The organism is Roseovarius tolerans (genome assembly GCF_028885395.1).
Taxonomy (GTDB): Bacteria; Pseudomonadota; Alphaproteobacteria; order Rhodobacterales; family Rhodobacteraceae; genus Roseovarius; species Roseovarius tolerans.
This window is the reverse complement of record NZ_CP118494.1, coordinates 1,969,281-2,024,950: the sequence shown is the minus strand read 5'-3', so window position 1 is coordinate 2,024,950 and position 55,670 is coordinate 1,969,281. Positions and strand designations below refer to the sequence as shown.

At 64.6% G+C, this 55,670-nt stretch carries 57 protein-coding genes (2 of these 57 cut by a window edge); 27 read left to right on the top strand and 30 right to left on the bottom strand.

The window, feature by feature from the left end:
- The 9 genes from PVU19_RS09950 to PVU19_RS09910 form a co-directional block, all read left to right on the top strand.
- Nucleotides 1-1,002 carry the 3' portion of a Ppx/GppA phosphatase family protein gene (locus PVU19_RS09950; protein ID WP_050661898.1) on the top strand. The gene continues 108 nt to the left of window position 1, outside the view, so 1,002 of the gene's 1,110 nt are visible here — the last part of the coding sequence; its start codon lies beyond the left edge, outside the window; the stop codon is at nt 1,000-1,002.
- Nucleotides 1,002-1,718: an RlmE family RNA methyltransferase gene (locus PVU19_RS09945; RefSeq protein ID WP_050661899.1), complete on the top strand. Its 717-nt coding sequence runs from the start codon at nt 1,002-1,004 to the stop codon at nt 1,716-1,718. Before PVU19_RS09950 ends, PVU19_RS09945 begins: the two co-directional genes overlap by 1 nt.
- Nucleotides 1,719-1,722: 4 nt before the next feature.
- Nucleotides 1,723-2,202 (top strand): tRNA (N6-threonylcarbamoyladenosine(37)-N6)-methyltransferase TrmO, encoded by a 480-nt coding sequence (gene tsaA, locus PVU19_RS09940; protein WP_050661900.1) that lies wholly within the window; start codon nt 1,723-1,725, stop codon nt 2,200-2,202.
- A gap of 39 nt (nt 2,203-2,241) precedes the next feature.
- On the top strand, nt 2,242-3,243 hold the full coding sequence (locus tag PVU19_RS09935) for an iron ABC transporter substrate-binding protein (protein ID WP_235575701.1): 1,002 nt from the start codon (nt 2,242-2,244) through the stop codon (nt 3,241-3,243).
- Nucleotides 3,216-4,238, top strand: coding sequence for a FecCD family ABC transporter permease (locus tag PVU19_RS09930; protein WP_050661902.1), 1,023 nt, complete (start codon nt 3,216-3,218; stop codon nt 4,236-4,238). The genes PVU19_RS09935 and PVU19_RS09930 overlap by 28 nt, the downstream gene beginning before the upstream one ends.
- A complete protein-coding gene (locus tag PVU19_RS09925; protein ID WP_050661903.1) occupies nt 4,235-5,011 on the top strand; it encodes an ABC transporter ATP-binding protein in 777 nt (258 codons plus the stop codon). Before PVU19_RS09930 ends, PVU19_RS09925 begins: the two co-directional genes overlap by 4 nt.
- Before the next feature lie 75 nt (nt 5,012-5,086).
- Nucleotides 5,087-6,583: a cysteine--tRNA ligase gene (cysS, locus tag PVU19_RS09920; protein ID WP_050661904.1), complete on the top strand. Its 1,497-nt coding sequence runs from the start codon at nt 5,087-5,089 to the stop codon at nt 6,581-6,583.
- A gap of 318 nt (nt 6,584-6,901) precedes the next feature.
- Nucleotides 6,902-8,518 carry a citramalate synthase gene (cimA, locus tag PVU19_RS09915; RefSeq protein WP_050661905.1) on the top strand — a complete coding sequence of 539 codons (1,617 nt, stop codon included), beginning with the start codon at nt 6,902-6,904 and terminating at the stop codon, nt 8,516-8,518.
- Nucleotides 8,515-9,297 (top strand): squalene/phytoene synthase family protein, encoded by a 783-nt coding sequence (locus tag PVU19_RS09910; RefSeq protein WP_050661906.1) that lies wholly within the window; start codon nt 8,515-8,517, stop codon nt 9,295-9,297. Before cimA ends, PVU19_RS09910 begins: the two co-directional genes overlap by 4 nt.
- Before the next feature lie 5 nt (nt 9,298-9,302).
- Here the strand turns inward: PVU19_RS09910 and PVU19_RS09905 are convergent, their stop codons facing one another.
- The 4 genes from PVU19_RS09905 to PVU19_RS09890 all read right to left on the bottom strand — a co-directional run bounded on the left by PVU19_RS09905 (nt 9,303) and on the right by PVU19_RS09890 (nt 12,393).
- Nucleotides 9,303-9,863, bottom strand: a complete 561-nt coding sequence (locus PVU19_RS09905; protein ID WP_050661907.1) for a TetR/AcrR family transcriptional regulator — start codon at nt 9,861-9,863, stop codon at nt 9,303-9,305.
- Nucleotides 9,864-10,104: 241 nt separating this feature from the next.
- Complete coding sequence (locus tag PVU19_RS09900) at nt 10,105-11,055, bottom strand: sterol desaturase family protein (protein ID WP_050661908.1); 951 nt, start codon at nt 11,053-11,055, stop codon at nt 10,105-10,107.
- The gene (locus PVU19_RS09895) at nt 11,052-11,444 is read right to left on the bottom strand and encodes a hypothetical protein (protein WP_050661909.1); all 393 of its coding nucleotides are present in this window, start codon (nt 11,442-11,444) and stop codon (nt 11,052-11,054) included. The genes PVU19_RS09900 and PVU19_RS09895 overlap by 4 nt, the downstream gene beginning before the upstream one ends.
- 58 nt (nt 11,445-11,502) lie before the next feature.
- Nucleotides 11,503-12,393 carry a DMT family transporter gene (locus PVU19_RS09890; RefSeq protein WP_050661937.1) on the bottom strand — a complete coding sequence of 297 codons (891 nt, stop codon included), beginning with the start codon at nt 12,391-12,393 and terminating at the stop codon, nt 11,503-11,505.
- A gap of 167 nt (nt 12,394-12,560) precedes the next feature.
- Here PVU19_RS09890 and PVU19_RS09885 point away from each other — a divergent pair, with 167 nt between their 5' ends.
- From PVU19_RS09885 to gndA, 4 genes are all read left to right on the top strand, one after another.
- Nucleotides 12,561-13,820: an MFS transporter gene (locus PVU19_RS09885; protein WP_050661910.1), complete on the top strand. Its 1,260-nt coding sequence runs from the start codon at nt 12,561-12,563 to the stop codon at nt 13,818-13,820.
- A 174-nt stretch (nt 13,821-13,994) separates the two neighbouring features.
- Entirely contained in the window at nt 13,995-15,170 is a 1,176-nt protein-coding gene (locus PVU19_RS09880; RefSeq protein ID WP_050661911.1) for an aspartate aminotransferase family protein, read from the top strand.
- Nucleotides 15,171-15,249: 79 nt separating this feature from the next.
- Nucleotides 15,250-16,176: an ornithine carbamoyltransferase gene (gene argF / locus PVU19_RS09875; protein ID WP_050661938.1), complete on the top strand. Its 927-nt coding sequence runs from the start codon at nt 15,250-15,252 to the stop codon at nt 16,174-16,176.
- A gap of 147 nt (nt 16,177-16,323) precedes the next feature.
- Nucleotides 16,324-17,724, top strand: a complete 1,401-nt coding sequence (gene gndA / locus PVU19_RS09870) for an NADP-dependent phosphogluconate dehydrogenase (protein ID WP_050661912.1) — start codon at nt 16,324-16,326, stop codon at nt 17,722-17,724.
- Between the two features lie 46 nt (nt 17,725-17,770).
- On the opposite strand, the gene PVU19_RS09865 is transcribed toward gndA, so the two are convergent.
- The 3 genes from PVU19_RS09865 to PVU19_RS09855 are packed head-to-tail and all read right to left on the bottom strand — an operon-like array spanning nt 17,771 to nt 20,372.
- Nucleotides 17,771-18,286 (bottom strand): thioredoxin domain-containing protein, encoded by a 516-nt coding sequence (locus tag PVU19_RS09865; protein ID WP_162838253.1) that lies wholly within the window; start codon nt 18,284-18,286, stop codon nt 17,771-17,773.
- Between the two features lie 5 nt (nt 18,287-18,291).
- Nucleotides 18,292-19,038: a DsbA family protein gene (locus PVU19_RS09860; protein WP_235575707.1), complete on the bottom strand. Its 747-nt coding sequence runs from the start codon at nt 19,036-19,038 to the stop codon at nt 18,292-18,294.
- A 17-nt stretch (nt 19,039-19,055) separates the two neighbouring features.
- A complete protein-coding gene (locus tag PVU19_RS09855; RefSeq protein ID WP_050661914.1) occupies nt 19,056-20,372 on the bottom strand; it encodes a M48 family metalloprotease in 1,317 nt (438 codons plus the stop codon).
- Nucleotides 20,373-20,433: 61 nt separating this feature from the next.
- Between PVU19_RS09855 and PVU19_RS09850 the strand changes: the two genes are divergently transcribed.
- The 6 genes from PVU19_RS09850 to lpxI all read left to right on the top strand — a co-directional run bounded on the left by PVU19_RS09850 (nt 20,434) and on the right by lpxI (nt 26,354).
- The gene (locus PVU19_RS09850; RefSeq protein ID WP_050661915.1) at nt 20,434-21,576 is read left to right on the top strand and encodes a pyridoxal phosphate-dependent aminotransferase; all 1,143 of its coding nucleotides are present in this window, start codon (nt 20,434-20,436) and stop codon (nt 21,574-21,576) included.
- A gap of 115 nt (nt 21,577-21,691) precedes the next feature.
- Complete coding sequence (locus tag PVU19_RS09845) at nt 21,692-21,817, top strand: hypothetical protein (RefSeq protein WP_268784733.1); 126 nt, start codon at nt 21,692-21,694, stop codon at nt 21,815-21,817.
- A 111-nt stretch (nt 21,818-21,928) separates the two neighbouring features.
- Nucleotides 21,929-24,220, top strand: a complete 2,292-nt coding sequence (gene bamA, locus PVU19_RS09840; RefSeq protein ID WP_420833224.1) for an outer membrane protein assembly factor BamA — start codon at nt 21,929-21,931, stop codon at nt 24,218-24,220.
- A 2-nt stretch (nt 24,221-24,222) separates the two neighbouring features.
- Nucleotides 24,223-24,840 (top strand): OmpH/Skp family outer membrane protein, encoded by a 618-nt coding sequence (locus PVU19_RS09835; RefSeq protein ID WP_082237427.1) that lies wholly within the window; start codon nt 24,223-24,225, stop codon nt 24,838-24,840.
- 85 nt (nt 24,841-24,925) lie between these two features.
- On the top strand, nt 24,926-25,390 hold the full coding sequence (fabZ, locus tag PVU19_RS09830) for a 3-hydroxyacyl-ACP dehydratase FabZ (RefSeq protein WP_050661917.1): 465 nt from the start codon (nt 24,926-24,928) through the stop codon (nt 25,388-25,390).
- A gap of 61 nt (nt 25,391-25,451) precedes the next feature.
- On the top strand, nt 25,452-26,354 hold the full coding sequence (lpxI, locus tag PVU19_RS09825) for a UDP-2,3-diacylglucosamine diphosphatase LpxI domain-containing protein (protein WP_050661918.1): 903 nt from the start codon (nt 25,452-25,454) through the stop codon (nt 26,352-26,354).
- Between the two features lie 6 nt (nt 26,355-26,360).
- Here the strand turns inward: lpxI and PVU19_RS09820 are convergent, their stop codons facing one another.
- Nucleotides 26,361-26,840, bottom strand: a complete 480-nt coding sequence (locus PVU19_RS09820) for a DUF2059 domain-containing protein (protein WP_050661919.1) — start codon at nt 26,838-26,840, stop codon at nt 26,361-26,363.
- A 159-nt stretch (nt 26,841-26,999) separates the two neighbouring features.
- Here PVU19_RS09820 and PVU19_RS09815 point away from each other — a divergent pair, with 159 nt between their 5' ends.
- From PVU19_RS09815 to PVU19_RS09800, 4 genes are all read left to right on the top strand, one after another.
- Entirely contained in the window at nt 27,000-28,085 is a 1,086-nt protein-coding gene (locus PVU19_RS09815) for an ABC transporter ATP-binding protein (protein ID WP_050661920.1), read from the top strand.
- Nucleotides 28,086-28,202: 117 nt separating this feature from the next.
- Nucleotides 28,203-29,144: a sulfurtransferase gene (locus PVU19_RS09810; protein WP_050661921.1), complete on the top strand. Its 942-nt coding sequence runs from the start codon at nt 28,203-28,205 to the stop codon at nt 29,142-29,144.
- 10 nt (nt 29,145-29,154) lie between these two features.
- Entirely contained in the window at nt 29,155-30,285 is a 1,131-nt protein-coding gene (locus tag PVU19_RS09805; RefSeq protein ID WP_082237432.1) for a YeeE/YedE family protein, read from the top strand.
- Nucleotides 30,282-30,458 (top strand): hypothetical protein, encoded by a 177-nt coding sequence (locus PVU19_RS09800; RefSeq protein ID WP_162838254.1) that lies wholly within the window; start codon nt 30,282-30,284, stop codon nt 30,456-30,458. The genes PVU19_RS09805 and PVU19_RS09800 overlap by 4 nt, the downstream gene beginning before the upstream one ends.
- Before the next feature lie 166 nt (nt 30,459-30,624).
- Here the strand turns inward: PVU19_RS09800 and PVU19_RS09795 are convergent, their stop codons facing one another.
- The 5 genes from PVU19_RS09795 to PVU19_RS09775 all read right to left on the bottom strand — a co-directional run bounded on the left by PVU19_RS09795 (nt 30,625) and on the right by PVU19_RS09775 (nt 35,390).
- The gene (locus tag PVU19_RS09795; protein WP_050661922.1) at nt 30,625-31,302 is read right to left on the bottom strand and encodes a VPLPA-CTERM sorting domain-containing protein; all 678 of its coding nucleotides are present in this window, start codon (nt 31,300-31,302) and stop codon (nt 30,625-30,627) included.
- 713 nt (nt 31,303-32,015) lie between these two features.
- On the bottom strand, nt 32,016-33,197 hold the full coding sequence (locus tag PVU19_RS09790) for a peptidoglycan DD-metalloendopeptidase family protein (RefSeq protein WP_050661941.1): 1,182 nt from the start codon (nt 33,195-33,197) through the stop codon (nt 32,016-32,018).
- Nucleotides 33,198-33,228: 31 nt separating this feature from the next.
- Nucleotides 33,229-33,885, bottom strand: a complete 657-nt coding sequence (locus tag PVU19_RS09785; RefSeq protein ID WP_050661923.1) for a protein-L-isoaspartate(D-aspartate) O-methyltransferase — start codon at nt 33,883-33,885, stop codon at nt 33,229-33,231.
- Nucleotides 33,882-34,664 (bottom strand): 5'/3'-nucleotidase SurE, encoded by a 783-nt coding sequence (gene surE / locus PVU19_RS09780; RefSeq protein WP_050661924.1) that lies wholly within the window; start codon nt 34,662-34,664, stop codon nt 33,882-33,884. The genes PVU19_RS09785 and surE overlap by 4 nt, the downstream gene beginning before the upstream one ends.
- A 75-nt stretch (nt 34,665-34,739) precedes the next feature.
- Nucleotides 34,740-35,390, bottom strand: a complete 651-nt coding sequence (locus PVU19_RS09775) for an SDR family NAD(P)-dependent oxidoreductase (RefSeq protein WP_050661925.1) — start codon at nt 35,388-35,390, stop codon at nt 34,740-34,742.
- Nucleotides 35,391-35,482: 92 nt separating this feature from the next.
- On the opposite strand from PVU19_RS09775, the gene PVU19_RS09770 reads away from it, so the two are divergent.
- On the top strand, nt 35,483-36,070 hold the full coding sequence (locus PVU19_RS09770; RefSeq protein WP_235575705.1) for a biotin transporter BioY: 588 nt from the start codon (nt 35,483-35,485) through the stop codon (nt 36,068-36,070).
- A gap of 70 nt (nt 36,071-36,140) precedes the next feature.
- On the opposite strand, the gene PVU19_RS09765 is transcribed toward PVU19_RS09770, so the two are convergent.
- From PVU19_RS09765 to PVU19_RS09715, 11 genes are all read right to left on the bottom strand, one after another.
- Nucleotides 36,141-36,404, bottom strand: coding sequence for a type II secretion system protein N (locus tag PVU19_RS09765; protein ID WP_050661926.1), 264 nt, complete (start codon nt 36,402-36,404; stop codon nt 36,141-36,143).
- 148 nt (nt 36,405-36,552) lie between these two features.
- The gene (purF, locus tag PVU19_RS09760) at nt 36,553-38,007 is read right to left on the bottom strand and encodes an amidophosphoribosyltransferase (RefSeq protein WP_050661927.1); all 1,455 of its coding nucleotides are present in this window, start codon (nt 38,005-38,007) and stop codon (nt 36,553-36,555) included.
- Nucleotides 38,008-38,141: 134 nt separating this feature from the next.
- Nucleotides 38,142-38,705, bottom strand: coding sequence for a CvpA family protein (locus tag PVU19_RS09755; protein WP_050661928.1), 564 nt, complete (start codon nt 38,703-38,705; stop codon nt 38,142-38,144).
- Nucleotides 38,706-38,732: 27 nt separating this feature from the next.
- The gene (gene radA, locus PVU19_RS09750) at nt 38,733-40,097 is read right to left on the bottom strand and encodes a DNA repair protein RadA (RefSeq protein WP_050661943.1); all 1,365 of its coding nucleotides are present in this window, start codon (nt 40,095-40,097) and stop codon (nt 38,733-38,735) included.
- Nucleotides 40,098-40,152: 55 nt separating this feature from the next.
- On the bottom strand, nt 40,153-40,917 hold the full coding sequence (locus PVU19_RS09745) for a DNA repair protein (RefSeq protein ID WP_152911597.1): 765 nt from the start codon (nt 40,915-40,917) through the stop codon (nt 40,153-40,155).
- Nucleotides 40,918-41,061: 144 nt separating this feature from the next.
- Nucleotides 41,062-41,502 (bottom strand): paraquat-inducible protein A, encoded by a 441-nt coding sequence (locus PVU19_RS09740; protein ID WP_050661945.1) that lies wholly within the window; start codon nt 41,500-41,502, stop codon nt 41,062-41,064.
- 84 nt (nt 41,503-41,586) lie between these two features.
- On the bottom strand, nt 41,587-42,333 hold the full coding sequence (locus PVU19_RS09735) for an ABC transporter ATP-binding protein (RefSeq protein WP_050661929.1): 747 nt from the start codon (nt 42,331-42,333) through the stop codon (nt 41,587-41,589).
- Nucleotides 42,330-43,115: an MlaE family ABC transporter permease gene (locus tag PVU19_RS09730; protein WP_152911598.1), complete on the bottom strand. Its 786-nt coding sequence runs from the start codon at nt 43,113-43,115 to the stop codon at nt 42,330-42,332. Before PVU19_RS09730 ends, PVU19_RS09735 begins: the two co-directional genes overlap by 4 nt.
- Complete coding sequence (gene alr / locus PVU19_RS09725) at nt 43,112-44,149, bottom strand: alanine racemase (protein WP_050661930.1); 1,038 nt, start codon at nt 44,147-44,149, stop codon at nt 43,112-43,114. The genes PVU19_RS09730 and alr overlap by 4 nt, the downstream gene beginning before the upstream one ends.
- 142 nt (nt 44,150-44,291) lie before the next feature.
- Nucleotides 44,292-44,405, bottom strand: coding sequence for an entericidin EcnA/B family protein (locus PVU19_RS09720; RefSeq protein ID WP_050661931.1), 114 nt, complete (start codon nt 44,403-44,405; stop codon nt 44,292-44,294).
- Between the two features lie 27 nt (nt 44,406-44,432).
- Nucleotides 44,433-46,262 carry an extracellular solute-binding protein gene (locus PVU19_RS09715; protein ID WP_050661932.1) on the bottom strand — a complete coding sequence of 610 codons (1,830 nt, stop codon included), beginning with the start codon at nt 46,260-46,262 and terminating at the stop codon, nt 44,433-44,435.
- A 283-nt stretch (nt 46,263-46,545) separates the two neighbouring features.
- Between PVU19_RS09715 and PVU19_RS09710 the strand changes: the two genes are divergently transcribed.
- Nucleotides 46,546-47,319 (top strand): 3-hydroxybutyrate dehydrogenase, encoded by a 774-nt coding sequence (locus PVU19_RS09710; protein ID WP_050661933.1) that lies wholly within the window; start codon nt 46,546-46,548, stop codon nt 47,317-47,319.
- A 256-nt stretch (nt 47,320-47,575) separates the two neighbouring features.
- On the opposite strand, the gene PVU19_RS09705 is transcribed toward PVU19_RS09710, so the two are convergent.
- Nucleotides 47,576-48,268, bottom strand: coding sequence for a DUF502 domain-containing protein (locus PVU19_RS09705; RefSeq protein WP_050661536.1), 693 nt, complete (start codon nt 48,266-48,268; stop codon nt 47,576-47,578).
- Between the two features lie 249 nt (nt 48,269-48,517).
- On the opposite strand from PVU19_RS09705, the gene rpsB reads away from it, so the two are divergent.
- A complete protein-coding gene (gene rpsB, locus PVU19_RS09700; protein ID WP_050661537.1) occupies nt 48,518-49,291 on the top strand; it encodes a 30S ribosomal protein S2 in 774 nt (257 codons plus the stop codon).
- A gap of 73 nt (nt 49,292-49,364) precedes the next feature.
- Complete coding sequence (tsf, locus tag PVU19_RS09695) at nt 49,365-50,237, top strand: translation elongation factor Ts (protein ID WP_050661538.1); 873 nt, start codon at nt 49,365-49,367, stop codon at nt 50,235-50,237.
- A gap of 359 nt (nt 50,238-50,596) precedes the next feature.
- Here the strand turns inward: tsf and PVU19_RS09690 are convergent, their stop codons facing one another.
- From PVU19_RS09690 to PVU19_RS09670, 5 genes are all read right to left on the bottom strand, one after another.
- On the bottom strand, nt 50,597-51,352 hold the full coding sequence (locus PVU19_RS09690) for a LuxR family transcriptional regulator (protein WP_050661539.1): 756 nt from the start codon (nt 51,350-51,352) through the stop codon (nt 50,597-50,599).
- Complete coding sequence (gene aroQ, locus PVU19_RS09685; protein WP_050661540.1) at nt 51,349-51,792, bottom strand: type II 3-dehydroquinate dehydratase; 444 nt, start codon at nt 51,790-51,792, stop codon at nt 51,349-51,351. The genes PVU19_RS09690 and aroQ overlap by 4 nt, the downstream gene beginning before the upstream one ends.
- Before the next feature lie 266 nt (nt 51,793-52,058).
- On the bottom strand, nt 52,059-53,462 hold the full coding sequence (locus PVU19_RS09680; RefSeq protein ID WP_050661541.1) for an MATE family efflux transporter: 1,404 nt from the start codon (nt 53,460-53,462) through the stop codon (nt 52,059-52,061).
- Between the two features lie 93 nt (nt 53,463-53,555).
- Entirely contained in the window at nt 53,556-54,818 is a 1,263-nt protein-coding gene (locus tag PVU19_RS09675; protein ID WP_050661542.1) for an NAD(P)/FAD-dependent oxidoreductase, read from the bottom strand.
- A 61-nt stretch (nt 54,819-54,879) separates the two neighbouring features.
- Nucleotides 54,880-55,670 carry the 3' portion of an acyl-CoA dehydrogenase gene (locus PVU19_RS09670; RefSeq protein WP_050661543.1) on the bottom strand. It continues 433 nt past the right edge of the window, so only the last 791 of its 1,224 coding nucleotides appear in the window; the start codon falls outside the window, past its right edge — the gene reads right to left on this strand; it ends in the stop codon at nt 54,880-54,882.

Here is a 55,670-nt window from a genome sequence, read left to right as displayed (position 1 = left end):
ACAAACAGTTGTCGCATGCTGATTGCCCGTCCCGAGGGCACGCAGTTCAAAGTCGTGGACAGTTTCTCGAAATCGGTGCAACTGGGAGCCGGGCTGGAACGCTCGGGCAAGTTGTCGCGCGCGTCGATCTACCGGACCATTCAGGCGCTGCGGGTGTGTCGGCAAAAGCTCAAGCGGCACCGGGTGACGCAGATGCGGCTGGTGGCGACCGAGGCGTGCAGGCGCGCCAGCAACGGCGCGGATTTCATGGCCCGGGTCGAGCGTGAGACGGGTCTGCGACTCGATATCATCAAGCCCGAGGAAGAGGCGCGGCTGGCGGTTGTGTCCTGCGCGCCGCTGGTCAGCGCCGGGACCGAGCAGCTCTTGGTGGTGGATATCGGCGGCGGGTCAACAGAACTTGTGTGGATAGACCTGCGCGACGTGCCGCAGCCAGAGCGTCGCCGCGCGATCATGCGTATGCATCTGGGGTTTCAATGCCCGGACGGGCGGCCCGGCGCGCGGGTGGTCGACTGGATCAGCGTCCCGTTGGGTGTGGCGACGCTGCGCGATCAGTTCCGCGATGTCGAGGATGACAGCGCGCGCTTTGCGTTGATGAGCTGGTTCTTTGAAGAGAACCTTGCCGAGTTCGCCCCCTACAAGGACGAGCAGACGCGCGAGGGCTTTCAGATCGTCGGCACGAGCGGCACGGTCACCACCGTGGCGGCGAGCCACCTGGGGTTGAAGCGATATGACCGTAACAAGGTGGATGGGCTGACCATGACCAGCGACGAGATCGACAAGGTGATCCGTAATTACCTCGCGCTTGGTCCGGCGGGGCGGCGGCGTGACCCGCGGATCGGGCAGGATCGGCAGGCGCTGATCATGTCGGGGGCGGCGATCCTGCAGGCGCTGCTCCGGTGCTGGCCCACGGACCGGCTGAGCGTGGCGGATCGCGGGTTGCGCGAGGGGATGCTCTACGCGCAGATGGCGGCGGATGGTGTATTGATGGACGGGGACGATTGATGGCAAAGGGGCCGGACGGCAAGAACACTTCGGGGCGTGGACAGCGCGACCTGACGGTCAAGGTTAAGACGGCGCGGGGGCGGCGGGCGTCTTCGACCCGCTGGCTGCAACGGCAGCTCAATGACCCTTATGTCAAGCGCGCGCAGCTGGAAGGCTATCGTGGGCGCGCGGCGTTCAAGATCATGGAACTCGATGACAAGTTCCGCTTTCTCGTGCCGGGCGCGCGGGTGGTCGATCTGGGCTGTGCACCAGGCGGTTGGTGTCAGGTAGCGGTGCCGCGCGTCAATGCGCTTGGCGAGAAGGCGGGCAAGGCACAGGGGCGCATTCTGGGTGTCGATCTGCAAGAGGTGGAGCCGATTGCGGGCGTTGAGTTGCACCAGCTTGATTTCATGGACGACGGCGCGGACGACAAGGTCAAGGACTGGCTTGGCGGCAAGGCGGATGTGGTGATGTCGGACATGGCGGCGTCCTCATCCGGGCACAAGCAAACCGACCATCTGCGCATCATCGCGCTCTGTGAGGCGGCGGCCTATCTGGCCTTCGACGTGCTGGAAGAGGGCGGCACCTTCGTTTCCAAGGTGCTGGCCGGCGGCGCAGAGGGAGAGCTTCAGAAGCTGTTGAAGCAGCGCTTTGCCAAGGTGGCGAATGTCAAGCCGCCCGCCTCGCGCGCGGACAGTTCCGAGAAGTTCGTGGTGGCAACCGGGTTCAAGGGGTAGGACGATGGAGACGCGGCTGCGCGCGGGGGAGGTGGTGACGGAAACGCCCGAGGCGCACGATGCCGGACTGCTGTTCATCGGGCGCATCTGCACCCCCTGGACGCGGCGTGAGGACTGCCCGCGACAGGGGCGGCTCGATGGCCCTGATTGCCGCATCGAAGTTTTCGAGCCGTGGCAGGCGGCATTGGAAGGGATCGGGGCCTATGCGCATCTGGAACTCCTTTATTGGCTCGATCGCTCACGCCGCGATTTGGTGCGGCAGAACCCCAAGGGCGATGGCACGCGCTATTTCGGCACCTTCGCGCTGCGCTCGCCGCAGCGGCCCAACCCCATCGGCACCTCGCAGGTACGGCTGGTGGCTGTGGAGCCGGGGGCGCTGGTGGTGCGGGGGCTCGATTGTCTGGACGGCACACCGCTGATCGACATCAAGCCTGACCGTTGCGAATTTACGCCCAAGGCCCCGATGAAACCGGCGGATGGATGAGAAATGGCCCCCATGCGATTGTTATTATGCCTTTTGTTGATGATTGCGGCACCGGTCGCGGCGCGCGAGGTGACCGATAGCGCGGGCCGCGTGGTCGAGGTGCCGGAGCAGGTCGAGCGGGTCTTTGCCGCCGGCCCGCCCGCCGCGATCCTGCTTTACATCCTCAAGCCCGAGGCGATGACCGGTTGGCCGCGCGCACCGCATGAGTATGAGCGGCCCTATCTGGCAGAGCCCTGGCGTGATCTGCCCGAGACCGGGCGACTGACCGGCCGGGGCGGCGAGGCCAATCTTGAGCGGGTTTTGCAGATCGCGCCCGATCTGATCTTCGATTTTGGTTCGGTGCGCGACACTTATGTCGATCTGGCCGACCGAACGCAGGCGCAGACCGGCATTCCTTACGTGCTGATCGACGGACGGTTCGAGAATACGCCCGCCGCGCTGCGGCTCATGGGTGATATCCTCGGCGTGCCGGAGCGGGCGGAGCAGCTGGCAAGCCATGTCGAGCAGGTCTTTGCCCGGATCGACGCGATCCTTGACGATGTGCCCGAGGCGGAGCGCCCGCGCGTCTACCTCGCGCGGGGGCCCGAGGGACTCGAGACCGGCATGAAAGGCTCGATCAACACCGAGATCATCGAGCGCGCGGGCGGGCGCAACGTGGCCGATGACGGGGGCGCGACCCGCGGGCTTGTGCGCGCCTCGATGGAGCAGGTGATCGTCGCAAACCCCGAGATCATAGTGACATGGGATCGCAATTTCTTTGCCTCGGTCTTCGACGATCCGCTCTGGCAGGGGATCGAAGCGGTGCAGGAGGGGCGCGTGCATCTTGCGCCCACGGCACCCTTCGGCTGGATCGACCGGCCGCCTTCGCTCAATCGGATCATGGGGCTGATCTGGATGGCGGGACTGCTTTACCCGGATCGCTGGCAGGGCGATCTGCGCGCCGAGACGCGGGGTTTCTACGAGCTTTACTATCACGTGCGCCTCGACGATCCGGCGCTGGAGAGGCTGCTGGAATGGGCCGAGGGACGACCGCCCGAGTGAGCGCGCCGTCGCTGGCGTGGAGCCTGACCACGGGGTTGGTGGTCGGGCTTGTTGTCCTGTGCTTCGCAGCACTCATGATCGGCCCCTATGGCCTGACACCTGGAGAGGTTCTGGCGGCGCTGATCGGGCGAGGCGAGGCGCAGGCGCAAATCGTGGTGTGGAACATCCGCCTGCCGCGGATCGGTGCGGCGCTCTTGGTGGGGGCGGCTCTGGCGGCGGCGGGGGCGAGTTATCAGGCACTCTTTCGTAATCCCCTCGTGTCGCCGGATATCCTTGGGGTCTCCGCCGGGGCGGGGCTGGGCGCGGTGGCGGGCATCTTCCTGTCGCTGCCGGTGGCGGCCATTCAGGGCGCGGCCTTTGCGGGCGGCATGGCGGCGGTGGGGTTCGTCACGCTGGTCGCAGGGCTGGTGCGCAACACCGACCGCACGCTGACGCTGGTGCTGGTGGGGGTGGTGATCGGGGCACTGGCCGGGGCGGCGACCTCACTCTTGAAGGTGCTGGCCGATCCTTATGACCAATTGCCCGCGATCACCTTCTGGCTTCTGGGGTCGCTCGCCTCGGTCACCTCGGCCGATATCCTGCCTGCGCTGCCCGCCGTGGCCCTCGGCCTCGTGCCGCTGGTGCTGTTGCGGTGGCGGATCAACGTGCTGTCATTGGGCGATGAAGAGGCGCGCGCGCTTGGCGTCGAGGCGGGGCGCACGCGGTTTCTGGTGATTGCGGCGGCCACGCTGATCACCGCGAGTGTGACGGCGCTGGCAGGCGTCGTGGGCTGGGTCGGCCTCGTCATCCCGCATATCGCGCGGATGCTGGTGGGGCCGGGCTTTGGCCGGTTGTTGCCGACCTCGGTACTGATCGGGGCGGGCTATCTGCTGGTGGTGGATACGGCGGCGCGCAGCATTGCGGCGATCGAGGTGCCTTTGGGGATCCTTACGGCGGTGATCGGCGCGCCGTTCTTCGTCTGGCTTTTGGCGCGCGGACGGCGCGGCTGGTCATGAGGCTGGAGGCGCGCGATCTGAGCATCGGCTACGGGCGCGAGGTGGTGGGCAGCAGTCTGACCCTATCGGTCGCGCCGGGCCGGGTAGTGTGCCTGCTTGGGCCGAATGGCTGTGGCAAGACCACGCTTTTCCGCACGCTTCTGGGGCTGTTGCCGCCGCTTGGCGGAGAGGTGCTGCTGGGGGGCGACCCTATCGCGCGGCTCAAGCGAGCCGAGATCGCGCGGCGCATCGCCTATGTACCGCAGGCCCATGCGCCGCCCTTTCCATTCGAGACGCTGGAAGTGGTAATGATGGGGCGCACCGCGCGGCTTGGGGCCTTCGCGCAACCGGGGGCGGCGGACAGGACCGCGGCGCAGGCGGCACTCGACCGTCTGGGGATCGGCGATCTGGCGGCGCGCGATTACTCGCGCCTGTCGGGCGGGCAGCGGCAGTTGGTGCTGATCGCGCGGGCCTTGGCGCAGGCCGCCCCGCTGATCGTGATGGACGAGCCGACCGCGAGCCTCGATTTCGGCAATCAGGCGCAGGTGCTGGCGCAGATCGCGGGGCTGGCGCAAGGGGCCGGGCAGGGCGTGATCCTGTCGACCCATGACCCCGATCAGGCCTTCGCGCTCGGGGCCGACGTGGTGCTGATGAGCGATGGCAGGATCATCGGCAACGGCGCGGCCGAGACGGTGCTGAGCGGTGCGGCGCTGAGCCGGGTCTATGGCCTGCCGGTCGCGGTGGAGATGACGGAGAGCGGGCGGCGCGTCTGTCTGCCCGCGCGGCGCGGCTGACCGGCGCGGCTTTTGCGTGTTTTCAAGGGGCCGCGAAGTTGCTAAGCCCGCGCAGGACAGGCGCATGAGGCGAAAATGACCACGATCAAGCTGCACAACACCCGCACCCGCAAGAAGGAGGAGTTCGCGCCTCTCGATCCCGAGAATGTGCGGATGTATGTCTGTGGGCCGACGGTCTATGACCGGGCGCATCTGGGCAATGCGCGGCCGGTGGTGGTGTTCGACGTGCTCTACCGGCTGTTGCGGCATGTCTACGGTCCGGATCACGTGACCTACGTGCGCAACTTCACTGACGTGGATGACAAGATCAACGCGCGCGCGGCGGAGAGCGGGCGCGCGATTGGCGAGATCACGGCGGAGACGACGCAGTGGTTTCTCGACGACATGGCGGAACTGGGCGCGCTGGAGCCCGACCACATGCCGCGCGCCACGCAATATATCCCGCAGATGGTGGCGATGATCGAGGATTTGATCGCCAAGGGCCACGCCTATGAGGCAGAGGGTCATGTGCTCTTTGCCGTGGATAGTTGGCGTGAGGGCTATGGCAAGCTGTCGGGGCGCACGGTCGATGACATGATCGCGGGCAGCCGCGTCGAGGTCGCGCCCTACAAACGCAACCCGATGGATTTCGTGTTGTGGAAGCCGTCGGATGAGGGGCAGCCGGGGTGGGAGAGCCCGTGGGGGCGGGGCCGGCCCGGCTGGCATATCGAATGTTCGGCAATGGCCTATGAACTGTTGGGCGAGAGTTTCGACATTCACGGCGGCGGAAACGACCTGATGTTCCCCCACCACGAGAACGAGATCGCCCAAAGCTGCTGCGCCCATCCGGAGGGGCAGTTCGCGCGCTACTGGCTGCATAACGAGATGTTGCAGGTCGAGGGAAAGAAGATGTCCAAGAGCCTGGGCAATTTCTTTACCGTGCGGGATTTGCTGGAAACAGGCATGCCCGGCAACAAAGGCGTTCCAGGCCCTGTGATCAGATATGTTTTTCTTTTGACGAACTATCGCAAACCCATGGATTGGCGTCAGGCGTCTGCTGTTTTAGCAAAGAGACGATTGGATATCTGGGCGTCAGAAGTAGCGCATCAGGATCATCTTCGATCAGAGCTTAACAGCGATGTTGAAGCCTTCATTCGATCTTATGTTGATCAGAACATCGTCGATGCTTTGTGTGACGACCTCAATACGTCTTTGGCAATTACTCATTTGATTTCTTTGGCGAAGTCATTGGAGGGTTCTTCGCGAGCGAAATTGTCGAGTGATCAAGTCGAGCAGGCAAACAAAAGGCTCCTGGCTGGATGCGCTTTGCTTGGGATCAACCTGTTTTCGTATGGCGATTTCGAAGACGGTGTCATGCTTCATCCAACTCTTTCGGATGAGGTTATACGGGAACGAATTGTCTCTCTTGTCTGGGAGCGGCAGGATGCCAAGAAGTCAAAGGATTTTGGACGTGCAGATGAAATTCGTGACGCGTTGACAAAAGCTGGAGTGGTGGTGGTTGATACCCCGCAAGGCCCCGAGTGGGATGTTGGTCCCGATTTCGACCCCGCCAAACTGGAGGCGTTGAAGTGATGGGCCGTTCCGCACACCGCCTGTCTGCCGCGCAAGGCCCGACCGCGGGGGGGCGCTGCTCGGGTTGTGGCGCGCGCTTTATGGTGAAGTCTACTTCGACGAGTGTTCGGGTTGCGACGCTGCAGAAGCGCCCGCCCGGGGGGCGGTCGGGCGCTGCGCGGCGGCGCGCCGAGGCGCGCCTTGATTCCGCGCGGGGCCATGTGTTGGGCGTCGCGCTAAACATCCATGCAGCATCGCGCTTGTTGCGCGGCGGGGTGAGGGGCCGGCCCCTCACGCTCCCCGGGATATTTGGGGCCAGAAGAAATAAGGGCTTGGCTGATGGGTAAGGAACGCCTCTACCTTTACGACACCACCCTGCGGGATGGGCAGCAGACGCAGGGCGTCAGCTTTTCCACGCCCGAGAAAGTCCAGATCGCGGAGGCGCTGGACCGGCTGGGCGTCGATTATATCGAGGGTGGCTGGCCCGGCGCGAACCCCACGGACAGCGCCTTTTTCGACGCGGTGCCGCAGACGCGGGCGACGCTGACCGCATTCGGCATGACCAAGCGCGCCGGGCGGTCGGCGGAGAACGATGACGTTCTCGCGGCGGTGATGAATGCCGGGACCAAGGCGGTGTGCCTCGTCGGCAAGACCCATGATTTTCACGTCACCGAGGCACTTGGCATCACGCTGGAGGAAAACATCGAGAACATCGCCCGCTCCGTCGCGCATCTGGTAGGGCAGGGGCGCGAGGCGTTGTTCGATGCCGAGCATTTCTTTGACGGCTACTGTGCCAATCCCGAGTACGCGCTGGAATGTCTGCTCGCGGCCTACAAGGCCGGTGCGCGGTGGGTCGTGCTGTGCGACACCAATGGCGGCACCCTGCCCACCGAGATCGGGCGCATCGTGGGCGCGGTGATCGCCGCCGGTATTCCCGGCGACCGTCTGGGCATCCACACCCATGACGACACCGAGAATGCCGTGGCGGGCAGTCTGGCTGCCGTCGATGCGGGCGCGCGGCAGGTGCAAGGCACATTGAACGGGCTGGGCGAGCGCTGCGGCAATGCCAATCTGACCACGCTCATCCCGACGCTGATGCTGAAACCGCCCTATGCGGACGCCTACGAGATCGGGGTGAGCCGCGAGGGGCTAAAGAGCCTGACGGCGGTGAGCCGGCAATTGGACGAAATCCTCAACCGCGTGCCGCTGCGGCAGGCGGCCTATGTCGGGGCCTCGGCCTTTGCCCACAAGGCGGGGCTGCATGCGAGCGCGATCCTAAAAGATCCCTCGACCTACGAGCATATCGACCCCGAGACCGTGGGCAATGCGCGCATCATCCCGATGTCCAATCAGGCTGGACAGTCGAATCTGCGGCGTCGTCTGGCCGAGGCGGGGATCGAGGTGGCGCCGGGCGATCCGGCGCTGGCGCGGCTTCTGGAGGTGATCAAGGAGCGCGAGGATCAGGGCTATACCTATGACAGCGCGCAGGCGAGTTTCGAAATCCTCGCGCGCAAGGAACTGGGGCAGATGCCGCAGTTCTTCGAGGTGAAGCGCTACAAGGTCACGGTGGAGCGGCGTAAGAACAAGTATGACCGCATGGTGAGCCTGTCGGAGGCGGTGGTCGTCGTGAAGGTCGGTGGTGAGAAGAAGCTGTCGGTGTCGGAGTCGATGGATGCCGAGGGCTGTGACCGGGGGCCGGTCAACGCGTTGGCGCGGGCACTGGCCAAGGATCTCGGGCCCTATCAGGACCAGATCGCCGATATGCACCTGGTGGATTTCAAGGTGCGCATCACCCAAGGCGGCACCGAGGCGGTGACGCGGGTGATCATCGACAGTCAGGACAGCGCCGGGCGGCGTTGGTCGACGGTGGGCGTGAGCCCCAATATCGTCGATGCCAGCTTTGAGGCGCTGCTCGATGCTATCAACTGGAAGCTTGTGCATGAGGGGGCGGTTTGAGCGCTGCGTTTGACGCTGATGTGACCGCCTGTGCCGATCTGCTGCGCCGCGCCGATCCGGCGCGGTTTCAGGCGGCGATGGCGGCGCCGGTGGCGGCGCGTGGGGTGCTGTTTCCGGTCTATGCCTTCAATGTCGAGGTGGCGCGCGCGCCCTGGGTCACGTCCGAGCCGATGATCGCCGAAATGCGCCTGCAATGGTGGGTGGATGCGCTGGAGGAGATCCGCGCGGGCGGCGCGGTGCGGCGGCACGAGGTGGTGACGCCGTTGGCGCGGGTGCTGGATGCGACAGGTGCCGGGTTGCTGAGTGATCTGATCGAGGCGCGGCGGTGGGATCTCGAGCGCGCGCCGTTCGAGGATGAGGACGATTTCACGCGCTATATCGAGGCGACATCGGGCAACCTGATCCGCGCGGCGGCGCGGGCGCTTGGCCCCGCCGAGGAGGACGTGCTGCGCGATGCGGGCTTTGCCCTTGGCCTTGCCAACTGGTTTCGCGCGATCCCGGCACTGGAGGCGGCGGGACGCAAACCTTTGCCGGACGGTCGGCCCGAGGCGGTGCGCATGCTGGCGCGTGAGGGGCTGCGGCGGCTTGCAAAGGCGCGGACGGCGCGCGCGGACGTGTCATCCGCAGCGGCCCCGGCGCTTTTTCCATTGTGGGAGACGGGGCCGGTCCTGCGTGCGGCGATGCGTCGCCCGGCATCGGTCGCCGAAGGCGCGCTTGATCCAGCCCCGGCGCGCAGCAGGTTCGGCCTCATGCTGCGGGCGCTGTCGGGGCGCTGGTAGGGCGCTTAGCCGACGAGGCTGCGCACCTGCGCAAGAATGGCCGGAATCGACGGGCTGTCTTTATTGGCGCGACGCACGACCATCAGGCCGATCAGCAATCCCTGTAACACCTTGGCGGTTCCGATTGTGTCGGTTGGCGGGGTGTCGCTTTGCGCGAGGCATTCGGCGAAGAACGCCTCGACCTTGCCCATGCTGGCATCGACCATTGCCGCGACTTCGGGGTCATGTGGGGCGAGTTCCATGGCGGAATTGATCATCAGACAACCGCCCGGCATCTGCGAATTGCCTTCTGCTGCGACATCGAATGCCGCGAGGATCGCATCTGTTGGGTTGCGCTCATGGAGTAGCTGCTCAATAAAACCGGTGCGGTAGGTGTCATCGTAATGCCGCAGCGCGCGCAGGAAGAGGTCGCGCTTGTTGCCGAACCCGGCATAGAGACTGCGCCGGTTGAGGCCGGTGGCCGATACAAGATCGGCCATCGAAGTGCCCTGATAGCCATGCGCCCAGAAGGCGGTCATGGCAGCCTCCAGCACGGTGGCGTCGTCATAAGACTTTTCCCAGGGCATGATCACTCCGAAAGGGCGGGATACGGACGCGTGGTTAAGGCTTATGCCATCCCCGACACCCTGAACAAGGCTGAGTAATGGGCCTTGAACAAGATGCCGGGTACTTCTCGGGCGATCATCCGCTGGAGCAGTCCGACCGGCCCGGGCCTTGGCGTAAGTGATGGCGCGAAAGCTTGGAGCAATTTAGTCGGGTGTGGAATGATTGGTCAAATAACAAAATAGTGGACGTTGTGTGAAGCAACTAGGGCGTGTGGTCCGGCAAAGGCGGTAAACCGGGCGTGCTCGCGTGCTCGGGGTGATCGCGCACATGGCGGGCCTTGATCGCGCTGGAGGTCTCGCGGCTGCCGTCATGGCTCCAGCCCGGCGGCATGATGCAATAGTTGAGACGCTCGCGCCAAGTCAGCCCCGGCTGCGTGGCATCGCTGAAGATGCCGACCCATTCGTGAAGGGCAACGCGGATCGGATTGAACGTCCCGAGATTGCGGACGAGGCCGTAATCGGGTTTTTCCTCGTCGAGTTCCGGCACGAAGGTTCCAAACATCTTGTCCCAGATGATGAACACGCCCGCATAGTTGCAATCAAGATAGCGCGGGTTGCGCCCGTGATGGACGCGGTGGTGCGAGGGTGTGTTCATTACGGCCTCGAACCAGCGGGGCATGCGCCCGATCGCCTCGGTATGAATCCAGAACTGATAGATGAGGTTGAGCCCGCCGACGAACAGCACCATTGCCGGGTGAAACCCCAGCACGATGAGCGGCGCGCGAACCACCATCATGAAGGTGAAGGTGCCGGTCCATGTCTGTCGCAGCGCCGTGGTCAGGTTGTAATGCTGCGAGGAATGGTGATTCACATGCGACGCCCAGACCCAGCGGATGCGGTGCCCGAAACGGTGCACCCAGTAATAGCGCAGGTCGTCGAGCACGAAGCAGAGCGCGATCGTGGCGATTGAGGTGCCCAGATCAATTGGCGTGATCTCCCACAGCAGCATGAAGAAGCCGTAGGCGACAAAGCCCAGCAGGATGCCGGAGGCCACGTTGCCCGCCCCCATGATGAGCGAGGTGAGCGCGTCGCGCGTCTCGTAGCGCCCGCCGCGGCCCTTGATGACGATCCACAGGAGTTCGGCGAGAATGGCGGCGATGAAGAGCGGCACCGCCCAGTTCACCACGTCAGGAAAGGTGATCATGTCGGTCATGCGGTCTCCTTCAGCGTGTCTTGCCACGCGGCGGCCTCATCTGGATCAAGGGCAATGTGAATGCATGGCGCGGTATAGTCAGGCAGGTCTAGGCGAAGACCGCTGCTCGTTGCGGTAAGCCGCGCGCCGGTAAGGTAACGCGCGGTGGTGTCCGCGCCCATCGGCCAGACCACGCCGCGCCCGGTCTCGGTTGCGATCAGGGCGGCGAACCGGTTGTCGCAAAGCGTGACATGGATCGGCGCGTCGGTGGGAAACTCCCGCAGCCAAGCGGCCCGTGCCGCCGCCACATCCGGCAGTGTCGCCCGGCGCGAGAGGCCAAGCAGATGCAGCAGCACCGCGATGCCCGCGATGCCCAAGGTGACCATCGGCAACAGGATGCTCAGCGGCATGCTCTCTCCCTTCGTTGCGAACTTAGCCGAACCCAGGACGTATTTGTCAAAGGTGGCGTTACGTCACCGGCGCGCGGCGGCGCCCTTCGCGCCAGACCAGAAGACCGGCCCCGCAGAGCACGACCGCCGCCCCGGTGACCGAGACCCAATCGGGCCAGACGCCGAAGATCACCCCGTCATAGAGCGCGGCAAAGACCAGCGCGGTGTAGAAGAACGGCGCCACATAGCTCGCATCGCCCCGTGCCATTGCATTGACGAAGCAGGCTTGGGCAAGGGCCATCAAAAGGCCGATACCCGCCAATGCGGCCCATTGCGCGGGCGTGGGCGCGGCCCAGACCCAGATCACGGCAAGGGTCGCGATGCTCAGACCGATGGCGTTGTTGATCAGCAGGATCTGCCACGGCCCTTCGCGCCCCGACAGGCGCTTGATGAAGATAAGCTCGGCCCCGAGGCACATCGCCGCGCCAAGCGCCAGAAGTGCTCCGGGCGCGATCGCGCCGCTGCCCGGTCGCATCAGGATCGCGGCCCCGGCAAGGCCGATGGCGGCGGCGCACCAGCGGATCGGCCCGACCCTCTCGCCCAGGAGCGGGATAGCGAGCATCATTCCAAAGACCGGGTTGAGAAAGCTGATCGCCGTGGCATCCGACAGCGGGATGAAGGCGGCGGCGGCGAACATCAGCGTGACCCCGGCCCAGCCGAAGCAGGAGCGCTTGGCATGGGTTGCGAGATCGGGACGGTTGAAACGCGGGCGGATCAGCGCCGTCATCGTGGCGATGGCCAGAAAGGCAAAGAGAAACCGCCCGTGGCTGACCTGTAGCGCATGCAGCGGGGGGCCGAGCGCCTGCGTTCCGAGCGCCTTGGCCAGCAGTGTCGTACCTGCAAGCAATGCGGCGGCCAGAAGCGTGAGCAGGGCGGCAAGGCCGGGATTGGGGGCACGTGGCGTGAACATGCGCGCAGCTTTGCCGTGCCGCATATCGGGCTGCAAGCGGTAACAGCCTGCCACCCACCAACAAATTCGCGTGTGCCATTGCCGGAAAACGACGCCATGTCGCGCCCGGTCGTGCAGGCCATCCGGTTTCATGCGAGCGAAACGCAAAACCATCCAAGATCCAAGACATGCATGACCGCCGAATTCCCGAATGGCTCCGCCACGCGCCCACCCCCTCGGTTCGGGGGTTCGCCCTGCTTGCGGGCACCGAGGCGATGGCGCGTGGCATCCTGATTTCGGTCATGCCGCTGGAGATGTACCGCGCGTTGCGCGATGCGGCGCTGGTGTCGGAGGTGTATTTCCTCGTCGGATTTCTGTCGCTGGCCACGGGGCTGATGGTGCCGTTTGCAACGCGCCATGTGCCGCGCCGCTGGATCTACGTGATGGGGTGCGCGATGTTCGCGGGCGGCGCGGGGATGGGCGCGCAGGGTGGCGCGCTCGGCATGATCGCGGCGCTCGCGCTGATGACGGCGGCGACGGTCATGGTGTTCGTGTGTTTCAACGCCTATGTGCTCGATTTCATCGCCAAATCCGATCTTGGCCGCTGCGAGACCTCGCGCATGTTCTACAGTGCGGCGGGCTGGACGGTGGGGCCATGGCTGGGCGTCGCTCTTCTCGGGCTGTGGCGACCGCTGCCATTTTTGATCGCCGGAGTGGCGGCCTGCGCGATGATGGCGCTTTTCCTCTACATGCGGCTTGGCAATGGGCGGCTGATCACCCGCGCGCGCGCCCCGGCACCCAATCCGCTGGCGTGGCTGCCGCGATTTTTCGCGCAGCCGCGGCTGGTGGCGGGCTGGGTTTTCGCGGTGATCCGCTCCTGTGGCTGGTGGGCCTATGTGGTCTATCTACCGATCTTCGCGGTGCAGCAGGGTTTGGGCGAGGATCTGGGCGGCATGCTGCTCTCGGCCTCGAACGGGATGCTGTTCGTGACGCCATTGATGCTGCGCTGGATGCAGCGCCGCTCGATCCGGCGGGCGGTGCGGGTGGGGTTCGCGGTGTCGGGGCTGCTCTTCGTGCTGGGGGCCGTGGCGAGCGGCTGGCCCTGGGCGACGGTCGCGGGACTGGCGCTCGCGTCGGTGTTTTTGGTGCTCCTCGATGTGTCGGCGGGGCTGCCGTTCCTGATGGCGGTGAAACCGTCTGAGCGCACGGAGATGTCGGCGATCTATGCCAGTTTCCGCGATGTCTCGGGGATCATGACGCCGGGGGCGGCCTGGCTGGTGCTTCTGGTGGCCCCCTTGCCGGGAATTTTCGCGCTGGCCGGTGTTGGCCTTTTGACCTGCTGGCATCTGGCGCGGCACCTGCATCCAAGGCTGGGCGCGGCGCGCGTCACGGTGCAGGCCGCCCCGCCATGCGACATTCCGCTTTCCCTGACGCGCGAAACGGGCTAAGACGCCGCTCATGATTACCAGCGCGACATATGCTCCGATCCGACGCCGACGCACCCGCGTCTGACGTCCCGTCCCCTCGTGATCCCGGCGCAGAGCGCGCCAATTCCCCCAAAAGATTGACTTGGCCCCGCCCTTGCGGCACTCAAAGGGCCTCTTGTTGACAAGGAACCTGCCATGATCCCGTCGATCCTGCCGACTTATAACCGCGCGCCGCTTTCATTCGTGAAGGGCGAGGGCGCCTGGCTGATCGAGGCCGATGGTCGACGTTTTCTCGATCTGGGCGCAGGGATCGCCGTCAATGCCATGGGGCACGCGCATCCCGCACTGGTGGCGGCGCTGACCGAGCAGGCGGGCAAGCTGTGGCATACCTCGAACCTCTACCAGATCCCCAAGCAGCAGGAGCTGGCCGACCGGCTGGTCGAGGCAACGTTTGCCGATACGGTGTTTTTCACCAATTCCGGCACCGAATCCTGCGAGTTGGCGGTCAAGATGGCGCGCAAGTTCTTCTACGATGCAGGCCAACCGGAGAGGACCGATATCATCGCCTTTGGCGGCTCGTTCCATGGCCGGTCCTCTGCGGGCATCGCGGCTGCCGGGTCTGAGAAGATGACCAAGGGCTTCGGGCCGCTTCTGCCGGGGTTCAAACATGTGCCCTGGGGCGACCACGAGGCGTTCCACGCCGCCATCGACGACAATACCGCCGCCATCCTGATCGAGCCGGTGCAGGGCGAGGGCGGCATTCGTCCGCTGCCCGATCCATGCCTCAAGGGGCTGCGCGATCTCTGCGATGAGAAAGGCATCCTGCTGATCCTTGACGAGGTGCAATGCGGGGTGGGGCGCACGGGCCGGCTTTTTGCGCATGAATGGGCAGGCGTTGCGCCCGATATCATGATGGTCGCCAAGGGCATCGGCGGCGGTTTTCCCCTCGGCGCGGTGCTGGCCACGGAGCGCGCCGCGTCGGGCATGGGGGCTGGCACGCATGGCTCCACCTATGGCGGCAATCCTTTGGGCTGTGCCGTGGGTTGCGCGGTGATGGAGCATGTGGCCACGCCCGAATTCCTCGGTGAGGTCAACCGCAAGGCCGGGCTGATGCGGCAGCGTCTGGAGGGGTTGGTCGCGGCACATCCGGATGTCTTTGTCGGCGTGCGGGGGCTGGGACTGATGCTTGGGCTGGAATGCAAAGCCGCCAACACGGATGTGGTCAAGGCAGGCTATGACGCGCTGGTCGTCACAGTACCCGCCGCCGACAACGTGATCCGCCTGCTGCCACCTCTGACCATCACGGATGACGAGATCGCCGAAGCGATCACCCGCCTGGACGCCGCCGCAATCGCAGTGGAAACCGCCTGAGCTTCTTTTTGGCCGAAATACTCCGGGGGTTTGGGGGCTGGCCCCCAAATGACCTGCAATGAAAAAAGCGAAACATGACATGACTCATTTCCTCGACATTCACAAAACCGATCTGGCCGAATTGCGGGCGATCATAGATCAGGCGCGCCAGATGAAAGACGCACGCAACGGTCATCCGCGCGGCACGCCCGATTCTGAACAGCCCCTCGCAGGCCGCATGGTGGCGCTGATCTTCGAGAAGCCCTCGACGCGCACCCGTGTCTCGTTCGATGTGGGCGTGCGGCAGATGGGCGGTCAGACCATGGTGCTGTCGGGGGCTGACATGCAGTTGGGCCATGGCGAGACGATCGCGGATACGGCGCGGGTGCTCTCGCGCTATGTCGACATGATCATGATCCGCACTTTTGATGAATCCGTGCTGCTGGAAATGGCCGAATATTCCGACGTGCCGGTGATCAACGGGCTGACCGACCGCACCCATCCCTGCCAGATCATGGCCGATATCCTGACCTATGAGGAACATCGCGGGCCGATCACCGGCAAGAAGGTGGTCTGGTCAGGCGACGGCAACAATGTCTGCGCGTCCTTCCTGCATGCCGCCGGGCAGTTCGGGTTCGACCTGACCTTTACCGGGCCGATGCAGCTTGATCCTGAGCCTGAATTCATTGGCCTTGCGCGCAAGGTGGGCAGCACCATCACCATCGAACGCGACCCCGCCAAGGCGGTCGAGGGCGCCGATCTGATTGTCACCGACACATGGGTCAGCATGCATGACAGCCAGTCCACTAAGGAGCGCCGCCACAACATGCTGCGGCCCTATCAGGTCAATGACAGGCTGATGGCGCAGGCGAAACCGGACGCGCTCTTCATGCATTGCCTGCCCGCGCACCGGGGCGAGGAGGTGACGTCCGAGGTGATGGACGGGCCGTCCTCGGTGATTTTCGACGAGGCCGAGAACCGCCTGCATGCGCAAAAGGCGATCATGCGCTGGACGCTTGGGGTGTGACGGGAGATCCTCCGGTCGAGCCGGAGGATGACGTTGGTCTTGTGCTGTCGTCGCCCTCTGGCCTGAGCCCATGGTTGCGCGGGTGCTTGCAATTTATCGTTTTGCGGCCTAGGCTTACCTCGTTTCGTTAGCGGTATCGGAGGGCGGATGGGCAAGGCGCAGATTGGGGTCTACGGGCTTGGCACCATGGGCAGCGCTCTGGCGCTCAACATGGCGGAGCACGGGTTTGACGTCGCCGTGACCAACCGCGAGGCTGACTGGATCGCGCCCTTCATGACAGAGGCCGGAGATCTGGCGGCGTGCCTGCAATCTTTCGAGGATTTACAAGGGTTTATAGCGGCTCTTGCCACCCCGCGCATCATCCTGTTCATGATCCCGTCGGGGGCACCGATGGACGAGATGCTGGAGCGGATCACGCCGCTACTGGAGCCCGGCGATATCGTGATCGACGGCGGCAATGCCGATTTTCACGACACCCGAAGGCGGGTCGGTAAACTGTCGGTATTGCGTCTGTATTACGTCGGTCTCGGGGTTTCGGGCGGCGAGGCGGGTGCGCGGCACGGTCCGTCGATGATGATGGGCGGCAGCGCCGAGGCCTGGGCGCGGATCGCGCCCATCCTCACCGCCATCGCCGCGCGCCACGAGGGCAGCCCCTGCGTGGCGCATCTTGGCCCCGACGGGGCCGGGCATTTCGTCAAGACCGTGCATAACGGCATTGAATATGCCGACATGCAGGTGATCGCGGAACTCTACAGCCTGATGCGCAACGGGCTGGCGCTGCCGCCCGCCGAGATCGGCGCGCTGTTCGAGGCGTGGAATGCCGGGCCGCTGCGCTCTTACCTGGTGGAGATCACCGCCAAGCTGTTGAGCTATGCCGACCCTGAGACCGGGCATCCGATGATCGACGTGATCAAGGATGCCGCCGGTCAAAAAGGCACCGGGCGCTGGAGCGTGATCGAGGCGCAGCGCATGGGGCAATCGGCGAGCATGATTGAGGCGGCCGTGGGCGCGCGCAGTTGGTCTTCGGAGAAAGACACGCGGCAGGCGGCGGAGGCGGTTCTTGGCGGTGCGGTTGGCGCAGTCGATGCCAGCCCCGAGGTTCTGGCCGAGGCATTTCTGGCGGCGCGCATTCTGGCGCACGCGCAGGGGTTTCGGGTGCTGGCGGCGGCGTCGGAGGAGTACGACTGGTCGCTCGATTTTGCGACGATCGCGCGGGTCTGGCGAGCGGGGTGTATCATCCGCTCTGCGCTTCTGGACGAGATCGCGGTCGCCTGTGAGGGCGATCTGCCGGAGGGTCAGCTGATCCTCGATCCCGGTCTGGCGCAGACCCTTGCGCGCTGTGTGCCCGCGTTGCGGCAGGTGGTGTGCAGCGCGGTGCATGGCGGGCATCCGGTGCCCGCGCTGAGCGCCGGGCTGGCGTGGTATGACAGCATGCGATTGGGCCATGGCAGCGCCAACATGATCCAGGCGCAGCGCGACATGTTCGGGCATCACGGATTCGAGAGGCTGGGGCAGGCGGGGCGGCATCACGGGCCGTGGTGGGACTGAACCGGGCCGGGTATCTGAGTATTTTTGGCAAGATGAAGGGCAGTGGTCACTCGGTCAGGTAGCGTTCGAGCACGATGGCGGGCATCGCGCCGCGCAGCATCATGTCGGGCAGCACGTAAGAAGGCGCCATGTCGAGGCCGAGGCTGCGGGCAAGGGCAGCGTCGGAGCCGATGTCGAAGACCGCGACGCGAAATCCCAGCCGTTGGGCGAGTGTGCGCAACTCGTCCTCAGCGCGGGTGCAGTCGGGGCAATCTTTTGCGGTGAAGAAGGCCAGCCGCGTCGGGGCATCGGTTGGGCCGAAGCCGGGTTGGGCCGGGTCGAAGAGCTGTGGCGCGGCTTGGTCGAGGGTGGCACGATCGCGCTCGGCCTCTTCGCCGTAGAGGTCGGGGGCGGGGCGCGACAGGCCGGTGATTTCCGACAGCAATTCGGGCGTGGCGATCAGCACCTCGCGGATCGCGCTGCCAAGGGGCGGGCGCGATTGCGCGCCGATGTCTTGTGCCGTCGCAGCATATGGCAGCAGCAGCCCCCCGAGGAGGGCCGCGCCGAAAAGACGGGGGAGCATTTGAGTTATTGCGTGCGAATGTCGTTGGCGATGTCCTGCATCGCGTCCTGCGGCAGGAAGCCGCGCAGCATCTGGTCGCCCATCACGAAAGACGGCGTGCCGCTGATCTGGAGCCGCTGGCCGAGCGCGTGGTTGGCGGCGATCACCTCGGTCACGGCCTCGCTGTCCATCGCCGCGACGATGGCGTTGGCGTCGAGCCCGAGCGAGTCGGCCAGACGGGTGAAGCCGGTGTCGTTCATCGCGCCGTTATAGGCCATCAGCGCGTCATGCACGGATTTGTAGGCCTCGTCGCCGGCGACCTGCTGGGTGGCGATGGCAAAGCGCGAGGCCAGCACCGAGTCTTCGCCCAGAATGGGGAACTCCTTGACGATGAAGCGGATATTTCCGTCGTCTTCGAGCAGGCCGTTGACCTGATCCACGGCGCGGCGGCAATAGCCGCAGCGGTAATCCATGAACTCGACAAGGGTGATGTCGCCCTCGGGGTTGCCGCCGACCCAGGAATGACCGTCGTTGAAGATCGCGTCGGCATTGGCGCGCACGAGGTCGACATCAGCCTGGGCCTGGCCCTGGGCCTGACGTTCTTCGAGGACGGCCACGGCTTCCATGATCACTTCGGGGTTTTCCAGAAGGTAGGCGCGGATTTCGGCGTGCAGCGTGGCGCGCTCGGCCTCGGTCAGGTTGTCGAGATCGAGGGCCTGTGCGGGCAGGGCCAAGGGCAGGCTGAGGGCGGCGGCGGTGACAAGGCTTCGAATCACTGGGTCATACTCCGTTATTCTGCGGCTTTGGCCGCGTGTAGCACATCCTGCGCGCGCTGCCATGCGGCAGAGCCACGGGGAAGCAGGCCGGAGGCGCGTTCGGCGTGGATTTTAGCATCTTTGAGCCGCCCCGCCATCGCATAACGCTCTGCGGTGAGTACCGAGGCCATGCCGTTATTGCCGAGCCGGGCCTGCGCCTGTGCGAGGTCACGCAATACGCGGAAGTCGCGACCATCGCGGCTGCGGGCGGATTCGAGGAATTGTGCGGCCTTCTGCACCTGTCCGTCGGCCAGCAGCGCGCGCCCGTAGGAGCCGAGGATCAGCGCGTTGCGCGGCGCGAGATTGGTGGCCCGGGCATAGGCGGCGACGGCGGGCTTGATCTGGCGGCTTTCCATCAGGATCTGCCCGCGCAATTCATGCAGGAAGGGATCGTCGGGGCGGCGGGCCACGGCCCCGTCAATCGCTTTGAGCGCACGGCGCAGGTCGGCATTGCGGTGATGGGCGATGGCCTGGCGCATCAGCTTGATGTCCTCGTAGCCATATTCGCCGGCGCGGGTGAGGGTCCATTTCGGTGAGCGCTGAAAGGCCGAGAGCTTGGATTTTGCGCGGGCGAACCAATAGGTCGCCTCGGGGTCGGGTGCGACGGTTCTGGATTGCGCATCCGCGAGCGCGCGCACCCGGCGGTAGCGGTCGCGCGACAGGGGGTGCGTGCGCGCATAGGCATCCTGACGCGAGGCCGCGAGCGATTCCTGTCCGCGAAAGAGATCCATCACCTGCACCGCACCGTTGAGATCGATCCCGGCGGAGTGGAGAAAGCGCATACCGCTCGAATCGGCGGCGTTCTCTTCGGCGCGGGTATGGGCGAAGAAGCTGCGCATCGCCGCCCCCTGAATGCCCGCCGCAGCGCCGGCGGCAAATCCGCCACTGCCGGTCGCCGCCCCGGCGACGGCGGCGAGTGCGGTGCCGAGGGCGGCGGCATTGCGCGCGTTGCGGGCATTGATCGGGCGACGCATCAGGTGGCCATTGGCGATATGCGCGGCCTCGTGGGCGATCACCGATTGCAGCATGGCGGGGCTGTCCATACGCAACAGCAGGCCGGAATGGATGAAGATGCTGTCGGCGTCGATCACGAAGGCGTTCATGTTGGGCGCGTCGATCACCATGATATCGACCCGGTCGGGGTTGAGCCCGGCTGCGCGCAGCACCGGCGCACCGAGCGCGCGCAGCGCATGTTCGATATCGGGATCGCGCAGCAGGGTCACCGCACGGGCCGGGACCGCGAGGGTGATGCTCAGGATCAGCGAGATCGCGAGAAATCGGAGGAGCTGCATTGACCTGACCTGCCTTTCGACGTGAAGAGAGGGCCTGTGCCCTCAGCTTAGGAAGAATGTAATGCGGAACTCAACCCGGTCCAAGGTCGCCCCGTTCATTGTGATGGATGTGATGGAGGCCGCGCGCCGCGCCGAAGCCGGGGGACGGCATATCATTCACATGGAGGTGGGACAGCCGGGCACGCCTGCGCCATCGGGCGCGCGTGACGCGCTTGCGCGGGCGATGGAGCGTGAGGCGATGGGATATACCGTGGCGCTCGGTCTGCCGGAGTTGCGGGCGCGGATCGCGCGGCTCTATCACGAGTGGTACGGGGTTGATCTGAACCCTGATCGGGTGGTGATCACGCCGGGATCGTCCGGGGCGTTCATTCTGGCGTTTACGGCGCTTTTCGATACCGGCGACCGGGTGGGAATCGGCGCGCCGGGCTATCCCAGCTATCGCCAGATCCTGCGCGCGCTCGATCTGGTGCCGGTGGATATCGAGACGGCGGCGGAAAACCGCCTGCAACCGGTGCCGGACGATCTGGAGGGGCGCGATCTGCGCGGGCTACTGGTGGCGAGTCCGGCGAATCCCACGGGGACGATGCTGGGCCGGGAGGCGCTTGGGGCGCTGATCGGCGCGGTGCAGGCGACGGGGGCGAGTTTCATCAGTGACGAGATTTATCACGGGATCGAGTATGAGGCGCGCGCGGTGAGCGCGCTGGAGATCACCGATAAGTGCTACGTGATCAATTCCTTTTCCAAGTATTTCTCGATGACCGGCTGGCGGGTCGGCTGGATGGTGGTGCCCGAGTCGCATGTGCGCACGGTCGAGCGGCTGGCGCAGAACCTGTTCATCTGTCCGCCGCATGCCAGCCAGGTGGCGGCGCTTGCGGCGATGGAGTGCCATGAGGAGCTGGAGGCGAACATGGCGGTCTACCGGGCCAATCGCGCGCTGATGCTGGAGGGGCTGCCGCGTGCAGGGTTCGACCGCATCGCGCCGCCCGACGGGGCGTTCTATGTTTATGCCGATGTCAGTCATCTGACCGATGACAGCCGCGCCTTTGCCGCTGAAATCCTGGAGCGGGCCGGGGTGGCGGTGACGCCGGGGCTGGATTTCGACCCGGTGCGCGGGGCGGGCACGCTGCGGTTTTCCTATGCGCGGGCCACTGCCGATATCGAGGACGGGCTGGAACGGCTGCGGCAGTTCATGGCCGCGCGCTGAGTCGCAGTACCCGCCCGGCGCAAGGATTGCCCAGATTTTGCCACATTTCGCACCAGAAAATGCCCATCGATGCTGTCATACCAGTTGCCGACTCAGCAAAGCGGAGGGCCGTGTCATGCAACAGATCAAAGATGGATATCGCGGACTGGGCGTGCTGATCGGAATGAACGCCGATCTTCTGCTTTATGTCGCGACGCTTGCGCTCGCGCTGTTTGCGGCGGGCTATTTGGGCACGCTCTGAGACAAGCGTGCACTCGCGTTTTGACAAGCCCAGACAGACCGGGTAGTGACTTCGGTCAATGGGATGTCTGACTGGGTTTGACCAATGAATGATTGTGACACGGGTCGGCGGATGCCGACATCGGTGATGCGCGCCTTTGGCGGTTTTGTAGCACTGGCGATAATGGTGCTGACACTGATTGCGCCTGATCCGGCCGAGGCGCAATCCTACCGCTTCTCCACGGTCGCCATCGAGGGCAATCAGCGGATCGAGGCCGGAACGATCCTGTCCTTTGCCGGTATCGCCCGCGGCGAGACGGTCAGCGCCGGGCAGCTTAACGATGCCTATCAGCGAATCCTCGGATCGGGCCTGTTCGAAGAGGTCGAGGTCGAGCCGCAGGGCAACCGGCTCGTTATCCGGGTCACAGAATTTCCGACGATCAACCGCATCGCCTTCGAAGGCAATGACAAGATCAAGGATGAGGATCTTGCCGGGTTCATCCAGAGCCAGTCGCGGCAAGTGTTCAGCCCCACGCAGGCCGAGCGCGACGCCAACATCATCACCGAGGCCTATGCCCAGAACGGGCGGATTGCCGCGCGCGTCTCTCCCAAGGTGATCCGCCGCAGCGACAACCGTGTCGATCTGGTGTTCGAGATTTTCGAAGGCCGCAAGATCGAGGTGCAGCGCATCGGATTTGTCGGCAACCGCGCCTATTCCGACCGCCGCCTGCGTCGCGTGATCGAGAGCAAGCAGACCGGTCTTTTGCGGGCCCTGATCGAGCGTGACACCTTTGTCGAGGACCGGATCAACTTTGACCGTCAGGTGCTGACCGATTTCTACAATTCGCGCGGCTATGTGGATTTCCGGGTGACCGGCACGAATGCCGAGCTTGCCCGCGAGCGCGACGCCTATTTCGTGACCTTCAACGTGCAGGAAGGGCAGCAATTCCGCTTTGGAGAGATCACCACCGTCAGTGAGTATAACGGGGTCGAGGCCGAGGCCTATGACGATACACTGAAAATTCGTCCCGGCGTGGTTTATTCACCGTCGCTGGTGGAAAACTCGATCGCGCGTATGGAGCGTCTGGCGATCAAGAACGGCGTCGATTTCCTGCGGGTCGAGCCGCGCGTGACGCGCAATGATCGCGATCTGACATTGGATATCGAGTTCGTGTTGCAGCGCGGTCCGCGCGTCTTTGTCGAGCGGATAGACATCGAGGGCAACACCACGACGCTCGACCGGGTGATCCGGCGGCAGTTCGATGTGGTCGAGGGCGACCCGTTCAACCCGCGGGCCATCCGGCAGGCCGCTGATCGCATCCGCGCGCTGCGCTTTTTCAGCGATGTGGACGTGAATGCTCGCGAGGGGTCGCGCCCAGATCAGGTGGTGATCGAAACCGACGTGGAGGAAACCACGACCGGCAGCGTTTCCATCGGTGCCAGCTTCTCGACCAACTCGGGTCTCGGCATCCAGCTTGGGTTCTCCGAACGCAACTTCATCGGGCGCGGGCAGGAGTTGACGGCGAACATTCTGGCCAGTGCGGACCGGGTCAATTACAACCTGAGCTTCACTGAACCGGCTTTCTTGAGCCGTGACGTCGCCTTGGGTCTCAATTTCGCGTTCGTAGAAACCGAAAACGACAACTCGCTTTTCGATACCGCGATTGGCACGTTCCGGCCCAGCCTGACCTTCCCGATCGGTGAAAACAGCCGTCTTGGCGTGTTTTACAACGCCCGTTACGAGGACATGTCCGACTATAACGGCACCTCTGGCATCTTGCAGGCCGAGGTCAATCAGGGCGATCTGTGGACCAGTGCCATCGGCTATGAATATTCCTTTGATACCCGGCGCACGGGTCTCAATCCCGATGCCGGGGTGCTGCTGTCCTTCGGTCAGGAGTTCGCCGGGCTCGGCGGAGACAGCGACTACGTCAAGACCACGGCGCGGATCGTCGGGCAGCGCACAATCTTCAACGAAGAGGTGACTGTGCGCGCGATCCTCGAGGGCGGCGCGATCAGCTTCTCGAACGGGCAGAACAGCCGTTTCATCAACCGGTTCAACGATCAAATCATGCGCGGCTTTGAGCCCAATGGTATGGGTCCGATCGAGGGCGGTGAACACCTGGGAGGCGATTACTTTGCGGCCCTCAAGTTCGAGGCGGAGTTCCCGCTTGGCCTGCCTGATGAATACGGGATCACCGGCGGGGCGTTCTACGATATCGGCTCGATCTGGGGGATCGACAACCAGGGGGCAGCAACAGGCCCGGTCAATTCCACCGGGTTCGAGCCGCGCCACGTGATCGGGGTCTCGATCTTCTGGACCTCGCCGTTTGGCCCGATCCGGATGAACTTTTCCAACGCGCTCAAATCCGAGCCGGGGGATGAGGAGCAGACGTTCAACCTGACGGTCAGAACGGAATTCTGAGAATGCGCGCCGGGCTGTTCAGGGCCGGGGTGATCATCGCGCTCGGGCTGGGGGTGCCGCAGGGGGTGGCGGCGCAGCAGCTTGGAGTGGTCACCAGCGACGTGATCGTGATCGACGCCGAACGGTTGCTGAGCGAAACCGATTATGGCCAGCGGTTGCAGCGCGCGATCCAGGCCGAGCGTGATCGCCTGATTGCCTATAATGACCGGGTCGCCAGTGATCTGGAGGCCGAGGAGCAGGCGCTGACCGAGATGCGCAGCGAGAGCGAGCCGGACGCGTTCCGGGAGATGGCGGATGCGTTCGACGCCAAGGTCACGCAGTTGCGGCAGGACAGCGAGCGGATGTCACGCGAGTTGGAGCGGCGCCGGGATCTGGCCCCGCTACAGTTCATGCGCGTGGTGCAACCGGTCCTGTCCGAACTGTTGCAGGAAACCGAGGCGGTGGTGCTGCTTGACCGGCGCAGCGTGCTTTTGCATGCCGAGGTGGCGGATGTGACCGATCTGGCGATCACCCGCATCAATGCCACCGTCGGCAGCGGACCGCAGAGCCTGCCGGAGCCGCAGCCCGAAGAGAATGGCGCGGTGGAGATGCCGGAATTGCCCGCGCCAGGCGGCGACTAGGGCCGCGCGCGACGGTGTCGGGCGATCTTGCCCCGCGACCGCGCAGTTGCTAGGGACATCTGGCCAAGATGCGAAAGGATGTGCCATGACCGAGCCGATCAAGACTGCGGATATCCACCTGATCCAGCGGCTGATCCCGCATCGCTATCCATTCCTGCTGGTCGACAAGGTGGTCGATATCGACGGCTACCAGAACGCGCGCGGCATCAAGAACGTCACCATGAACGAGCCGCATTTTCAGGGGCATTTTCCGGGCAAGCCGATCATGCCCGGTGTCACGATCATCGAGGCGATGGCGCAGACGGCGGCGGTCATGGTGGGCACCGCGCTCGGCATGGAGGACCGCAACATGCTGGTCTATTTCATGGCCATTGACCGCGCCAAGTTCCGCCGGATGGTGGTGCCCGGTGATGTGCTGGAAATGAAGCTGGAGACCACGCGCGGCAAGCCCGGCGGCAAGGTCTGGAAGTTTTCGGGGGTGGCCGAGGTCGAGGGCGAGATGGCGGCCGAGGCGGAATTCACCGCGATGATGGACCTTCCGAAAGAGTGACCTCATGCCGGGCACCGAGAGACATCGCTCTGTCGATATGACCCCGGGGCAGGGCTAGGTCATGGCGCTCGCGCTCATTGCCGGGCAGGGGGGCGTGCCGCCTTACTTGGCAAAGGTCCTGCTGGCGCGGGGAGAGGTGCCACTGGTCTGCGAGGTGGTGCAGTTTCCCTCGGAAGTGACAGGCGATCTGCCGCGCCTCGGGTTAAGGCTGGAGCATTTCGGCAGTTTCCTCGCGGAGTTGCAGACGCGGGGGATCACGCGGCTTTGCATGGCCGGGGCGATGCGCCGTCCGGCGGTGGACCCCGCGTTGATCGATGCAGCCACCATGCCCTATATTCCGCGCCTGCAAGGGGCATTGGCCAAAGGCGATGACGGTCTCTTGCGCGAGATCATCGCGATTTTCGAGGAGGCGGAAATCGCGGTGATCGGGGCGGCTGAGATCGCGCCGGAATTGCTACCCGCGCCGGGGGTGCGGATCGGGGTCTTGCCCGAGGGCATCGAGGCGGATCTCGCGGCGGCCACTGTCGCGCTGGACCGGATGGGCCGGGATGATCCGGGGCGGGCTGTGGTGGCGCGCGGGGCGCGCGTCGTGGCGCAGGAGGATGCGCGCGGCACCCATGGGATGCTGGCCGATCTGGCGAAAGGCGGTGATGACGGTAGTTGGAGCCTCGGTCCCTTTGACATCGCGGATCAGATGATCGGAGGGGCGGCGGATTGGCTGAGCGGTCAGGACAGCGTGCCCGAGAGCGGCGGTCTGCTCTATATGGCGCCGAGGCCGGGGCAGGATCTGCGCGCCGACATGCCAGTGATCGGACCGGAGACGGCGCGCGCGGTTGTCACGGCGCGGCTCGACGGGGTCGTGATCGCGGCCGGGGGCGTTATGCTGATCCACCCCGAGGACGTGCGCGACATCCTCGGGGCGGCGCGGTGTTTTCTGTGGGTGCGTCCCGGCGGGACAGGGTAACGCGGCCTATTCGGTCTCGCCGGTGGTGATCTCGCGGATCTTCGGCATCATCACCGGCATCTTGGCCTGAAGCACACGCGAAATCATCGGCTGTTGGATCTGGGCCAGTTGCGGCATCTTTTCCATCACCGAGCGGCCATTCTCGGAATTGTAGAAATCGCGCAGCGCCTCAAGCTCTTGCAATGTCAGCAGGTCAGCGAGGATTTCGTCCTGCGCGTGCATCACATCTGTCAGCGGCTCGGTCAGTTCCTCTGAGAACAGGGTCTCGATCTTGGAAATCTGCTCGGGCGTGAGTTGCTGACGGTTCTGCGCCATCTGCTGAACCATGGGCTGCCAGATCTGGCGGATGAACTCTTGCATATCCATGCCTTCCATCGTCGCCGAAACATAGTCTTCGGCCACCGCGAGGCGGGCGTCCCGTTCGCTTTGGGCATGGGCGGGCAGGGCGAGGCAAAGGGCAAGGGTGAGGCTGGTCAAAACGCGCATGGGGATAACTCCGCAAAATTAAATCGCCTGCACCGAACCAGCTTACGGGCGCGCTGTCAACGGCTGCCGGGTCGCGGCGCTTGCATGGGGGGGGCGAGGTTGCTATCTGCAGCGGGCAAAGCCCGATCAAATCGCTCGGAAAGACATGAAGAGGCCCCGGTGCAGACCCCGATTCCCCGGCTCCAAGTGAATAACCTGACGCGTCGCTATGACGGGCGCGTGGTGGTGGAGGACGTGTCGTTACGCGTCATGCCGGGCAAGGTGACCTGTCTTCTGGGGCCGTCCGGCTGCGGCAAGTCCACGACGCTGCGGATGATCGCGGGCGTCGAGATGCAGGATTCGGGTGAAATCCATGTCGATGGCAACCTGATCTGCGACACGGTGTTTCGCGTGCCGCCGGAGCGGCGGCATATCGGGCTGATGTTTCAGGATTTCGCGCTGTTCCCGCATCTGAGCGTGGCGCAAAATGTCGGGTTCGGCCTGTCGGGGGACAAGGCGCCCAAGGCGGCGCGGGTCGCCGAACTGCTCGACCGGGTCGGCCTGTCGCAGTATCACGCGGCCTATCCGCACGAGTTGTCGGGGGGCGAGCAGCAGCGGGTGGCGCTGGCGCGTGCGCTGGCCCCGCGACCGCGCATCATGTTGATGGACGAGCCGTTTTCCGGCCTCGACAATCGGCTGCGCGACGGTATCCGCGACGACACGCTGGATATCCTGCGCGAAGAGGATACCGCCGTTCTACTGGTCACGCATGAGCCCGAAGAGGCGATGCGCATGGCCGATGAGATCGCTTTGATGCGCGACGGGCGGATCGTTCAGCAGGGTGCACCCTATAACGTCTACAACGCCCCGGTGGATCGCAGCGCGATGGCGTTTTTCTCGGAAATTAACGTGATCCGGGGGCGCGTGCAGGGGGCGCTGACCGAAACGCCGTTTGGCCATTTCCTTGCCCCCGGCGTGCCGGACGGGCAGGAGGTGGAGATCGTGATCCGCCCGCAGCATATCAAGATCGACTTTGACCGCCACGGGCGCGGCCCCAATCCCACGCCGCAGGACGGCGCGCCCGCGCGTGGCGTGGTGGAGCGCGCGCGCTTCATCGGCTCGGAAAGTCTGGTGGAATTTCGCATGGATCACGACGGCTCGTTGCTGAAGGCGACGGTGCCCAACGTGTTCCTGCCCAAGCCGGGCAAGCCTTTGTGGCTGATGATCCGGCGCGACCGGTGCTTCGTCTTTCCCAAGGACGGGTGAGGCCGCCCAAAGCCGACGTCAATCCCGCGTGAGTTTTGCGTTGCAGGCTTGTTGCGCGGCAGCGACAGGTCTAGATACCGGCCAAGACGTCACAACTTACCGACACCGGGGGTCGACATGATTCATTCCATTCGCACTACTTTCACCGCCGCCGCGCTGGCGGTTCTGCCGCTTGCGGCGCTGGCAGAGCTTGGGCCGCTGGTCGAGCCTGCGGAGTTGCGCGCCGCGCTGGATGACAGCGCGCCCGTCGTGCTCGATATCCAGGGCGAGGGGGCCTTTGAAGAGGGCCATGTGCCCGGCGCGCTCAACGCGCCTTACGGCCTCTTTCGCGGCCCGTCGGACAATCCCGGCGAACTGGTCTCGGAGGCGCATCTGACCGAGGTGCTGCGCGGCCTTGGCATCGACGCGGGTGACCGCGTGGTGGTCGTGCATCAGGGCAGCAATCAGACTGATTTCGGGGCTGCGGCGCGGGTCTACTGGACGCTGAAGTCGAGCGGTGTGAGCCCGCTTGCGATCCTCAACGGCGGCATGAACGGCTGGGCCGAGGCCGGAGAGAAGCTTGCCAAGGGCAAGGCCCCGTCGGTGAGCCCAAGCGAGATCACGGTCAGTTTTTCGGACAAATGGCTGGCGACCCGCGCGGACGTGCAGGCGATCGTCAACGGCGAGGAGCAGGCCGAACTGATCGACGCCCGCCCCGAGGCATTCTGGAAAGGCGACACCAAGCACGGGGCCGCCGCGATGCCCGGCACCCTGCCGCAATCGCGCTATTTCACACATGACCGCTGGTTCGGTCAGGACGAGCCTGCGCGCATCAAGCCGGAGTTGATCCGTCAGCTGGCCGCCGAGAACGGGTTCGAGCAGGGCGACAAGCTGGTGTCGTTCTGCAATACCGGCCACTGGGCCGCGACCAACTGGTTCGCGCTGAGCGAGGTGGCGGGGATCGACGGCGTGCGGATGTACCCCGAATCCATGGTCGGCTGGTCGAATGCGGGTTACGAGATGGCCAATGTGCCGGGCCTGTTCCGCAACATGATCAACAAGATCACCGGCAAGTACTGAGCACGGCACGATGAGCACCGCGACCGCCACGGCCCCCGTCGACACCACCCCGAGTGGGCTGTCGCGGGGCGTCATGATCCTTGTCGTCGGCGCGCTGGTGCTGGCCGTGGCGCTTCTTGCGGGGCCGCGGTTCGGCGTGGTGCTGCTGATCGGTCTTGGTTTCGGGCTTGCGCTCGAAGGGTTCCGTTTCGGCTTTACCGGCCCGTGGCGGCGGATGATCCTGGAGCGTGACGCCTCGGGGCTGATCGCGCAGCTGATCTGTATCGGGATCGTGGCGCTTGCGGCGTTTCCGCTGCTGGCGGCGAACGGAGCCGAGTTGAAGGGTGCGCATGCGCCCATCGGATTGGCGATGATCGGCGGGGCGTTTGTGTTCGGCGCGGCGATGCAGGTGGTGCTGGGCTGCGGCTCGGGCACGCTCGTGAATGCCGGGAGCGGCAATGCGGTAGGCGCCGTGGCGCTGCCGTTCTTTGCCATCGGCAGTTTCGGCGGGGCCTATCACCTGTCGTGGTGGACCTCTCTGGGCAGTCTGCCGGTGGTGGCACTCGAAGGTACGCAAGGCCTGATGATCACGCTGGCGGGGCTCGCGGCGGTGGCGGTGCTGGCGCTGCTGGTCGGGGTCAAGGGCTCACACCGGTTGCCGCGCCGCTACTGGGGCGCGATCCTGGTGCTGGCCGGTCTGGCGATCCTGCATCTGATTGTGGCGGGCCAGCCCTGGGGTGTCGTCTACGGCCTCGGCCTTTGGGTGGCCAAGGGTGTGGTGGCCGTAGGTGGCGATCTGTCGGGCTCGGCCTTCTGGGCGGCTCCGGGCAATGCCGCGCAGGTTCAGGCGAGCCTGCTGACGGATATCACCTCGCTCACCGATCTGGGATTGATCGGGGGCGCGGCGCTGATGGCGTGGTGGCGCGCGGGGCTGGCCTCACCGGTGGGTAAGCTGCCGGCGCGAGCGTGGCTGGCGGTGATCGTGGCGGGGCTGGTGCTGGGCTATAGCTCCCGGCTGGCCTTCGGCTGCAATATCGGCGCGTTTTTCAGCGGGATCGGCACCGGATCGGCGCATGGCTGGGTGTGGTTCGTCGCGGCCTTTGCCGGGTCGTGGGTGGGCATCCGGCTGCGCCCCGTTCTGGGGCTGGAGGCAAAGCGATGATCCGGCGCAGCGGGACCCTGCTGGTGGCGCTTGGCATCGTCGGGCTGCTGGCCCTCGATCATGCGCAATCGCAGCCGCTCAACCCCTATACCGCGCCGCCCTTGCTGGCGCTCGGCTCGGGGCTGGCGGCGACAGGCGGACATTGCGCCGCCCCGCCACCGCCCGCGCAATAGCGGTGAGGCCGGTTCAGGTGCCGGGAAAAGCACTCGAGACGTTAGTTTGCGAAAGCATCTGAGGAAGGAACGGCGGACCCCGCGTAGGGTCCGCCGTTCTCGTCTGATCTCAACAGTGTTTCGGGCATGTCATTTCTATTTCGGGCCCTGACTGTTCTGCGCGCGGTCAGCTGCGCTGGCGTATCTTGCGCAAGGCGCCAAACCCGCCCAAGGCGGACAGGAGCATCAGGGCGGAGGCTGGCAGCGGCACCGGGGACATCGGATCTCCGGGGGCAGCGTCACCCAGAGCAAGGTTGTCCAAGCGGAAGTTCTTGGCCTGCACTGACACTGTCGGGTTTCCGGATTGCAGGAAACCACCCGCGTCGGTGCTAAAGGTGATCGCACTGAACGCTGTTGAGCTTGTCAGACCTACAAAGCCGTCATCGCTGCGCAGATCACCCAGCAGGAATGACTGGGTCTGACCATCAAACATGCCCGAGATCATGATCTCGGCCGCGCCGATAAAGTCCGCTCCGAAGGCGGTGACCTGCCGACCGAAGTCGAAGATGATCGTGTCATCGAACGAGTCGTCGCGCCCCGCGCGGGTGCCGCCGATGAAAACGCCGTCGGTGACACGGTTGAACTGCTGCGTGTTGCGCGCCGTTGACGTGGTGCCGTTGTCGAACGTGATCACCGGAGTGCCGAAGAGGCCCGGCTGGGCGATGTTGTCGTCGAACGTTTCCGTCTGGATGTTCGTGGTTGCAGACGCGAAGGCTCCGGCGTTTGTGAACGTCGCGGCCGAGGCCGAGGATACGGCGATTGTACAAAGGGTTGCGGCGAGCGCGAGTGATCTTGTCGGTTTCATTGACATCTCCCTTGGTTTTTTGATCTCGAGATTCGAGACCTCAAGGAAGAGGCACGGCTACCATGGCTGTAGAGTTTCAATTGATTTCCAGTTTCGCGAAATTTTTCTGCGATGCCGTCCGCCGCCAGAACGGGAGCAGCGGTGCTGCGGGATTTGCTGTGCCAAGATTGACGGGATCAGCATTGAATCGCGCGTAGCGGTCTGGCTTTCGCGAGATTAGACAGCTTCGGATTTTACTCTGATCGCGAAGGTGCAGATCCGACACTTTAAATCAGCCGCTTATGCTCTGAGCAGAATCCGTCACTCAGGGACTCACACCGGACCTTGGCCGCAAAGCGCCTTGATGACAGCTACGCGGACAAGTTGCTCTTGGTGAAAGTCGGGATCAAGGTCGGCCATTGGCCTGATACGGACGTTGAATCAAAGCACCCGCGCGAATAGCACCAAAGGTGCCGCGCGATCGCCGGGCCGTCCCGCGGCCTGGCGATTTGATAGGGCGCGCAAAGTGTTTGAGTTCAGAATGACTTGGCTGGCATAAAGTGCGGGCAACAACCGTTGCTTCGCTAGTCTCCGGCCCTGCGATCGCGCGGCACCTACTGGCAAAGCGCACGGCAGCTCCAGACCAAAACCAAGCCGAGGTTCGTTTCCAACGCAATCGACCGTCTGGGCTTCGCATACGAGCCGCCCCCCTAACGCTACCCCAACCGCCCCCGTCAGGACGGGTTGAGGTAGTCGTTGGGGTCGACGCTGTCGAAGCCGTCGCGGACTTCGAAATGCAGGGCGGCCGTGCCGTCGCGGCGGATCTCGGCGATCTTCTGGCCGCGGCTGACGCTGTCGCCCTTGGCTACGCTGAGCGCGCCGACGTTGGAATAGACGGTGAGCAGGTTGCCCGAATGCTTGATCACGACGATGGGGATGCCGTTGGTATCCTCTGTGATCGCGGCCACGGTGCCGCTATCGGCGGCCTTGACCGCGCTGCCCGGGGCGGCGGCGATGTCGATGCCGTCATTGCTGCCCTTGGCGTAGTCGCGGATAACGTTGCCCTGAACGGGCGTCACCATGCGGGCGGTCTGGGTCACGCTTTCGCTGAGGTCCGGGGCGGCCACGGTCTCGACCGGGGTGGCGGTGGGCACGGTTTTCTCATCGGGCAGGGGTTTCGACGCGCTTGGCGGCTCCGGCGTGGGCGAGCCTGCGCCGGGGGGCGTGACCGCTGCGGTCTGTTCGGCCTCAAAAGGTTCGGTGTCTTCGCCGGGCAGGGCCACGGGGATCAGCAGGTATTGCCCCTCACGCACCGAGAAGTCGGAACCAAGGCCGTTCCAGTCCGCGAGGCTGCGGATCGACACGTTATAAAGACGCGCGATGCTGAACGCGGTCTCGCCGCGTTCCACCCGGTGGCGGACCGGTTCGACACCGACCTGCGCAGAGGGTTCGAGCGCGCTGGTCTCGACGGTCTGCGCATCGGCGCGGCGGATCGCATCCCCGGCCAGCGTGTCGATATCGACGCCGCCCGGAGGCTGGATCGGGCCGCCTGTCGGCTCGGCCACGCGGCCGGGCAGGGCGATGACCTCGCCCTCGCGCAGCGGATCGCCGGTCTGGATGCCGTTATAGCGCGCGAGTTCGCGCGCATCGGCACCAATCCGTGTGGCCAATTGGGCCAGCGTGTCGCCACGCCGTGCGACCGCGACCTGATAGCCGGGATAGGAAATGATGCCGCGGGCATCCGGTTCGGGCCGGGGAGCAGAGGCGTTGCGCGCCGCCTCGGCGGTGGAGGGGGCATTGCCGAACGCGCCGCGCATGTCGATATCGAGCGGTTGATCGCAGGCGGCGAGGGCCAGGGCCATGCCCGCCCCAAGGGTCAGGTGTCGTGGAAAGTGACGCATCTCGATCTTCCTCATGTCCTGCCCCTTGTTGGCCGGGGCCTTTTCGTTACCCGTCGCGCCCCAGCCCTTCGACCAGCGGCACGAACCGCACCGGGCGCAACTCGTCATACTCGAACCCGGTCTCGCTCCGGGTCACGCGGATCAAATGCTGCACCGCGTCCGATTGGCCCACCGGCACTACCATGATACCCCCGATTTTCAACTGCGCCAATAGGGGGCCGGGCGGGTCTTCGGCCGCCGCCGTCACGATGATCCGGTCAAAGGGGGCCTGATCAGGCAGGCCGAAGCTGCCATCGGCGGTGATCGCGGTGATATTGGTGAGATCAAGCGCGCGGAAAATCTCGCTCGCATCGGTGACCAGCCGCTTGTGCCGGTCGACGGTGTAGACCCGGCGGGCAAGCTGGCTGAGAATCGCGGCCTGATAGCCCGAGCCAGTGCCCACCTCGAGCACCTTGTCGCGGTTCGAGACCTTGAGCGCCTGCGTCATCAGCCCGACCACCGAGGGCTGGCTGATGGTCTGGCCGCAGGCAATGGGCAGTGGCATGTCCTCATAGGCGCGGTCCGTGAAATAGCCGCGGATGAAGGGGCCACGGTCGACCTTTTCCATCGCCGTCAGCACCGCCTTGTCGGTCACCCCGCGAGAGCGCAGCGCAAAGAGGAACTGCATCTTGCGTTCCGCGATATGATCGGCGTCGTCGCTCATTCGATGGCCTTGAGCGCCTCCAATGCGTCATGCGCGGTGAGGTCGGCGCGCATCGGCGTGACGGAGATGTAGCCTTGCAGGTTCACATCGGCATCCGAGCCGGGGCTCGTGGGCTCGTGCTGCGGTGCGCCGGTGACCCAGAGAAACCGCCGACCCGAGGGCGATGTGTGTGGCTGAACCCCAAAGCCAATGTCGCGGCGAAAGCCCTGACGGGCGGCGCGCAGGCCCTTGACGTCCGATGCGGGCAGGGGCGGGAAGTTTATGTTGTAGAAGATGCCGTAATCATCCTTGGTCCACACGCCCTTGTCGAGCAGGCGGCGCAGGGTGGGCAATCCGTGGACGCGGGCGGCCTCGAACGTGTCGTCGAGATCGCGATTCTTTGGGCCGTAATATTGGCTGAGCGCCACCGCTGGCACGCCTTGCAGCGCGGCCTCCATCGCCGCGCCCACGGTGCCGGAATAGACCGCGTTCTCAGCCGCGTTGTTGCCCCGGTTCACGCCCGAGAGCACCAGATCGGGGGGCGCGTCCTTCATCACGTCATGCAGGCCCGCGAGCACGCAATCGGCGGGGCTGCCTTCGGCGGCATAGCGGCGCTCGGCCATCTTGGAGATCATCATCGGGCGGGTGTAGGAAATGCAGTGCCCGACGCCGGATTGCTCAAACGCGGGGGCCACGGTCCAGACTTCGCCGTCCTCGCCTGCGAGGGCGGTGGCGACCTCTTCCAGCACCGCGAGGCCGGGTGCGTTGATGCCGTCGTCATTGGTGATCAGAATTCGCATGCCCGTGCCCCGCCTGGCGCTGTTTCGCCCCTGTGTAGCGGCGCACCGCCACAGGGGCAAGGCGCGCAAGGCCCCTCAGATCAGGGTGAGAAGGCGCGCGGCCTCATCGCGTGGATGCGCGAGGCCCTCGCGATCCTCGCCGGGGTGAAAGCGCGCACGGGTGGCGGTGGCCATCGGTTGCGGCGTGAGGATGTGAACGCGCGGCCCGGTCTTCTCGGTCTCGGCCTGCCAACTGCGGGCGAGGGCGATTTGCGCGGCCTTGGTGGCACCATAGGCCCCGAAAAACTTGTCGCCCGCCTTTGCGTCGTCGAAGAAGATCGCCTGTCCCGCCTCGCCCAGAAGCGGGGCGATGAAGGGAATGAGGATGCCGGTGGCGCTGACATTGCAGGCCACCGATTTCGACCAATCGCCCTCGGCGATGTGGTTGGCGGGGGCCAGGGGGGCGGCATGCACTGCCGCATGGACCCAAATCGCGATACCGCCCCAACGGTCATGGACCGAGCGGCAAAGCTGCGCCATCGCCTGGGTGTTGGTGATGTCCATCGGGGCCAGCGTGGCGCTGCCGCCGCGCGCCTGAATGCGGTCGTCGAGTTCCTCGAGCGCGCCGGTGGTGCGGGCGACCGCGATGATGTGATGCGTGTCGCTCAGCGCCTCGGCGATGGCGGCACCAAGACCGCGCGAGGCGCCGGTGACGAGGGCGAGGGGGAGATCGGTGTCCTGTGTCATAAGCGGGAAATCCCACCTGTCGCCGGGCAAATCAAGGACAATCGCTTGACTTTTGCGGCAGCGCGGTGAAAAAGTCGGGACGGACAGAGATAATGGAGGGACGCGACATGATGCGCGACACAGTTCTAGCCAAGGCCGTGATCGGTCAAGATACCCTGCTTCGCAAGATCGGCCTCGTTCTGACGGGCTCGCTCTTTGTAGCGCTTGCTGCGCAGGTCAGCGTGCCCTTCTTCCCGGTGCCGATGACGCTGTCGACGCTGGCGGTGCTGATCGTCGGGCTGACGTTCGGATCGCGCATGGGGGCGGCGACGCTGCTGGCCTATCTGGCCGAGGGGGCCATGGGTCTGCCGGTCTTTGCGAACGGCATGAACGGGGCCTCGCTTGTCGGGCCGACGGCAGGCTTTCTTTACGGCTATGTCGGCATGGCGTGGCTGGCCGGTCTGGCGGTGGAAAAGGGTCTGGCACGCGGTGTCGTCTCGACCGCGCTGTGCGGGATCGCGGTGTCGGCGCTGCTTTATATCCCCGGCCTGGCCTGGCCCGCCGCGGTGATGGGCAAGACGGTCCCGGAGCTTTGGGCCCACTGGATGGCACCGTTCCTGATCGGCGATGCGGTCAAGGCCGTGATCGCGGCGATGGTCGTCTATGGCGGCTGGAAGGCACTGGAGGCGCGTCGCGGCTGAACCCGCAGCGCGTTTGACTGAAATTGAGGCCGCGCCCGGACAACCGGGGGCGGCCTTTTGCTATGCCGGGTCAGGTGCCGGGGAGGCGCAGTTCTTCGGCACGACCGCCGCGCGACAGGATCACGACTCCCTCGCCGATGGCCGCCACGGTGGCGCGGTCGAGCGTGTCGCCGATCTCGACCCGGGCCACCTTGCCACCGCTCACGCGCACGAGGGCGCGGGCGTTGCTGGGGCCATGCATCGTGCCGAGCAATGTGATGCGGCGCAAGGGCAGGGCACCTTGTTGGGTCGCTGCGGCCAGTGTGGCCGCAGGGGTGGATGTTTGGTTTGCCATGAATGCCTCGGGGTTTCTTTTGTCTCTGCCCGCGCGTCTATGCGGCGCGCGTGGCAGAGAAAAGCCCGATATCTGCGCTGCGGCAGGAACTTGCCAGAGCGCTTTGCGTGGCCGCAAAACCCCGCTTATGCGGTCGATTTGACCGCGATCACTCGGCGGCTTTCAGCTCGAATCCCTTGGCGATCATGTCCGAGGGCTCGACCGGATATTCCCCCGAGAAACAGGCGTCGCAATATTGCGGACACTTTGTATCACGGCCCTGCGCCTCGCCGACGGCGCGGTAGAGCCCGTCGAGCGAGATGAAGCGGATGCTGTCCACGTTGAGATGCTCGCGCATCTCCTCTTCGGACATCGTGGCAGCCAGCAGTTTTTCGCGCTGCGGCGTATCCACGCCATAAAAGCACGGCCACGCCGTGGGCGGGCTAGCGATGCGAAAATGCACCTCGGCGGCCCCGGCGTCGAGGATCATTTCCTTGATCTTGCGCGAGGTGGTGCCGCGCACGACGCTGTCATCGACGAGGATCACTCGCTTGCCCTCAATGAGCGCGCGGTTGACGTTGAGTTTCAGGCGCACACCCATGTTGCGGATCTGCTCGGTCGGCTCGATGAAGGTGCGGCCCATGTATTGGTTGCGGATGATCCCCATCGCGAAGGGAATACCGGATTCCTGGCTGTAGCCGATGGCCGCGGGCGTGCCGCTATCGGGCACCGGGCAGACGAGATCGGCATCGACAGGGGCCTCGCGCGCCAGTTCCACGCCGATCTGGTGGCGGGTCTCGTAGACCGAGCGGCCGCCGATGATCGAATCGGGGCGCGAGAAATAGACATGCTCGAAGATGCAGAAGCGCGAGGACTGGCGGCGGAAGGGGTAATGGCTCTCGACGCCGTCCTTCTCGGAGATCACCACCATTTCGCCGGGGGCGATTTCGCGCACGAAGGTGGCGCCGATGATGTCGAGCGCGCAGGTTTCGGAACTGAGCACCCAGCCTTCACCCAATTGGCCAAGCACGAGCGGGCGCACGCCCAGCGGATCACGGACGCCGATCAGCTTGGTGCGGGTCATGGCGACGACGGAAAACGCGCCCTCGACGCGGCGCAGCGCGTCCTCCATCCGCTCGGGGATGTTGCGTTGCAGGGAGCGGGCCATCAGGTGGATGATGCATTCGCTGTCAGAGCCGGACTGGAAGATCGAGCCGCGCTCGATCAGTTCCTTGCGAAGCGCGTCTGCGTTGGTGATGTTGCCGTTATGGGCGATCGCCGCCCCGCCCATCGAAAACTCGCCGAAGAACGGCTGCACATCGCGGATCGCGGCGCCCTTGGCCCCGGCGGTGGAATAGCGCACATGCCCGATGGCCAGCGGCCCGGGCAGGGTTTCCATCAGCGACTGGCGGGTGAAGTTGTCGCGCACATAGCCGAAGCGACGGACCGAGTTGAAGCCCTGATCGGGATCGTGGCTGACGATGCCGCCGGCCTCTTGTCCGCGATGTTGCAGGGCGTGCAGCCCGAGGGCTACGAAATTCGCCGCATCGGACAGGCCGACGACGCCGAATATACCGCATTCTTCCTTCAGTTTATCATCGTCGAAGGGGTGAGCGGGGGGCATTTGAGTGGACAAGGCTGGCAGCTCCGAATCCCGTGTCTGTCACTTGCGCCCCTCATACGCGCTCAGATCGGGTATGTCACGAAACTATCACAGAAACCTGTGCGCGCCCGGGAGCGGTGCCGGTTTACGTGGCGTCACTGCCCGGGGGCTTCGCAGGAGCCGATCAATTCCTCATATTGCTGCGTGATCCAGCCCAGCGCCTGTTCGGGATTGCCATCCTCGACCTTGCCGGTCAGCTGTGCAAATACCCTCGCCGAGCGGCTGTCGTCGATGATCGCGATGCTTTGCGAGCTGATCACCGTTTCATATACGAAATAGGCGATGGCGATGAGCAACACGCCGCGCGCCACGCCGAAGACAAAGCCCAGCCCCTGATCGAGCCCGCCCAGGACCGAGCGCTGCACCAGCGACGAAAAGAGCGGCGTGATCAGCGAGGCCACGATCAACCCCACGGCAAAGACCACCGCGAAGGCGCCGATCATCGAGAGCTCGCAACTGTCGGCGATGAATTCGCCGACCACCGGGATTTCGGTGACCAGCGGTTCAACCTGCGGCGCGAACATGAAGGCGAGGATGCCGGCAACGACCCAGCCCGCGATGGCCAGTGCCTCGCGCACGAAGCCGCGCGAATAGGCCAGCAGCGCCGACAGCACGATGAAAAGCGCCACGACGCCGTCGATGATGGTAAAACCGTCCATAGCCTTGTCCTGTCCCTCTGGGCGCGCCTAACCTGCGCCGAAAATATCACCCACGAACGCAGTCAGATCGCCCATCCGGGTCAGGCTGAGGCCGCTGGTGCCGCCGGTCTTGCCACCGGACGGAATGATCGCCGATGTGAAACCAAGTTTTTGCGCTTCTTTCAACCTGTTTTCGGACTGTCCCACCGGGCGAAGCGCCCCGGAGAGGCTGATTTCGCCGAAAATCACCGTTTCCGAGGGCAGGGGGGTGTCTTCGCGCGCGCTGAGCAGGGCTGCGGCGACCGCGAGATCGGCCGCAGGTTCGCTGATCCGCAAGCCACCGGCCACGTTGAGATAGACATCAAGCCCGGCAAAGGGGATGCCGCAGCGCGCCTCGAGCACGGCGAGGATCATCGCCAGACGCGCGCCGTCCCAGCCGACCACGGCGCGGCGCGGCTGCGCATGCGGGGTGGGGGCGACCAGCGCCTGCATCTCGACCAGCACGGGGCGGGTGCCCTCGATGCCGGAAAACACCACCGAGCCTGGCGAGGGCGCGCCGCGCCCCGAGAGGAACAGCTCGGAGGGGTTGGCGACCTCGGCCAGCCCGCCGCCGGTCATCTCGAAGACGCCGATTTCGTCGGCGGGGCCAAAGCGGTTCTTGACCGAGCGCAGGATGCGGAACTGATGGCCGCGCTCGCCCTCGAAATAGAGCACGCAATCGACCATGTGCTCGACCACACGCGGGCCCGCGATCTGCCCGTCCTTGGTGACATGGCCGACAAGGATCACGGAGGTGCCGAAGCGTTTTGCGAATGTGGTCAGCTCATGGGCCGCGGCGCGGACCTGGCTCACGCTGCCGGGGGCGGCTTCGACCGTGTCGGACCACATGGTCTGGATGGAATCGATGATCACCAGATCGGGCTTTTCCGCCTCGAGCGTGGTCAGGATATCGCGCAGCGAGGTGGCGGCGGCGAGTTTGACCGGCGCATTTTCCAGCCCGAGGCGTTGCGCGCGCATGCGCACTTGCGCGCTGGCCTCTTCGCCAGAGACGTAGAAGGTCTTGAGCCCGGCACCCGCGAAGCGTGCGGCGGCCTGCAACAGCAGCGTGGATTTGCCGATGCCGGGATCGCCGCCCACCAGAACCGCGCTCGACGGCACAAGGCCGCCGCCCAGGACCCGGTCCAGCTCGCCGATGCCCGAAAGGGTGCGCGGCGGCGGGGCCTCTTCGGTCGAGAGATCAGTGAGGGTCAGCTGCGCGCCGCGCTTGCCGCCAAGCGTCTTGCCCTTGGGACCGGTTGAGAGCGGGGCCTCTTCGACGATGGTGTTCCACTCGCCACAGGCGTCGCAACGGCCCGACCAGCGGTTGTGCACCGCGCCGCAGGCCGAACAGGTGAAGGTTGAGGATTTCGCCATGTCCCGGGTCATGCCCCAAGGGCCGGTCCCGGTCAAACCCGAAAATGCAGCGGCGCTATTCGGCGGCCTTCTTGCTGAGGTCGATGACCGTGCCGTCGGCGCGCAGCATCTCTTCCAGCCCCAGTTCCGGCAGCACCTCGCGCAGGTCGTCGCGCAGGCGGGTCAGCTGGCTCGCGGCGACGCTTTCCTCCAGATCGACCTCATGCGCCCAATGCTTGAGGTCGCGGCTGATCTGCTTGGCCTGATCGATCCGCGCATTGAACGCCTCGACCTCCTGCTGGCGTTGGTGCAGGAATTGCCGGGCGCGGGCGATCTTTTCATCGGAATAGACATCGGCCAGTTCGCGGCTGATATGCGACATCTGGGCGGCCACTTCGAGCAGGTCCGGCTCGAGCCCGCCCAGATCGGGATGCTCGCGCAGATAGGCCAGCCGCTCGCGCACCGCATCAAACTCGGATGAGAGTTGAAACAACCCCTCGCGATCCGCCGCATGGGCCGCATGATAGGCGCGGGCGACGTCCTGCATGCCGATATTGAACCGCCGGTGCGAGGTCTCAAGCGCCATGATGCGGGCATTCGCGGGTAGGAAAAAGCACAGCATCACCGCCAGAACGGTCAGGCCGATTTGCGCGATCTGGCCGGCATTGTGGTATATCACACCGCCGAACCCAGCCTCGAATTCGAGCCACGGTACCAGACCGAGCGCCGCCCCGATGCTGGCAGCACTCAGCGCGAGCGCGGCCAGGAGAAATGAAACAACGGCGAGCCGTTGGAATAAAAACTGAGTCAGCAGCGCAACAGATTTCAAATGTGCGGGCATGACTTCCCCCCTGAAAGACCATATCCAATATAGGCGAGTTTACGCCGATTGCGTCAAAGGCAAAGGGTTAATTCATTCATCACAGGCTCAACAATGGCGGAGTGTTGCGTGACTGCGCCGGGTTGTTGCCGAAATAGGGACAGTTCAGGGGGCGGGCCGGGATTTGTCCACCAGATGGCCAAAGGTGATGGCGGCGAGCACGCAGGCGGTGAAGAGATAGAGGCCCCATGCCACCTCGACCCGCGCGAGGCCAACGCCCTTGATCACGATGATGTAGTGCGCGATCAGGAAGACATCGGCCATCGCCAGCTTGCCCAGCAGATGCAGCGCGGGCAGGGCGCGTGGGGCGAGCAGGTCGAACTGCACCAGCGCGAGGCCGATGGTCTTGAGATAGGGCGCGAAGAGCGCGAAGAAGGTGACCAACAGGGCGAGGATGACATCGCTTTGCCAGAGTTCCTGAAGGCCGGAAATGATGCTGATCTCACTGAGGCCGAAGAGCGGCAGGGCGATGCCCGCGCGCAAAAGCGGCGCGAACCAGGCGACGGGGAAAAGGATCAGGAGGGTGAGATTGGCGTATTTCAGCATGTTATGCGCCATACCTCAGCGATTGCGTGCAAAAATCTTGCAAGATTTTTGCCAAGAATTTTCGACAATTCTTGGCGCGGGACGTCACCGCACCGCCTCGATCGGGCCGTCGGCGCGGCCGTGGATGAACTGGTCGAGATAGGGATCGCCCGACTGGTCCATGTCGCCCACCGGGCCGGTCCACTGGATCACCCCGTCATGCAGCATCGCGACATTGTCGGCGATGGCACGCACGGAGGTCATGTCATGGGTGATGGTCATCGCCGTCGCGCCCATTTCCACCACGATTTCGCGGATCAGTTCGTTGATCACGCCCGACATGATCGGGTCGAGGCCGGTGGTCGGCTCGTCGAAAAAGATGATTTCGGGTTCGGCCGCGATGGCGCGGGCGAGGCCCACGCGCTTTTGCATGCCGCCCGAAAGCTCGGCCGGAAATTTGTCGCCCACCTCGGCTTTGAGCCCGACGCGGCGGAGTTTCTCGATGGCGACCTCGCGCGCCTCGGCCTTGGGGCGCTTGAGCGAGCCGCGCAGCAGGCGGAAGGCGACGTTTTGCCAGACGGGCAGTGAGTCGAAGAGCGCGCCGCCCTGAAAGAGCATCCCAAAGCGGGCGAGGAAGGCGTCGCGGTCGCCGGTGGTGACATCCGTGCCGTCGAGCGTGATCGCGCCGCTGTCCTGGCGGATGAGCCCGAGGATGCATTTCAGCGCCACCGATTTGCCGGTGCCCGATCCGCCGATGATCACCATGGAGGAGCCCGACTCGATGGTCAGGTTCACGCCCTGCAAAACGCGGTTCTCGCCAAAGGCCTTATGGACGTCACGCAGTTCGATCATGCCGAAAAGAACACCTCTGTCAGGATGTAGTTGGACGCGAGGATCAGCACGCTGGCCGCGACCACCGCCGTCTTGGTGGCGCGCCCCACACCTTGGGCACCGCGCCCCGAGTTCATCCCGTAGTAGCAGCCCATTAGCGCCACGATGAAGCCGAAGACCGCGCCCTTGATCATGCCGGAGACGACGTCCCATGTCTCGAGGAAATCAATCGTGTTGTGCAGGTAGGTCGCCGCGCCGAAGTCGAGGCGTCCGACGCCCACCAGAAACCCGCCCATGATGCCGATCACGTCGCCCACGCCCACCAGTAGCGGCACCGCGAGGGTGGCGGCCAGAACGCGGGGCAGGGTGAGGTATTTCATCGGGTTGGTGGAGAGCGTGGTGAGCGCGTCGATCTGCTCGGTCACTTTCATGGTGCCGATCTCGGCGGCGATGGAGGAGGCCACGCGTGCGGCGACCATCAGGCCGCCCAGCACCGGGCCAAGCTCTCGGGTCAGGCCGATGGCGACGATCGAGGGCACCACGGTTTCGGCGTTGAAGCGCGCGCCGCCCGCGTAGATCTGCAAGGCGAGCGCGCCGCCGGTGAAAAGCGCCGTCATGCCGACGACGGGCAGCGACAGCCAGCCGATCTGCACCAGCGCATGGCCGAATTCACGCCAGTAGAAGGGCGGGCGCGCCAGATGGCTGACCGCGTCGGAGGCGTAGAGCGTGATCCGCCCCATGCCCGCCAGCCCCGCCAGCATCGTGCGCCCGATGGACGCCAGAAAACCGAGGATCAGGGTCATCCGCCGATATAGCGCCGCATGTAGCGCGCCCCCAGTGAGGTCAGGATTTCATAGCCGATGGTGCCTGCATTATCCGCCAGCACGTCGATCCCCTGATGGGGCCCGAGCAATTGCAGATGCGACGGGTCGCGCCCGAGGTCGGTGATGTCGACGCCGATCAGGTCCATCGAGATGCGGCCGGTGACGGGGCAGGGGGTGTCCTCGGCCCAGAGGCTGGTTTTCGGACCCATGGCGCGCAGGATACCGTCGGCATAGCCCGCCGCCACGGTGGCGATGCGCATGGCGCGCGGCGCGGTGAAATCGCAGCCATAGCCGACCGTCTCGCCGAGGGCGATGTCGCGACACTGAATGACCGGAATGTCGAGAGTGACGACGGGGCGCGCGTCGGTATAGGGCCGCCCGCCATAGATGCCGATGCCGGGGCGGGCGAGGTCGAAGTGATAGTCACCGCCCAGCAGGACGCCGCCGGTATTGGCGAAACAGCGCGGCACATCGGTGTCGTCTGTCATCGCGCGGAAGGCGGCCAGTTGCTGCGCGTTCATCGCCTGATCGGGTTCGTCGGCGCAGGCCAGATGGCTCATCAGCATGACCGGGTTCTGTGCGAGAGCGATCTGCCGCACGGCCTGCCATTCCTCGGGCTCCATTCCCAGCCGGTTCATGCCGCTGTCGAGCTGCACGCCGAACGGGTGGCCGGGCAGCGCCTCGGCGTGACGGATCATCTGGTCGAGCGAGTTGATCATCGGCACGAGGTCCATGTCGCCGATCATGTCCGCATCGCCCGGCATGTGCCCGGAAAACACGTGAATCGCCACATCGGGGCCGAGCGCCTGCCGCAGGGCCACGCCCTCTTCGGCGATGGCCACGAAGAAGTGCCGCGCGCCTGCGCGTGCCAGCACACGGCCCACCCGGTCAGCGCCCAGCCCGTAGGCGTCGGCCTTGACCACGGCGGCGGTCTCAGTGCCGGTCATGGCATCGAGGGCACGCCAGTTGGCGGCAATGGCATCAAGGTCGATTGTAAGGGTCGCGCTGCTCATGCGGGCGGTTTTGACAGGATGGGCGGGGGCGTCAAGGGGAAAGGCGCGCGGCACGGGAACCTCAGGCGCACACGCCGAAAAAGCCGCCCACAACTGGCGGGCGGGGGAGGAAATGCCTCGGTCATGACGCTGGACTATGTGCTCAGAACCAGCTCTGAACGCCGCGCGCAGCACCCGATATGTCACGTCCGACACCATCGACGGTGGCACAGCCTGCCAGCGTGGTGATGAGGACAAGCGCAATCAGTTTTTGCATGCTCCTGCCTATGGTTGTTGCCTGTTGTTATTCTTCTGCCTCAAACCACCAGACCTCGGGGAGGAAACCGATACCGTCCCCGTAGATCGGCAGCGCGTCCTCAGGATAGTGCAACTGTGCCTTGTGGGCAATACGACCGACGCTGTATTGATGGATCGGGATCACGTAGCGCCCCGCCGTCAGTATCCGGTCGAGCGCGCGGGTGGCGGCGACGAATTCCTCGCGGTCGCGTGCGTTCAGGATGGTGCGGATCATCGCCTCTGCCGCCTGCGAGCGCATGCCCATCAGGTTGCGGCTGCCGGGGTCGTCCACGCCATCGGAACCCCAGTAATACATCTGCTCGTTGCCGGGGCTGAGCGACAGCGAGCGGCGCATCATTGTCAGGTCGAAATCATAGTTCGCCTCGCGCTCGGCATATTGCGCCTTGTCGGTCATCTCGATCCGCAATTCGATGCCCAGACGGTCGAGCGCGCGGGCATAGATATCCATCATCGCACTGGCCTGACCGATCAGCCCGTCCTGCTGCAAAAGCACCGTGAGGCGCAGTGGCGTGCCGTCGGCGTTGACCAGCCGCCCGTTCTCGACCTGCCAGCCCGCCTCGCTCAGAAGCTTCATCGCGCGGCGCAAACCCTTGCGATTGCGCGCGGTGCCGTCGCCGTCGGGCAGGCTGTAGCCCTCGAGCGTGCCGGGGGGCAGGCTGTCGGCGAAGGGTGTGAGCAACTCGCGCACGCGGCCCGTGGCGGGGCCGTGATCCATGCCCAGTTCGGAATTGGAGAAATACGAGGTGATGCGGGGCTGCCGTCCGCCGGTCAGGGTGTCGTTGATATACTCGAAATTGAACGCGGTGATCAGCGCCTCGCGCACGCGCCAGTCACCCAGCGGTGCGCGGCGGGTGTTCATCACGAAGCCGGTCATGCCCGAGGGTTTCTGATGCGGGATTTCGGATTTCACGATCTCGCCGCGCTCGACGGCGGGAAAATCGTATTCCTCGGCCCAGGCCTCGGCGTTGAATTCGCGCACGTAGCTGATGATCCCGGCCTTGAACGCCTCTTTCAGCACGGTGTCGTCGCCGAAGAACTCGATCCGGATCTCGTCGAAATTGTTGGTGCCGCGCCGGAAGGGCAGGTCGCGTCCCCAGTAGTCGGGGTTGCGGCGCAAGGTGACGTGGCGATTGACCTCGTAGTTCTCGACGACATAGGGACCGGTTCCGATCGGGATATCCTCGATCCCCGCCTCGGCGATGTCGCGGCCCTGCCACTGCGCCTTTTGCAGGATCGGGCGCAGCCCGGCCAGAAGGGCGAGTTCGCGATCCGCCTCGGTGAACTCGAGGCGCAGGCTTCGCGGCCCGGTCTGCGCGATGCGGCCCACCTTGGACCAGAAGCCGCGATAGCGCGGGTGGCCTTGCGTGCCCAATGTCTCGAAGGACCAGATCACATCCTCGACCGTGACCGGGCTGCCGTCCGAGAATCGGGCCGCCTCACGCAGGGTGAATTCGACCCAGGTGCGGGCCTCATCCGTCTCGACCGATTCGGCCAGAAGGCCGTAAAGCGTGAACGGCTCGTCCCAGGATCGCCCCAAAAGGGTCTCGTGGGTGAGATGCCCCAATTGCCAGGGCGGGCTGCCGCGCAGGATGAAGGGATTGAGCGAATCAAAGCCGCCGACATTGCCGGTGACGACGCGACCGCCCTTGGGAGCATCCGGGTTGGCATAGGGCAGGGACACAAAATCAGGTGGCAGGGCGGGGTCGCCATACATAGCTATGCCATGCGCGGGCGCGCCGAGCGTCTGAGAGGCCGTTCCTGCAAGGATCATCGCGCAGAGCCCAGCCCGGAAAAGACGGAAAAATTCTGATCTCATTTTGGCGACAATCCTCAATGATCCTTGTTTATCAGGGGCAGAGCGTAGAGGCGGATTCACGTCTTTTCAAACTTTTAGCTTGGCCCGAGGCGCAGGATTGCTTATAAAGGGGGCACTGCTCGATAGGTTTCTTGCCTGTATGAAACCTGCCTCAATAACTTGACGCCCGCCTCGTGCGGGCGTTTTTTTTGGCCCGCTCTCACCCTCGTGATCCTCATTCCCCGTGCAATTCGCAGATGCGGCACATATGCTGCGCGTGCAGTGTGAACAAGGGAGAACAGGCATGAGCGTCAAAGGCAAAACCGCCGTCATCACCGGCTCGAATTCCGGCATTGGTCTGGGCATCGCGTGGGAACTGGCGCGCGCCGGGGTCGAGGTGATTCTGAACTCCTTTACCGATTCGGAGGAGGATCACGCGCTGGCCCGTAAAATCGCCGACGAGACCGGCACCAAGGTGCGCTATATTCAGGCCGACATGTCGGATGGCGACCAGTGCCGCGCGCTGATCGAAAAGGCCGGGGCCTGCGATATCCTGATCAACAATGCGGGCATCCAGCATGTCGCCCCGATTGACGAATTTCCGGCGGAGAAGTGGAACGCGATCATCGCGATCAACCTCAATTCCGCCTATCACACCACCGCTGCCGCGCTGCCCCTGATGCGCAAGGCGGGCTGGGGCCGGGTGATCAACATCTCGTCGGCGCATGGCCTGACGGCGAGCCCGTTCAAATCGGCCTATGTCGCGGCCAAGCACGGCATTGTCGGGATGACCAAGGTGGTGGCGCTGGAAACCGCGAAAGAGCCGATTACGGCGAATGCGATCTGCCCGGGTTATGTGCTGACGCCGCTGGTCGAATCGCAGATCCCCGACACGATGGAGAAGTACGGGATGGAGCGCGACGAGGTGATCGAGAAGGTCATGCTGGAGCGTCAGCCGTCGAAGGAGTTCGCCACCACCGAGCAACTGGGGGGCACGGCGCTGTTTTTGTGTTCGGACGCGGCGGCGCAGATCACCGGGACGACGATCAGCGTCGATGGGGGCTGGACGGCGCTGTAAGGCGCGGGGCAGGGGCGAGAGGGGCCTAGAGCTGCCGTTGCCACATCCCGCGCGAAACGCACCGAAGGTGCCGCGCGATCGCCGGGCCGTCCCGCGGCCTGGCGATATGATAGGGCGCGCAACGTGTTGAGTTCAGAATGACTTGGCTGGGATAAAGTGCGGGCAACAGCCGTTGCTTCGCCAGTCCCCGGCCCTGCGATCACGCGGCACCTTTTGGCGGGGCGCTATGTTCGCTTCAGGCCATTCACGCCCCCCTTCACCCAGCCTTCTTGCGCAACTCCTCGGGCTTTTTCTGGCCCGGATAGACGAGACCCGCCGAGATCACCAGCTTGGCGGCGTCTTCGATGCTCATGTCCAGTTCGATCACGTCCTCGCGCGGGAAGAACAGCAGAAAGCCGCTGGTCGGGTTGGGCGTGGTGGGCACGAAGACGCTGAGCAGGTCGCTGCCGGTCTCTGCCTTCTGGTTGATCTCGCCCTTCGCCTCGGTCGAGATGAAGCCTACCGCCCAGATATCCTTGCGCGGATATTGCACCAGGCAGGCTCTCTCGAAATTGCTCTCGGTCTGGGCAAAGACCGTCTCGGCGATCTGCTTGACCCCCGAATAGATCGAACGCACCACCGGCATCCGGTTGACCAGCGATTCGGCGAAGCGGATGAGCGACCGCCCGATCAGGCCTTTGGCGACCCAGCCGACCAGCACGGTGAAGATCAGGAAGATCACCACGCCGACGCCGCGCAGGTTGATGCCGATATAGCGCTCGGGCTGGTAATGCGCGGGAATGAGCGGCAGCACGAACCCGTCGACCCAGCCGATCAGCGTCCACATCAGCCAGATCGTCAGGCCGACCGGCGCGATCACCACCAGACCGGTCAGGAAACTGGTCCGCAGCCCGCCGAAACGGGTGGGTTTCTTGGGGGCGATCGGTGGGTCTTCGAAAGGCGTGGTCATGACAACTCTCATCAAGAGAACGTGGGTTATCTAGGCGCATTCCGCCGCTGTCACAATGGCCCGCACAAGCGGCCCGGCAAAAAACCCCGGCGGGGCTTGCACAGGCGGGCAGGGGCCGCTATACGCGCGGCACTGAAATCCGCAGGCATGGGCGGGCTGACGGGGGAGACATCCCCGTTCAAGTCCACCGGTTGAAGCATTCCGCTTCTCACCCCGTGCCAAGGCGCAAACCGGAAAAGGAATACGGCCATGGCTCTTCCCGAGTTCACCATGCGTCAGCTGCTGGAAGCTGGCGTTCACTTCGGCCACCAGACGCAGCGTTGGAACCCCCGTATGGGCGAGTTCATCTATGGCGCGCGCAACGGCATCCACATCATGGACCTCACGCAGACCGTTCCGATGCTCGACGCGGCGCTGAACGCGATCCGTGAATGCGTCGCCAAGAACGGCCGCATCCTCTTTGTCGGCACTAAGCGTCAGGCCGCGCAGCCGGTGGCGGAAGCCGCCGAGAAATGCGCCCAGTATTACATGAATCACCGCTGGCTCGGCGGCACGCTGACCAACTGGCAGACCGTGTCCAAGTCCATTCAGCGTCTCAAGCAGATCGACGAGATCCTTGAAGCGGGTGGCGAAGGCCTGACCAAGAAGGAGCGCCTCGGCATCGAGCGCGATCAGGGCAAGCTTCAGGCGTCGCTCGGCGGGATCCGCGAAATGGGCGGCGTGCCGGACATGCTGTTCGTCATCGACGTCAAGAAAGAGTCGCTGGCCGTCGCTGAAGCCAACAAGCTGGGCATCCCGGTCGTGGCCGTGGTCGATACCAACTGCTCGCCCGACGGTATCGATTACATCATCCCCGGCAATGACGACGCCGCCCGCGCCATCGCGCTCTATTGCGATCTGGTCAGCCGCGCCGCACTCGACGGCATGACAGCCCAGATGGGTGCCGCCGGCATCGACCTCGGTGCCATGGAAGAGGCGCCCGTGGAAGAGGCCGTCGCCGAGACCGAAGCCGCCGAAGGCTGAGCGCTGTCACGAAACTGACACGGGGGCAGGGCTATCCCGCCCCCGCGATAAATCGAATTTGAGGAGAGCCAAGATGGCGATCACTGCTGCAATGGTAAAAGAGCTGCGCGACACGACAGGCGCAGGCATGATGGATGCAAAGAAGGCGCTGACCGAGACCGCGGGCGACATGGAAGCGGCTGTCGACTGGCTGCGGACCAAGGGCCTTGCCAAGGCGGCCAAGAAATCCGGGCGCACCGCGGCCGAAGGTCTGGTCGCGGTCAAGGTCGGAGGCGGTGTCGGCGTCGCGGTCGAGATCAACTCGGAAACCGATTTCGTCGCCAAGAACGCCGATTTCCAGAGCATGGTCTCGCAGATCGCCGACGCTGCGCTCGGGGCGGCTGATATCGACGCGCTGAGCGCGACCGATCTGGGCGGCAAGACCGTGGCCGACACCGTGACCGACAAGATCGCCACCATCGGCGAGAACATGTCGCTGCGCCGCATGGCCCGCGTCGAAGGCGACGGTGTCGTGTCCTATGTCCACAATGCCGCGGCTGACGGCATGGGCAAGATCGGTGTTCTGGTGGCCTTTTCGGGGGACGAGACCTTTGCCCGTCAGGTTGCGATGCATATCGCCGCCACCAACCCCGCCTCGCTGGATGAGGCCTCGCTCGACCCGGCGGTCGTCGAAAAGGAAAAGCAGGTCCAGATCGAGATCGCCCGCGAGTCCGGCAAGCCGGATGCGGTGATCGAGAAGATGATCGTTGGCCGGATGAAGAAATTCATGTCCGAGGTCACGCTGCTTGGTCAGGCGTTCGTGATGAACCCCGACCTGACGGTCGAGGCTGCCGCCAAGGAGGCCGACACCACGATCGCGGGTTTCGTGCGCCTCGAAGTGGGCGAAGGCATCGAGAAGAAGGAAGAGGATTTCGCAGCCGAGGTGGCCAAGGCCGCGCAGGGCTGAACCACGGGCGCGATCCGGTTGAGAAGGGGCCCCGCGCGGGCCCCTTTTTTCTTGCCCGGATCGCAAATGGCAAGCGGTGCCGCCGGTTAGGGCGACACCGCTCTGGACCGGTCGTCTATTGGGGATGAAACGACGGCCTGTAGGCGTCGACTGCCTGCCCCGATGGAATAAGAGCCGACAGCCGACATCCGGTCAGACCGGAAGAAGGAGCGTTCCCCGAAACGAAAGGTTGAACACCCCCCCATGTTCCCAGGCAATAAAGCCACCACTCACGGAACGGTGACATAATGCGACGTTACCTAACGTAAGGAAAGTAAGGGATTCCATACCATTTTTTAAGCTATTGAATGCAAAGGGTTTCAGGCATCTAGGAAGAAAATCTGATTCTGAAATGCGGCTTTGAGAACCGCCTGTGCGGTGGTCTCGACGCTGAGCGCCTTGCGCGCCAGCCGCAGGTGTTTTTCGACGGTTGCAGGGGTAAGTTCCATCAGCATGGCAATGTCTTGCACCGTTTTGCCATCGCCGACCCAACCCAGAACTTCGCGCTGCCGCGAGGTCAGCGCGCGTTTGGGTGATTCGTAGGGCAGGGACAGGATGCACAGATGCGCCAGGTTGTTGAGCGCGAGAACCGTCTCGCCGACTTCGGACCATAGCTGATCCACCTCCGCCTGCGTCGTGCCGCGCCGCGCGGTGAGGGCCATCGCGGCCTTCATGCGCGGGCGCAGCGACTTGAAACTTATCGAATAGCCCGCCGTCACACCATGCGCCGGGTTGAACTCCAGCACCGCGCGTTCCTGCGCGGTCATTTCACCGGCGGCGAGACGCTCGTTCAGGATCGACCACGAACAGGCCCCGTCATTGCCCAGCGACCAGCGCACCATCGGCGCGTGAAAATAGAGACCCTGATCAATGAAGGTGTCGATATAGTCCGGCGCGTGGTTCGACAGGATCACGAAATCATCCGGATCGCCCAGCGAGGTTTCGGTGCGAAACCGTGTGCAGCCATAGATCAGCCGGTCGAACCCGTAGTCTGCCATCTGCCGCGTATGAAGATCCCACAATTCCTCGATCGTGGCGACATTCAGCAGCCGGTTGACGGCCTTCGGGTCGATCATCCGCCGCGCTCCAGATGTCCGCGCATGGCATCAAGGGCCAGGATGTAGCCCGGCGCGCCAAAGCCGCAGATCACACCGACGGCGACCCGCGCGATGTAGGAGACGTGGCGATAGTCTTCGCGGGCATGCACGTTCGACAAGTGCAGTTCGATGGCCGGTATCTGAACCGAGGCGAGCGCATCCATCAGGGCGATCGAGCTATGCGTATAGGCGCCGGCATTCAGGATGATCCCGTCATGGGTTCCGCGCGCCGCGTGAATGGCGTCGATCAGGGCGCCTTCGTGATTGCTCTGTTCAAAGGCGAGGGCGAGCCCGTGCGTCTCGGCATGCGCAAGGCACATCGCCTCGATATCCGCGAGCGTGGTGTGACCGTAGATCTCGGGCTGTCGCATGCCGAGCAGATTGAGATTCGGACCGTTCAGAACCAGAATGGATGTCATGTGCAGGCTTCCTCCGGATCGACGTTTAGACCGCATTGCAGTGTTGTGTCGAGTGAGCCATGTGTCAATCTGTCAATGTGTAGAGACAGGGCGGCGCGAATGACACAGCACGGCACTTCAGGATTTGGAATGTCGGATCGCGTCATAGCTTGGCTCACATGAGATATCTGGTGCAAGCCAATGATATAACGTTGTATTCGAGTAAACTCTACACTTGGCTGATGGATCAATTATTTACATAATACTGATTATGCGCCTAATGGATATCAGCGCTGCGACCGGTTGCTTATCACCTGCATGCGCTGATCTGGGCATGTGTAATGCGCGGCAAGTGGATCGCGGCACGGTGCCTCGATCACGCGCAAGGCCAGCCATGCCGCCACGGCGGCAAAGACCGCCCCGCCGATCGCCTGCCCGGCCAGCACGCCCTGCGCGCCCCAGATCGCCCCGAAGGCCACGACAAAGGGCCATGTCCCAATCGTGTGCCGTGCCCAGTTCACGCCCGTCGAATAGCCCGGATGACCGAGGTTGTTGAACGACGCGTTGGCGACGAAGATCGCGCCGTTGAAGAACGAGCCGAGCGCGAGCGGACCGAGATAGAGATACAGCAGCGCCCGCATGTCGCCGTTGGCGTTGAACATGTCCGCAATCGGGGCGCGCAGCACGAAGAGCAGCGCCGACATGCCAACCACATAGAGGGCGAGAAATTTCAGCCCGTCGAAGAATGTCTCGTAGACCCGGTCCATGCGCCCTGCCCCGAAATTCTGCCCGAAGATCGGCCCGATGGCCCCAGAGAGCGCCAGCACGACCGAAAAGACGACCGGCACAATCCGGTTGATCACCGCCATGGCGGCGACCGCGTCGGTGCCGTATTTTGCCATTTCCCGCGTCACGATGGCGGTGCCCAAAGGTGTCGCCACCGTGCCCAGAACCGCAGGCAGCGCAATGCCCGCCGCATCCTTGAAATCGCGCGCCACGCATTGCGGGCGGGGCCGCGCGAAGGCCTGATAGCGTGCCACGGCGAGGGTCACGGCCAGCACCGCCGTCGCGAGACGTGCCAGCACCGTCGCGACGGCCGCCCCTTCGAGGCCCAAGCCCACGGCAAAGATCAGGATAGGATCGAAGACAAGGTTGACCCCGGCGCCCAGAAGTGCGGGATACATCGCGCCCCGCGCATCGCCATAGGCCCGCAACACCGCCACCGCCACCATCGACAGCCCCGAAAGGAAGGTCGTCGGCAGGATGATCCAGAGGTAGCCCGTCGCCATTTCTGCCGCAGCTCCGCTGGCCCCAAGGAGCGCCAGGAGCACATCGAGAAACGGCAGCATCAGAAGCGGCAGAAAAAGCCCCGTCGCCACCGCGATCACCGCCGTGCTGGTGGCGTATTCGCGAGCGTCTGTGCGATTGCGCTCACCCTCGGCCCGGGCCACGAGCGCGCCCGCCGCAATCGAGAGCCCGATATTGACGGCGCTGGCAAAGAACATCAGCGCGCTGGCATAGCCCGCCGCCGCTGCCAGCTCTTCGCGCCCCAGCATGGAAATGAACACGATATCAATGAGATCGACGGCGAAGATCGCCATCAAGCCGATGCTCGAGGTGAAGGACATCACCGACACATGCCGGAAAAGATTGCCTTGGGTGAAACTGCCGCCGCTCTCGCTCAGGGCCATTGTCATATTCCTTTTACACAACGTGTAAGGCACATAACCGGCTTTGCCGCCCGCTCAATGCCCGGCCCCTCAACACTCTGTGTGCGAATTTGCTTAGCCGCGCGCGGCGATCAGGTGCACCATCCGTGCGCCGGTCTCGTAATAGAGGGTGCGCAGCCCCGCGAAGGCCTCGCGATGGGCGTCGATCACCGGCACCGGCAGATCATCCTCCTGTCCGCTTAGCAGCGCCCGCGCGGCGGCCCGGCCAAACACCGTGCCCGGCGCGATGCCCCGTCCGGAATAGCCATAGATCGCATAGCCGCCCTGACCGATGCGCTGAATACGTGGCAGGTGATTGCCGGTCATCGCGATGCGCCCCGCCCAGGCATGGCTGATTTCGGTGCCGCGCAGGTGGGGGAAAAGCTGCGTGAGCTTGCGTTCCGCCCAGTTGGCATGCGCGCTCGCGTCGCCGCCCATGCCGCCGAGGATTATCCGCCCCGCCGCATCGCGCCGCAGTGAGGTCATCACCAGGCCAGTATCCCAGCACCCCTCACCGCCCGCCAGGATGTCGCGTGCGAGGTTGTCGCCAAGAGGTTCGGTTGCCAGTTGGTAGAACTGCACCACCGGCATCTCGGGCAGGCGAACGGGGGGCGCGGGGATGTGATACGCGTTGGTCGCCATCAGCAGATGTTTCGCACGCAGCTTGCCGCCGGGCGTGTGGATCACCCATTGCCCGCCGTGGCGCGTGGCCGCCGTGACCGGGCTTTGCTCATGCAGGCGTGCGCCCTGCTCTGCGGTCGCGCGCGCCAAACCGCGCGCATAGGCCAGCGGCTGAATGGTGCCCGCGCGCGGATCATGCAGCGCGCCGTGAAACCGCTCAGTTCCGGTGCGTGTGGCGACCTCCGTGGCCTCCAGCAGCCGCACCGGTGCGCCGCGCGCCTGCATCTGCGCCAGCCGTTCGCGCAGTTGTGCCACGCCCTTGGGCGCATGGGCCAGATGCAGCGTGCCGTTGCGCACGGGTTCGCAGGCGATGTTGTGAGTTTCGATCAGATCAAAGACGAGATCCGGCGCACCGGCCAGCACGGTGTTGAGGTGCTCGCCCGCCGCCTGACCGAGCGTCTTGCAGACCGCATCGGGGGGCAGCCAGAGACCGGCATTGACCAGCCCGACATTGCGCCCCGAGCCGCCATGCCCGACGGTCTCGGCCTCGAGCAGGGTGACATCCGCGCCCTGCCCCGCAGCCTCGAGCGCCGCCGAGAGGCCGGTGTACCCGCCGCCGACGATGGCGAGGTCGACGCTGCGTTCGCCTTGCAAGGGCGGTGCTGCGAAATCCTCCGCCGCGCTCGCCTGCCAGAGTGAGGTGAGCGGACCGCTCATACGCGGCGGCCCGTGGAGTGGTTACATATTGATATCAGAGACCTGCGCCCCATTCCTCACCTTAGAAAAACGCCTGCAACCCGGTCTGCGCGCGGCCCAAAATCAACGCATGCACGTCATGCGTTCCCTCGTAGGTGTTGACCGTCTCCAGATTGACCATGTGGCGAATGACCTGAAATTCCTCTGAAATCCCGTTGCCACCATGCATGTCGCGGGCGTGGCGTGCAATCTCCAATGCCTTGCCGCAATTGTTGCGCTTGATCAGGCTGATCATCTCGGGCGCGGCGTTGGCCTCGTCCATCAGACGCCCGACGCGCAAGGCGGCTTGCAGGCCAAGTGCGATCTCGGTCTGCATGTTGGCCAGCTTGAGCTGAAAGAGCTGCGTTTGCGCCAGTGGCCGGTTAAACTGCTTGCGATCAAGGCCATACTGCCGCGAGGCGTGCCAGCAGAATTCCGCCGCCCCCATGACACCCCAGGCGATGCCGTAGCGGGCCCGGTTCAAACATCCAAAAGGCCCTTTAAGCCCCTGAACATTCGGCAAAAGCGCCGATTCCGGCACCTCGACACCGTCCATCACGATCTCGCCCGTCACCGAGGCACGCAAGCTGAGCTTGCCGCCCACCTTGGGCGCGCTCAGGCCTGTCATGCCCTTCTCCAGCACGAAGCCGCGGATCTTCCCGTCATGGGCTTCGGACTTCGCCCAGATCACGAAGACATCGGCAATCGGGCTGTTGGAAATCCACATCTTGGAGCCGGTCAGGCGATAGCCTGTATCGGTGCGCACCGCGCGGGTCTTCATCGCCGCCGGGTCGCTGCCCGCATCGGGCTCGGTCAGGCCGAAACAGCCGATCA

Coding starts and splice junctions, on each gene's coding strand:
- tsf (WP_050661538.1), top strand. CDS start 49,365: ATGGCGATCACTGCTGCAATGGTAAAAGAGCTGCGCGACACGACAGGC.
- PVU19_RS09755 (WP_050661928.1), bottom strand. CDS start 38,705: ATGGACGGTTTTACCATCATCGACGGCGTCGTGGCGCTTTTCATCGTG.
- PVU19_RS09715 (WP_050661932.1), bottom strand. CDS start 46,262: ATGAGATCAGAATTTTTCCGTCTTTTCCGGGCTGGGCTCTGCGCGATG.
- PVU19_RS09850 (WP_050661915.1), top strand. CDS start 20,434: ATGCGGAACTCAACCCGGTCCAAGGTCGCCCCGTTCATTGTGATGGAT.
- radA (WP_050661943.1), bottom strand. CDS start 40,097: ATGGCGAAATCCTCAACCTTCACCTGTTCGGCCTGCGGCGCGGTGCAC.
- PVU19_RS09770 (WP_235575705.1), top strand. CDS start 35,483: ATGGAGGGACGCGACATGATGCGCGACACAGTTCTAGCCAAGGCCGTG.
- PVU19_RS09720 (WP_050661931.1), bottom strand. CDS start 44,405: ATGCAAAAACTGATTGCGCTTGTCCTCATCACCACGCTGGCAGGCTGT.
- PVU19_RS09835 (WP_082237427.1), top strand. CDS start 24,223: ATGCGCGCCGGGCTGTTCAGGGCCGGGGTGATCATCGCGCTCGGGCTG.
- PVU19_RS09745 (WP_152911597.1), bottom strand. CDS start 40,917: ATGCCCGCACATTTGAAATCTGTTGCGCTGCTGACTCAGTTTTTATTC.
- PVU19_RS09925 (WP_050661903.1), top strand. CDS start 4,235: ATGAGGCTGGAGGCGCGCGATCTGAGCATCGGCTACGGGCGCGAGGTG.
- PVU19_RS09855 (WP_050661914.1), bottom strand. CDS start 20,372: ATGCAGCTCCTCCGATTTCTCGCGATCTCGCTGATCCTGAGCATCACC.
- bamA (WP_420833224.1), top strand. CDS start 21,929: ATGCCGACATCGGTGATGCGCGCCTTTGGCGGTTTTGTAGCACTGGCG.
- PVU19_RS09705 (WP_050661536.1), bottom strand. CDS start 48,268: ATGACCACGCCTTTCGAAGACCCACCGATCGCCCCCAAGAAACCCACC.
- purF (WP_050661927.1), bottom strand. CDS start 38,007: ATGCCCCCCGCTCACCCCTTCGACGATGATAAACTGAAGGAAGAATGC.
- aroQ (WP_050661540.1), bottom strand. CDS start 51,792: ATGACATCCATTCTGGTTCTGAACGGTCCGAATCTCAATCTGCTCGGC.
- PVU19_RS09795 (WP_050661922.1), bottom strand. CDS start 31,302: ATGAAACCGACAAGATCACTCGCGCTCGCCGCAACCCTTTGTACAATC.
- PVU19_RS09710 (WP_050661933.1), top strand. CDS start 46,546: ATGAGCGTCAAAGGCAAAACCGCCGTCATCACCGGCTCGAATTCCGGC.
- PVU19_RS09935 (WP_235575701.1), top strand. CDS start 2,242: ATGATTGCGGCACCGGTCGCGGCGCGCGAGGTGACCGATAGCGCGGGC.
- PVU19_RS09930 (WP_050661902.1), top strand. CDS start 3,216: ATGGGCCGAGGGACGACCGCCCGAGTGAGCGCGCCGTCGCTGGCGTGG.
- lpxI (WP_050661918.1), top strand. CDS start 25,452: ATGGCGCTCGCGCTCATTGCCGGGCAGGGGGGCGTGCCGCCTTACTTG.
- PVU19_RS09790 (WP_050661941.1), bottom strand. CDS start 33,197: ATGAGGAAGATCGAGATGCGTCACTTTCCACGACACCTGACCCTTGGG.
- argF (WP_050661938.1), top strand. CDS start 15,250: ATGACTCATTTCCTCGACATTCACAAAACCGATCTGGCCGAATTGCGG.
- PVU19_RS09820 (WP_050661919.1), bottom strand. CDS start 26,840: ATGCGCGTTTTGACCAGCCTCACCCTTGCCCTTTGCCTCGCCCTGCCC.
- rpsB (WP_050661537.1), top strand. CDS start 48,518: ATGGCTCTTCCCGAGTTCACCATGCGTCAGCTGCTGGAAGCTGGCGTT.
- PVU19_RS09675 (WP_050661542.1), bottom strand. CDS start 54,818: ATGAGCGGTCCGCTCACCTCACTCTGGCAGGCGAGCGCGGCGGAGGAT.
- PVU19_RS09895 (WP_050661909.1), bottom strand. CDS start 11,444: ATGCCGCTGAGCATCCTGTTGCCGATGGTCACCTTGGGCATCGCGGGC.
- PVU19_RS09730 (WP_152911598.1), bottom strand. CDS start 43,115: ATGACCCTGATCCTCGGTTTTCTGGCGTCCATCGGGCGCACGATGCTG.
- cysS (WP_050661904.1), top strand. CDS start 5,087: ATGACCACGATCAAGCTGCACAACACCCGCACCCGCAAGAAGGAGGAG.
- PVU19_RS09865 (WP_162838253.1), bottom strand. CDS start 18,286: ATGCTCCCCCGTCTTTTCGGCGCGGCCCTCCTCGGGGGGCTGCTGCTG.
- alr (WP_050661930.1), bottom strand. CDS start 44,149: ATGAGCAGCGCGACCCTTACAATCGACCTTGATGCCATTGCCGCCAAC.
- surE (WP_050661924.1), bottom strand. CDS start 34,664: ATGCGAATTCTGATCACCAATGACGACGGCATCAACGCACCCGGCCTC.
- PVU19_RS09740 (WP_050661945.1), bottom strand. CDS start 41,502: ATGCTGAAATACGCCAATCTCACCCTCCTGATCCTTTTCCCCGTCGCC.
- PVU19_RS09735 (WP_050661929.1), bottom strand. CDS start 42,333: ATGATCGAACTGCGTGACGTCCATAAGGCCTTTGGCGAGAACCGCGTT.
- PVU19_RS09845 (WP_268784733.1), top strand. CDS start 21,692: ATGCAACAGATCAAAGATGGATATCGCGGACTGGGCGTGCTGATCGGA.
- PVU19_RS09890 (WP_050661937.1), bottom strand. CDS start 12,393: ATGTTCACGCCACGTGCCCCCAATCCCGGCCTTGCCGCCCTGCTCACG.
- PVU19_RS09765 (WP_050661926.1), bottom strand. CDS start 36,404: ATGGCAAACCAAACATCCACCCCTGCGGCCACACTGGCCGCAGCGACC.
- cimA (WP_050661905.1), top strand. CDS start 6,902: ATGGGTAAGGAACGCCTCTACCTTTACGACACCACCCTGCGGGATGGG.
- PVU19_RS09680 (WP_050661541.1), bottom strand. CDS start 53,462: ATGGCCCTGAGCGAGAGCGGCGGCAGTTTCACCCAAGGCAATCTTTTC.
- PVU19_RS09900 (WP_050661908.1), bottom strand. CDS start 11,055: ATGACCGACATGATCACCTTTCCTGACGTGGTGAACTGGGCGGTGCCG.
- PVU19_RS09800 (WP_162838254.1), top strand. CDS start 30,282: ATGATCCGGCGCAGCGGGACCCTGCTGGTGGCGCTTGGCATCGTCGGG.
- fabZ (WP_050661917.1), top strand. CDS start 24,926: ATGACCGAGCCGATCAAGACTGCGGATATCCACCTGATCCAGCGGCTG.
- PVU19_RS09805 (WP_082237432.1), top strand. CDS start 29,155: ATGAGCACCGCGACCGCCACGGCCCCCGTCGACACCACCCCGAGTGGG.
- PVU19_RS09945 (WP_050661899.1), top strand. CDS start 1,002: ATGGCAAAGGGGCCGGACGGCAAGAACACTTCGGGGCGTGGACAGCGC.
- PVU19_RS09905 (WP_050661907.1), bottom strand. CDS start 9,863: ATGCCCTGGGAAAAGTCTTATGACGACGCCACCGTGCTGGAGGCTGCC.
- PVU19_RS09785 (WP_050661923.1), bottom strand. CDS start 33,885: ATGAGCGACGACGCCGATCATATCGCGGAACGCAAGATGCAGTTCCTC.
- tsaA (WP_050661900.1), top strand. CDS start 1,723: ATGGAGACGCGGCTGCGCGCGGGGGAGGTGGTGACGGAAACGCCCGAG.
- PVU19_RS09885 (WP_050661910.1), top strand. CDS start 12,561: ATGCATGACCGCCGAATTCCCGAATGGCTCCGCCACGCGCCCACCCCC.
- PVU19_RS09880 (WP_050661911.1), top strand. CDS start 13,995: ATGATCCCGTCGATCCTGCCGACTTATAACCGCGCGCCGCTTTCATTC.
- PVU19_RS09775 (WP_050661925.1), bottom strand. CDS start 35,390: ATGACACAGGACACCGATCTCCCCCTCGCCCTCGTCACCGGCGCCTCG.
- PVU19_RS09810 (WP_050661921.1), top strand. CDS start 28,203: ATGATTCATTCCATTCGCACTACTTTCACCGCCGCCGCGCTGGCGGTT.
- gndA (WP_050661912.1), top strand. CDS start 16,324: ATGGGCAAGGCGCAGATTGGGGTCTACGGGCTTGGCACCATGGGCAGC.
- PVU19_RS09690 (WP_050661539.1), bottom strand. CDS start 51,352: ATGATCGACCCGAAGGCCGTCAACCGGCTGCTGAATGTCGCCACGATC.